The sequence below is a fragment of the Nocardia crassostreae genome (assembly GCF_001613405.1).
GTDB lineage: Bacteria > Actinomycetota > Actinomycetes > Mycobacteriales > Mycobacteriaceae > Nocardia > Nocardia crassostreae.
Map to the genome: position 1 here is coordinate 115,343 of NZ_BDCH01000028.1, position 56,845 is coordinate 172,187.

The 56,845-nt window shown below is 68.5% G+C and carries 57 protein-coding genes and 1 pseudogene (2 of these 58 cut by a window edge); 39 read left to right on the forward strand and 19 right to left on the reverse strand.

All coding sequences use genetic code 11. The annotated features are described in order from the left end of the window. The 6 genes from NC4_RS43290 to NC4_RS27385 form a co-directional block, all read left to right on the forward strand. Positions 1–424: the 3' portion of a hypothetical protein gene (locus tag NC4_RS43290; protein ID WP_245721956.1), read on the forward strand. Its footprint begins 833 nt before the window's first position; 424 of the gene's 1,257 nt are visible here — the last part of the coding sequence; the start codon falls outside the window, past its left edge; its stop codon occupies positions 422–424. Beyond that, entirely contained in the window at positions 421–1,047 is a 627-nt protein-coding gene (locus NC4_RS27365) for a hypothetical protein (protein ID WP_157555254.1), read from the forward strand. The genes NC4_RS43290 and NC4_RS27365 overlap by 4 nt, the downstream gene beginning before the upstream one ends. Positions 1,048–1,335: 288 nt before the next feature. Continuing rightward, the gene (rplM, locus tag NC4_RS27370; RefSeq protein ID WP_067543907.1) at positions 1,336–1,779 is read left to right on the forward strand and encodes a 50S ribosomal protein L13; all 444 of its coding nucleotides are present in this window, start codon (positions 1,336–1,338) and stop codon (positions 1,777–1,779) included. Then, a complete protein-coding gene (gene rpsI, locus NC4_RS27375) occupies positions 1,776–2,237 on the forward strand; it encodes a 30S ribosomal protein S9 (protein ID WP_084529835.1) in 462 nt (153 codons plus the stop codon). The genes rplM and rpsI overlap by 4 nt, the downstream gene beginning before the upstream one ends. A gap of 155 nt (positions 2,238–2,392) precedes the next feature. Next, on the forward strand, positions 2,393–3,760 hold the full coding sequence (gene glmM, locus NC4_RS27380) for a phosphoglucosamine mutase (protein ID WP_067543909.1): 1,368 nt from the start codon (positions 2,393–2,395) through the stop codon (positions 3,758–3,760). Between the two features lie 9 nt (positions 3,761–3,769). Beyond that, the gene (locus NC4_RS27385) at positions 3,770–4,141 is read left to right on the forward strand and encodes a hypothetical protein (protein WP_157555255.1); all 372 of its coding nucleotides are present in this window, start codon (positions 3,770–3,772) and stop codon (positions 4,139–4,141) included. A 6-nt stretch (positions 4,142–4,147) separates the two neighbouring features. Here the strand turns inward: NC4_RS27385 and NC4_RS27390 are convergent, their stop codons facing one another. Then, positions 4,148–5,794, reverse strand: coding sequence for an ABC-F family ATP-binding cassette domain-containing protein (locus NC4_RS27390; RefSeq protein WP_067543913.1), 1,647 nt, complete (start codon positions 5,792–5,794; stop codon positions 4,148–4,150). A gap of 116 nt (positions 5,795–5,910) precedes the next feature. On the opposite strand from NC4_RS27390, the gene NC4_RS27395 reads away from it, so the two are divergent. The 7 genes from NC4_RS27395 to NC4_RS27420 all read left to right on the forward strand — a co-directional run bounded on the left by NC4_RS27395 (position 5,911) and on the right by NC4_RS27420 (position 9,441). Next, positions 5,911–6,153 (forward strand): PspC domain-containing protein, encoded by a 243-nt coding sequence (locus NC4_RS27395; protein WP_067543915.1) that lies wholly within the window; start codon positions 5,911–5,913, stop codon positions 6,151–6,153. Between the two features lie 63 nt (positions 6,154–6,216). After that, positions 6,217–6,525, forward strand: a complete 309-nt coding sequence (locus NC4_RS27400) for a DUF6802 family protein (RefSeq protein ID WP_067543917.1) — start codon at positions 6,217–6,219, stop codon at positions 6,523–6,525. A gap of 33 nt (positions 6,526–6,558) precedes the next feature. Beyond that, complete coding sequence (locus NC4_RS27405) at positions 6,559–6,879, forward strand: hypothetical protein (protein ID WP_067543919.1); 321 nt, start codon at positions 6,559–6,561, stop codon at positions 6,877–6,879. Next, positions 6,876–7,076, forward strand: coding sequence for a hypothetical protein (locus NC4_RS27410; protein ID WP_067543921.1), 201 nt, complete (start codon positions 6,876–6,878; stop codon positions 7,074–7,076). The genes NC4_RS27405 and NC4_RS27410 overlap by 4 nt, the downstream gene beginning before the upstream one ends. Beyond that, complete coding sequence (locus NC4_RS27415; protein WP_067543924.1) at positions 7,077–7,400, forward strand: hypothetical protein; 324 nt, start codon at positions 7,077–7,079, stop codon at positions 7,398–7,400. It begins immediately after the preceding gene. Positions 7,401–7,459: 59 nt separating this feature from the next. Beyond that, positions 7,460–8,251, forward strand: coding sequence for a hypothetical protein (locus NC4_RS40585; RefSeq protein ID WP_157555256.1), 792 nt, complete (start codon positions 7,460–7,462; stop codon positions 8,249–8,251). Positions 8,252–8,922: 671 nt separating this feature from the next. Then, positions 8,923–9,441: a hypothetical protein gene (locus tag NC4_RS27420; RefSeq protein WP_157555257.1), complete on the forward strand. Its 519-nt coding sequence runs from the start codon at positions 8,923–8,925 to the stop codon at positions 9,439–9,441. Positions 9,442–9,485: 44 nt separating this feature from the next. Here NC4_RS27420 and NC4_RS27425 read toward each other — a convergent pair whose 3' ends face one another. Continuing rightward, positions 9,486–10,352 carry a dienelactone hydrolase family protein gene (locus tag NC4_RS27425; protein ID WP_067543928.1) on the reverse strand — a complete coding sequence of 289 codons (867 nt, stop codon included), beginning with the start codon at positions 10,350–10,352 and terminating at the stop codon, positions 9,486–9,488. 101 nt (positions 10,353–10,453) lie between these two features. On the opposite strand from NC4_RS27425, the gene glmS reads away from it, so the two are divergent. Then, positions 10,454–12,322: a glutamine--fructose-6-phosphate transaminase (isomerizing) gene (gene glmS, locus NC4_RS27430; RefSeq protein WP_067543930.1), complete on the forward strand. Its 1,869-nt coding sequence runs from the start codon at positions 10,454–10,456 to the stop codon at positions 12,320–12,322. 14 nt (positions 12,323–12,336) lie between these two features. On the opposite strand, the gene NC4_RS27435 is transcribed toward glmS, so the two are convergent. Beyond that, positions 12,337–12,753, reverse strand: coding sequence for a cupredoxin domain-containing protein (locus NC4_RS27435; RefSeq protein ID WP_067543932.1), 417 nt, complete (start codon positions 12,751–12,753; stop codon positions 12,337–12,339). A gap of 137 nt (positions 12,754–12,890) precedes the next feature. Between NC4_RS27435 and NC4_RS27440 the strand changes: the two genes are divergently transcribed. Continuing rightward, positions 12,891–14,348, forward strand: coding sequence for an NAD(P)H-hydrate dehydratase (locus NC4_RS27440; protein ID WP_067543935.1), 1,458 nt, complete (start codon positions 12,891–12,893; stop codon positions 14,346–14,348). Between the two features lie 13 nt (positions 14,349–14,361). On the opposite strand, the gene NC4_RS27445 is transcribed toward NC4_RS27440, so the two are convergent. Beyond that, positions 14,362–15,237, reverse strand: coding sequence for a LysR family transcriptional regulator (locus NC4_RS27445; RefSeq protein WP_067543937.1), 876 nt, complete (start codon positions 15,235–15,237; stop codon positions 14,362–14,364). Between the two features lie 70 nt (positions 15,238–15,307). Between NC4_RS27445 and dapA the strand changes: the two genes are divergently transcribed. The 6 genes from dapA (at position 15,308) to tsaD (ending at position 20,483) form a co-directional block, all read left to right on the forward strand. Continuing rightward, positions 15,308–16,195, forward strand: coding sequence for a 4-hydroxy-tetrahydrodipicolinate synthase (gene dapA / locus NC4_RS27450; protein ID WP_067543939.1), 888 nt, complete (start codon positions 15,308–15,310; stop codon positions 16,193–16,195). Between the two features lie 152 nt (positions 16,196–16,347). Beyond that, the gene (gene alr, locus NC4_RS27455) at positions 16,348–17,484 is read left to right on the forward strand and encodes an alanine racemase (protein WP_245721957.1); all 1,137 of its coding nucleotides are present in this window, start codon (positions 16,348–16,350) and stop codon (positions 17,482–17,484) included. Further along, positions 17,484–17,939, forward strand: a complete 456-nt coding sequence (gene tsaE / locus NC4_RS27460; RefSeq protein WP_067543941.1) for a tRNA (adenosine(37)-N6)-threonylcarbamoyltransferase complex ATPase subunit type 1 TsaE — start codon at positions 17,484–17,486, stop codon at positions 17,937–17,939. The genes alr and tsaE overlap by 1 nt, the downstream gene beginning before the upstream one ends. 215 nt (positions 17,940–18,154) lie before the next feature. Then, positions 18,155–18,919 carry a tRNA (adenosine(37)-N6)-threonylcarbamoyltransferase complex dimerization subunit type 1 TsaB gene (tsaB, locus tag NC4_RS27465; protein WP_067543943.1) on the forward strand — a complete coding sequence of 255 codons (765 nt, stop codon included), beginning with the start codon at positions 18,155–18,157 and terminating at the stop codon, positions 18,917–18,919. Beyond that, on the forward strand, positions 18,916–19,455 hold the full coding sequence (gene rimI, locus NC4_RS27470) for a ribosomal protein S18-alanine N-acetyltransferase (RefSeq protein ID WP_067543945.1): 540 nt from the start codon (positions 18,916–18,918) through the stop codon (positions 19,453–19,455). The genes tsaB and rimI overlap by 4 nt, the downstream gene beginning before the upstream one ends. Next, positions 19,452–20,483, forward strand: coding sequence for a tRNA (adenosine(37)-N6)-threonylcarbamoyltransferase complex transferase subunit TsaD (gene tsaD, locus NC4_RS27475; RefSeq protein ID WP_067543947.1), 1,032 nt, complete (start codon positions 19,452–19,454; stop codon positions 20,481–20,483). Before rimI ends, tsaD begins: the two co-directional genes overlap by 4 nt. Positions 20,484–20,485: 2 nt before the next feature. On the opposite strand, the gene NC4_RS40590 is transcribed toward tsaD, so the two are convergent. Together NC4_RS40590 and NC4_RS27485 are read right to left on the reverse strand one after the other, a co-directional pair. Further along, on the reverse strand, positions 20,486–20,911 hold the full coding sequence (locus NC4_RS40590) for a hypothetical protein (protein WP_067543949.1): 426 nt from the start codon (positions 20,909–20,911) through the stop codon (positions 20,486–20,488). After that, positions 20,896–21,912 carry an Hsp70 family protein gene (locus tag NC4_RS27485; RefSeq protein ID WP_067543951.1) on the reverse strand — a complete coding sequence of 339 codons (1,017 nt, stop codon included), beginning with the start codon at positions 21,910–21,912 and terminating at the stop codon, positions 20,896–20,898. The genes NC4_RS40590 and NC4_RS27485 overlap by 16 nt, the downstream gene beginning before the upstream one ends. Before the next feature lie 600 nt (positions 21,913–22,512). Between NC4_RS27485 and groES the strand changes: the two genes are divergently transcribed. Together groES and groL are read left to right on the forward strand one after the other, a co-directional pair. After that, the gene (groES, locus tag NC4_RS27490; protein WP_067543953.1) at positions 22,513–22,815 is read left to right on the forward strand and encodes a co-chaperone GroES; all 303 of its coding nucleotides are present in this window, start codon (positions 22,513–22,515) and stop codon (positions 22,813–22,815) included. A 171-nt stretch (positions 22,816–22,986) separates the two neighbouring features. Next, positions 22,987–24,597, forward strand: coding sequence for a chaperonin GroEL (gene groL, locus NC4_RS27495; RefSeq protein WP_067543955.1), 1,611 nt, complete (start codon positions 22,987–22,989; stop codon positions 24,595–24,597). Positions 24,598–24,749: 152 nt separating this feature from the next. Here the strand turns inward: groL and NC4_RS27500 are convergent, their stop codons facing one another. From NC4_RS27500 to NC4_RS27510, 3 genes are all read right to left on the reverse strand, one after another. Then, complete coding sequence (locus tag NC4_RS27500) at positions 24,750–25,061, reverse strand: RskA family anti-sigma factor (RefSeq protein ID WP_245721958.1); 312 nt, start codon at positions 25,059–25,061, stop codon at positions 24,750–24,752. Between the two features lies 1 nt (position 25,062). Further along, positions 25,063–25,647, reverse strand: coding sequence for a sigma-70 family RNA polymerase sigma factor (locus NC4_RS27505; RefSeq protein WP_067544209.1), 585 nt, complete (start codon positions 25,645–25,647; stop codon positions 25,063–25,065). Positions 25,648–26,051: 404 nt separating this feature from the next. After that, the gene (locus NC4_RS27510) at positions 26,052–26,345 is read right to left on the reverse strand and encodes a WhiB family transcriptional regulator (RefSeq protein ID WP_067544211.1); all 294 of its coding nucleotides are present in this window, start codon (positions 26,343–26,345) and stop codon (positions 26,052–26,054) included. Between the two features lie 615 nt (positions 26,346–26,960). Here NC4_RS27510 and NC4_RS27515 point away from each other — a divergent pair. The 3 genes from NC4_RS27515 to NC4_RS27525 all read left to right on the forward strand — a co-directional run bounded on the left by NC4_RS27515 (position 26,961) and on the right by NC4_RS27525 (position 29,730). After that, positions 26,961–27,869, forward strand: a complete 909-nt coding sequence (locus NC4_RS27515; protein WP_067543957.1) for a hypothetical protein — start codon at positions 26,961–26,963, stop codon at positions 27,867–27,869. Positions 27,870–28,010: 141 nt separating this feature from the next. Beyond that, a complete protein-coding gene (locus NC4_RS27520; protein ID WP_067543959.1) occupies positions 28,011–28,592 on the forward strand; it encodes a sigma-70 family RNA polymerase sigma factor in 582 nt (193 codons plus the stop codon). After that, the gene (locus tag NC4_RS27525) at positions 28,585–29,730 is read left to right on the forward strand and encodes an anti-sigma-D factor RsdA (protein ID WP_067543961.1); all 1,146 of its coding nucleotides are present in this window, start codon (positions 28,585–28,587) and stop codon (positions 29,728–29,730) included. The genes NC4_RS27520 and NC4_RS27525 overlap by 8 nt, the downstream gene beginning before the upstream one ends. A gap of 101 nt (positions 29,731–29,831) precedes the next feature. Here the strand turns inward: NC4_RS27525 and NC4_RS27530 are convergent, their stop codons facing one another. After that, positions 29,832–30,245: a DUF5319 domain-containing protein gene (locus tag NC4_RS27530; protein WP_029923780.1), complete on the reverse strand. Its 414-nt coding sequence runs from the start codon at positions 30,243–30,245 to the stop codon at positions 29,832–29,834. Positions 30,246–30,653: 408 nt separating this feature from the next. Between NC4_RS27530 and guaB the strand changes: the two genes are divergently transcribed. Continuing rightward, positions 30,654–32,123: an IMP dehydrogenase gene (guaB, locus tag NC4_RS27535; protein ID WP_067543962.1), complete on the forward strand. Its 1,470-nt coding sequence runs from the start codon at positions 30,654–30,656 to the stop codon at positions 32,121–32,123. A gap of 74 nt (positions 32,124–32,197) precedes the next feature. Next, positions 32,198–33,331, forward strand: coding sequence for a GuaB3 family IMP dehydrogenase-related protein (locus NC4_RS27540; RefSeq protein ID WP_067543964.1), 1,134 nt, complete (start codon positions 32,198–32,200; stop codon positions 33,329–33,331). A gap of 64 nt (positions 33,332–33,395) precedes the next feature. On the opposite strand, the gene NC4_RS27545 is transcribed toward NC4_RS27540, so the two are convergent. Beyond that, entirely contained in the window at positions 33,396–34,265 is an 870-nt protein-coding gene (locus tag NC4_RS27545) for an alpha/beta fold hydrolase (RefSeq protein WP_067544214.1), read from the reverse strand. 289 nt (positions 34,266–34,554) lie between these two features. On the opposite strand from NC4_RS27545, the gene guaA reads away from it, so the two are divergent. Further along, positions 34,555–36,114, forward strand: a complete 1,560-nt coding sequence (guaA, locus tag NC4_RS27550; RefSeq protein WP_067543966.1) for a glutamine-hydrolyzing GMP synthase — start codon at positions 34,555–34,557, stop codon at positions 36,112–36,114. Between the two features lie 111 nt (positions 36,115–36,225). On the opposite strand, the gene NC4_RS27555 is transcribed toward guaA, so the two are convergent. The 5 genes from NC4_RS27555 to NC4_RS27585 form a co-directional block, all read right to left on the reverse strand. Continuing rightward, the gene (locus tag NC4_RS27555; RefSeq protein WP_067543968.1) at positions 36,226–36,423 is read right to left on the reverse strand and encodes a hypothetical protein; all 198 of its coding nucleotides are present in this window, start codon (positions 36,421–36,423) and stop codon (positions 36,226–36,228) included. Beyond that, positions 36,416–38,155: a PspC domain-containing protein gene (locus NC4_RS27560; RefSeq protein WP_157555258.1), complete on the reverse strand. Its 1,740-nt coding sequence runs from the start codon at positions 38,153–38,155 to the stop codon at positions 36,416–36,418. Before NC4_RS27560 ends, NC4_RS27555 begins: the two co-directional genes overlap by 8 nt. Positions 38,156–38,236: 81 nt before the next feature. Continuing rightward, positions 38,237–39,724, reverse strand: a complete 1,488-nt coding sequence (locus tag NC4_RS41175; RefSeq protein ID WP_169814882.1) for a WD40 repeat domain-containing protein — start codon at positions 39,722–39,724, stop codon at positions 38,237–38,239. A gap of 94 nt (positions 39,725–39,818) precedes the next feature. Further along, the gene (locus tag NC4_RS40595; protein ID WP_157555259.1) at positions 39,819–42,341 is read right to left on the reverse strand and encodes an ATP-binding protein; all 2,523 of its coding nucleotides are present in this window, start codon (positions 42,339–42,341) and stop codon (positions 39,819–39,821) included. 134 nt (positions 42,342–42,475) lie between these two features. After that, positions 42,476–43,123 (reverse strand): MspA family porin, encoded by a 648-nt coding sequence (locus tag NC4_RS27585; protein ID WP_067543979.1) that lies wholly within the window; start codon positions 43,121–43,123, stop codon positions 42,476–42,478. A 335-nt stretch (positions 43,124–43,458) separates the two neighbouring features. Here NC4_RS27585 and NC4_RS27590 point away from each other — a divergent pair, with 335 nt between their 5' ends. From NC4_RS27590 to NC4_RS27605, 4 genes are all read left to right on the forward strand, one after another. After that, positions 43,459–44,067, forward strand: a complete 609-nt coding sequence (locus NC4_RS27590) for a TetR/AcrR family transcriptional regulator (protein WP_067543981.1) — start codon at positions 43,459–43,461, stop codon at positions 44,065–44,067. Between the two features lie 84 nt (positions 44,068–44,151). Next, positions 44,152–45,462 (forward strand): ATP-binding protein, encoded by a 1,311-nt coding sequence (locus tag NC4_RS27595; RefSeq protein WP_245721959.1) that lies wholly within the window; start codon positions 44,152–44,154, stop codon positions 45,460–45,462. A 102-nt stretch (positions 45,463–45,564) separates the two neighbouring features. Then, the gene (locus NC4_RS27600) at positions 45,565–46,206 is read left to right on the forward strand and encodes a response regulator (protein ID WP_174566897.1); all 642 of its coding nucleotides are present in this window, start codon (positions 45,565–45,567) and stop codon (positions 46,204–46,206) included. Positions 46,207–46,268: 62 nt separating this feature from the next. After that, entirely contained in the window at positions 46,269–46,562 is a 294-nt protein-coding gene (locus tag NC4_RS27605) for an antibiotic biosynthesis monooxygenase (protein ID WP_067543986.1), read from the forward strand. Here the strand turns inward: NC4_RS27605 and NC4_RS27610 are convergent. Then, entirely contained in the window at positions 46,559–47,713 is a 1,155-nt protein-coding gene (locus NC4_RS27610) for a serine/threonine-protein kinase (RefSeq protein WP_067543988.1), read from the reverse strand. The genes NC4_RS27605 and NC4_RS27610 overlap by 4 nt on opposite strands. Positions 47,714–47,871: 158 nt before the next feature. On the opposite strand from NC4_RS27610, the gene imuA' reads away from it, so the two are divergent. From imuA' to NC4_RS39430, 5 genes and pseudogenes are all read left to right on the forward strand, one after another. Then, positions 47,872–48,609 (forward strand): DnaE2-dependent mutagenesis accessory factor ImuA', encoded by a 738-nt coding sequence (gene imuA', locus NC4_RS27615; RefSeq protein ID WP_067543990.1) that lies wholly within the window; start codon positions 47,872–47,874, stop codon positions 48,607–48,609. A 348-nt stretch (positions 48,610–48,957) separates the two neighbouring features. After that, the gene (locus NC4_RS27620) at positions 48,958–50,601 is read left to right on the forward strand and encodes a DNA polymerase Y family protein (RefSeq protein ID WP_067543992.1); all 1,644 of its coding nucleotides are present in this window, start codon (positions 48,958–48,960) and stop codon (positions 50,599–50,601) included. 117 nt (positions 50,602–50,718) lie between these two features. Continuing rightward, complete coding sequence (locus NC4_RS27625) at positions 50,719–51,477, forward strand: alpha/beta fold hydrolase (protein ID WP_245721961.1); 759 nt, start codon at positions 50,719–50,721, stop codon at positions 51,475–51,477. A 23-nt stretch (positions 51,478–51,500) separates the two neighbouring features. Further along, positions 51,501–52,061: a YdeI/OmpD-associated family protein gene (locus tag NC4_RS27630; protein WP_067543996.1), complete on the forward strand. Its 561-nt coding sequence runs from the start codon at positions 51,501–51,503 to the stop codon at positions 52,059–52,061. Further along, positions 52,058–53,030, forward strand: a pseudogene (locus NC4_RS39430) (ferredoxin family protein). The gene NC4_RS27630 and the pseudogene NC4_RS39430 overlap by 4 nt, the downstream one beginning before the upstream one ends. A 73-nt stretch (positions 53,031–53,103) precedes the next feature. On the opposite strand, the gene NC4_RS27640 reads toward NC4_RS39430, so the two are convergent. Together NC4_RS27640 and NC4_RS27645 are read right to left on the reverse strand one after the other, a co-directional pair. After that, a complete protein-coding gene (locus NC4_RS27640) occupies positions 53,104–54,084 on the reverse strand; it encodes an SDR family NAD(P)-dependent oxidoreductase (protein WP_067544000.1) in 981 nt (326 codons plus the stop codon). Positions 54,085–54,205: 121 nt separating this feature from the next. Continuing rightward, positions 54,206–54,724 (reverse strand): DUF8020 domain-containing protein, encoded by a 519-nt coding sequence (locus NC4_RS27645; RefSeq protein WP_067544002.1) that lies wholly within the window; start codon positions 54,722–54,724, stop codon positions 54,206–54,208. A gap of 235 nt (positions 54,725–54,959) precedes the next feature. Between NC4_RS27645 and NC4_RS27650 the strand changes: the two genes are divergently transcribed. Then, positions 54,960–56,845, forward strand: the 5' portion of a protein-coding gene (locus NC4_RS27650) for an error-prone DNA polymerase (protein WP_067544004.1). Its footprint extends 1,552 nt past the window's final position; only the first 1,886 of its 3,438 coding nucleotides appear in the window; the start codon lies at positions 54,960–54,962; its stop codon lies off the right edge, out of view.

Consider the following 56,845-nt stretch of genomic DNA (forward strand, 5'->3'; position numbering starts at 1 on the left):
CGAGGGGTTCGCGGAACCCGCCGCGCGCCAACCGGATTCACCCGGCACGGTCGCGGCGCAGCCGCCGCGCGAGCAGGTCGCCGCCCCTCCGCCCGCGAGTCCCCGTCACGCCGAACACGGCTCGGCCCGGCCGGGGCAGCCGGTCACCGGTGAGTTCGCGGCCCCGCCTCAGCACAGCCACAGCACGCCGGTGGGGCAGCCCGGCGCCGAGACCGGCGGTGCGGCCCGGCCCGTGGATCAAGGGCCACGCACTGTCGCACAACCCCAGGCGGATCAGGCCGGGGTCGAGCAGACACGACGGATGACGCCGGAAGAAGTGGCGCAGGCGCCGGTCGCCTCCAGCGGCGGGCTGCCGCCCGGGCTGTGGCCGGGGTGCGCGGTCGCTTCACCCGCCCGCCGGGCACGCCCGCCGACGATCAGATGACGGCCGTGATGGGCCGCGGACCGCAGGGTCAGCAGAGCGATCCGCAGGGATCGCAGCAGGGCGGCGGCGCCTACGGCCAGCCCGGTGCCCAGGGTTCCTACGGTCAGGGCCAGTCCGGCTATCCCGGCGGGCAGCCGGGTGGTTACGGCCAGGGCGGCTACGGCGCACCCGGAACTTATCCCGGTCCTTCCGGAAACGCTCCTGTTCAGGGCGGTTCCATGTACGGTGGGTCGATGCCGTCCAGTGGGTCGCGTCAGTCGCATCCGGGATCGCCGGAAGATGTCGCTGGGCAGTCGGATTCGGAGTCCGGCGCCGAGGGGGAGCGCAAACCGCGCAAGGGCAAGCTCTGGGGCAAGATGAAGGACAAGTTCGGCGCCCTGATCGTCATCGGAGCCACCGCCCTGACCGCCATCGGCCTCCAGACCGCCGACGCCCCATCGGCCACCGCCGCCCCCGAACCGTGTGCCCTCGCCCCGTCGATCACGAACATCCCGCGCCAGGGCATCTCCGCCATCGACGACCCGCAGGACCCGGACTGCCTGCGCCTCGGCATCGGCACCCTGCGCTACACCATCCCGGGCCCGGCGCGCGGTATCGACCCCGGCCCGCCCGTACAGATCTAGTGAGACTCGGCGTTCGGCCCGCTAAGGGGGTCCCGGGGGCTTAGCCCCCGCCCCTTCGTTCGGGGGTGTGGGGGCGAAGCCCCCGCGAACCCCCTCCTCTCCAGCGGAGGGCCCGCATCCGGACCGATTTCGAGTGCGCGTGAGGCCGCTGGTATTGTGGCTCGTTGGCGTGCGGTACCGCCGGGTCTCCCGGTGTGTCCCACGAGCTCCCCGGGTCTCCACCGGCCGCCGGGGGTCAACTCGATCGCACGTTTGGCTGGCATCACATACGACAGACAGGGAAGCACTGTGCCTACGTACAGCCCCAAGGCTGGTGACGTGACCCGCAAGTGGTACGTCATCGACGCCACTGACGTAGTGCTCGGCCGTCTCGCCGTGCAGGCTGCGAACATCCTGCGTGGCAAGAACAAGCCGACCTACGCACCGAACGTCGATGGTGGCGATTTCGTCATCATCATCAACGCCGACAAGGTTGCCGTCTCCGGTAACAAGCGCGACGACAAGGTCCTCTACACCCACTCCGGTCACCCGGGTGGTCTGAAGGGCCGTACCGTGGGCCAGATCCTGGACACCCGCCCCGACCGCCTGGTCGAGCGTGCCGTCAAGGGCATGGTCCCGAAGAACAAGCTGGGCAACCGCATTGTCGGCAAGCTGAAGGTCTACGCCGGCCCGACGCACCCGCATGCCGCTCAGCAGCCCATTCCGTTCGAGATCAAGCAGGTGGCCCAGTGACCGCTCCTGAGGAATTCGCCGACGACTACGTCGTCGAGGACACCGCTTCCTACGCCGCCCCGGTCGTGATCGACCGCCCGGTGCAGACCGTCGGCCGCCGCAAGGAGGCCGTGGTTCGCGTGCGCCTGGTGCCGGGTTCCGGCAACTTCGTGCTCAACGGCCGCACCATCGAGGATTACTTCCCGAACAAGGTGCACCAGCAGCTGGTCAAGTCGCCGCTGGTGACCGTCGAGCGCACCGAGACCTTCGACATCCACGCTCGCCTGGTCGGCGGCGGCCCGTCCGGTCAGGCCGGCGCGCTGCGTCTCGCCATCGCGCGTGCGCTGATCGAGGTCACCCCGGATGACCGTCCCGCCCTCAAGCGTGTCGGCTTCCTGACCCGTGACCCGCGTGCCACCGAGCGCAAGAAGTACGGCCTCAAGAAGGCCCGCAAGGCGCCTCAGTACTCGAAGCGCTGATTTTGCGCCGTCGGGCTCTACCGTGCCCGGTCCTCGTTGGGGCCGGGCACGGTACGGTCTACACGGCAACCTGTACGAGAGCAGGCTCCCGGCAACGGTTTTCGGACCGCCCGGGCGCCTGCTCTCGTGCTGTATCTACCGATCAGGGGTGAGGTATGGGACGTTTGTTCGGCACCGACGGAGTCCGCGGGCTCGCCAATGACTCGTTGAGTCCTGAGCTGGCACTGCAGGTTTCGGCTGCGGCGGCGCAAGTTCTGAGTCGGGGGAAGAAGCGCGCGCTGGCCGTCGTCGGGCGTGATCCGCGCGCCAGTGGGGAAATGCTGGAGGCCGCGGTCACCGCGGGCCTGACTTCCGCAGGGGTGGACGTGCTTTCGGTGGGCGTGCTGCCCACTCCGGCCGTCGCCTACCTGACCGGCGTGTACGACGCCTGCCTGGGCGTGATGATCTCCGCCTCGCACAATCCCATGCCGGACAATGGCATCAAGATCTTCGCCGCGGGCGGGCACAAGCTCGACGACGAGCTCGAGGATCGCATCGAAGCGGTGGTCGCGGAGCGTGCGTTCGTGCGCCCCACCGGCGCGGGCGTGGGCCGGGTGCTGGGCGGACCCGGGCACGTCTTCGACTCCGACGACCGGTACAGCCTGGCGGGCACCCACGAACGCTATGTGGAGCATCTGGTGGAGGCCACCGGGCGCGATCTGAGCGGGCTCACCGTGGTGCTGGACTGCGCGCACGGCGCGGCCTCGGAGGTCGGTCCCGCCGCCCTGCGCGAGGCGGGCGCAACCGTCATCGCCATCAATGCCGATCCCGACGGCCGCAATATCAACGATGGCTGCGGATCCACCCACCTCGACCAGATTCAGCGCGCGGTGCGCGAGCACGGCGCGGACCTCGGCCTGGCCGTCGACGGCGACGCCGACCGCTGCCTGGCCGTCGACGCCGCCGGTGCGATCGTGGACGGCGACGCCATCATGGCCATCCTCGCCCTGGCCATGCGCGACTCCGGCGAGCTGGTCCAGCAGACCCTGGTCGCCACCGTCATGAGCAATCTCGGCCTGCACATCGCCATGCGCGCGGCCGGAATCGCCGTGCGCACCACCGCCGTCGGCGACCGCTACGTCCTCGAGGAACTCCGCCGCGGCGGCTTCACCCTCGGCGGCGAGCAGTCCGGCCACGTCGTCTTCCCGCAGTTCGGCACCACCGGCGACGGCATCTTCTCCGGCCTGCGCCTCATGGCCCGCATGGCCCAAACCGGCTCCACCCTGGCCGAATTGGCCGCCGTGGTCGAAACCGTCCCCCAGGTCCTGGTGAACGTCCCCGTCTCCGACAAGGCCGCCGTCGCCGCCGCCCCCGAAGTCCTCGAAGCCGTCTCCGAAGCCGAACGCCTCCTCGGCGACACCGGCCGAGTCCTGCTCCGCCCCAGCGGAACCGAACAACTCGTCCGCGTCATGGTCGAAGCCACCGATCCGGACCGCGCCCAACGCCTCGCCGACGACCTCGCCAAACTCGTCGCCGCCGTCTAGGAGCGTCCGATGCCCGCAGGCCGTCTCGACCGGACCGCGGTGCTCGTCGCGGTGCTCGCGCTGCCGTATCTGATTCTGGTGACGGTCGCGACAACAGGTCTCGAACCGCCCGAATCGGTGAATCGCCTACTGCGGCACGATGATCGGCCCGGCCCGGATGTGCTGGGCTCGGGCATCGTGCTCGGTGCGGTCGCATTGGCGGTGGTGGCGTTCGGGCTGGCCGTACGGCGCATCGTCCGGCCGTCCGTTCGCGCGGGCGTGGTTCGCGCTCCGGTGACCGCCCTGCTCGCGGTGGTCCTGCTGGTCGCCCTCGGCGCGGCCGTCATCGGGCTGATCGTCGACCAGTATCCGTGCTGGACCGGCGAACCCAACTGCGACTGAGCGTGATCACTGCCGCTCGGTGAGTCGTCCGGTCTCCATGTGCCAGCGGCGGGTGGCGCGGACATTGTCGAGCATGCGGCGGTCGTGGGTCACCAACAGGACTGTGCCGTCGAAGGTTTCGACGGCCTGTTCCAGTTGTTCGATGGCGGGGAGGTCCAGGTGGTTGGTGGGCTCGTCGAGGACCAGGAGATTCACACCGCGCGCTTGAAGTAGCGCCAGGGCGGCGCGGGTGCGCTCGCCCGGGGAGAGGGTGTCGTTGGGGCGCATCACGTGTGGGCCACGCAGGCCGAATTTGGCGAGTAGGGTGCGGACTTCGGCCTCGGGCCAATCCGGTACCTCGGCGCTGAAAGTGTCGGCGAGCGAGGCGGTTCCGCGGAACAGGCCGCGGGCCTGATCGACCTCGCCGATCGCGACGCCGGAGCCGAGCATGGCGGATCCGCTGTCCGGCGCGGTCTTTCCGAGCAGCAGGGACAGCAGGGTGGATTTGCCCGCGCCATTGGCCCCGGTCAGGACGATGCGGTCGCCGTAGTCCACCTGGACGGTGACCGGGCCGAGGGTGAAGTCTCCGCGCGCCACCGTCGCATTCGACAGCGTCGCCACCACCGAACCGCTGCGCGGGGCGGCGGCGATGGACATGCGCAGTTCCCATTCCTTGCGCGGCTCCTCGACCGCGTCCAGGCGTTCGATGCGCTTGAGCGTCTGCTTGATCTTCGACGCCTGCTTCTCGGTGGATTCGGCGCGCGCCTTGCGGCCCATCTTGTCGGAGTCCGCGCCCTTGGCCTTGCGCCGGGTATTGCGGACGCCGTGCTCGAGCCAGTTGCGCTGCATGACGGCGCGGGCTTCCAGCCCGGCCTTGGTGTCGGCGTACTCGTCGTAGGCCTCGCGGGCATGGCGGCGGGCGATGGCGCGCTCCTCCAGATACGACTCGTAGCCGCCGTCGTAGACGCCGACCTGCTGCTGCGCCAGGTCGAGTTCGACAATGCGATTCACGGTGCGGGCCAGGAACTCCCGGTCGTGGCTGATGACCATGAGGGGTTCGCGCACACCGGTGACGAACTGTTCGAGACGAGCCAGGCCGTCCAGATCCAGATCGTTGGTCGGCTCGTCCAGCAGCAGGATGTCGAAGCGGGACAACAGGACCGAGGCCAGACCGGCGCGGGCCGCCTGCCCACCCGAGAGCACCGTCATATGGGTGTCCAGGCCGTGCGGCAGGCTCTCGGTGAGGCCGAGTTCGGCGGCGGTCTCGTCGGCGCGCTGTTCGAGGTCGGCGCCGCCGAGCGCCAGCCAGCGTTCCAGGGCGGGGGAGTACTCGTCCTCGCCGCCGTCGGCGAGCCGCTCGGCGGCGGCGTCCATGACGCGCTGCGCCTCGGCCACCCCGGTGCGCCTGCGCAGGAAGTCGAGGACGGTTTCGCCGGTGATGCGCTCGGGTTCCTGCGCGAGGTAGCCGACGGTCGCATCGGGCGGGCTCAGGGTGATCTGGCCTTCGGGTGCACGGCCGTCGGCGAGCATGCGCAGCAGCGTCGACTTACCGGCCCCGTTCACGCCGACCAGTCCGATCACGTCGCCCGGGGCCAACACCAGATCGAGGTCGGAGAACAGGACCCGCTCGCCGTGTCCGGCCGCTAGTCCGCGCGCATGAAGAGTGGTGCTCACCTGGGGGATTCTGCCCTGTTCAGGGTTGCACCCTGACTCCGGGCCCACTGAAGATCAGGGTGCGAATGGGTCATGGGACCGATGCCCGGGCGGGCCGTCGCGCGGAGAGTGGAGGTATGACGACACCGACCCCCACCCGCAAGCTCACCCGCTCGACCAGCGACAAGTGGATTGCCGACGTATGCGGCGGCTTGGCCGAGTACTTCGGCTGGAACGCCAATATCATCCGCCTGCTGTTCGTGCTGTCCTGCCTGCTGCCCGGCCCGCAGTTCATCATCTACCTGGTGCTGTGGCTGATCATTCCGAAGAAGCAGGCGCCGACCTATCCCCAGGACGTGAGTTATCCACAATCGGTATGAACGCCCTGCGCCGCCGATGCGCGAGTGACAGGATGATAGCCACGTCACTGCGGAGGAGCGCACATGGTCACATCCGGTGATCTGCCAGGCCTTGATCTGCCGAACCTCGACGCGGACACCGAACTCGGTGCGCTCGGCGCCGTCGAGCTACAGCACCCCACCCAGGACATCGATGGTGACGGCACGCTCGACACCGTGACCACCACCAGCGATAACGCCATGCAGGTGTGGACCGACCTGGACCACGACGGCTACGCCGACCACATAACCGTCGTGGACAGCGGCGGCGACTACGCGGCCTGGGAGTTCCACCACCACCCCGACGGCTCCACCGAATGGGTGCGCACCGACGCCGGTCGCCTGGGCAAATAACCGAATCGGGGGATTCGACCAAGGGGGGGACACGTGGGTGGATCCAATGCGCTCGGCGTCGACATCGACGCCCTGCGCACAATGGCAGCAACCCTGCGCGCGAGCGCAAGCACGCTCGACCGGCAATCGCGCCGCATTGCCGAGCACCCTTTCGGCATAGGCAATGACCAAGCGGGCCGCAACTATTCGGGCCAGGGCACAGTTGTCCACAACGGCCTGGCGCGCATCGCCTCCAGCCTGCGCAACTGGAGCGCGGCCGCCGCCGCCACCGCCGACGTCTTCGACCACGCCGCAACCGAATACGCCCGCATCGACCGCAACCGCGCCGCAGGCCTCCCGGGAGCCCGCCGATGACCTTCGATCCGGCCGGAAAATCGATCGACGAAATCCTCGACCACGGCGCCCCCGGCCTCCAGTACTGGGAACACTTCCTCCCCCTGTACGCCAAGGCCTTCGCCCCACGCGAACCGGTCACCCTCACCGCCCTGTACGCCGCCTACGACGAGCAACGCGGCATGAACCTGGCCGAACTCGACACCACCCGAACCTAATTGGCGACAGCCCTCGACACCGCCGAATCCGAATGGTCGACCCTGCTGAGCCTCGCCCACCAACTCCCCGCCATCTGGACCGGCCACACCGGCGCGGAAGCCCTCACCATGCTCGACACCCAACTGCGCCGCGCCCGCGAGGATCTCGACACCGCCCGCTCCGCCCTCACCGCCCTGAGCGATATGGCCGCCCCCCTCCGCTCCGCAGCACTCACCAAAGCCGAACAAACCCTCGCCCTCCTCACCCAAACCCCCCATGGCACACCCAAACCCCCCATGGCACAACCAAACTCACCATCGACGGCCACACCCCCGAAGACATAGACGCCCTCCTCACCGAAACCTCCGCCGCTCCCTGGCTGACCGACGTCTTCCGCCCCGACGTGGAACACAAGCTCGACACCTTCACAGCGGCCTGCACAACAACGAACAAGTCCTTCGAATCCCACTACGAATCCCTCATCACCGCCCTGAACCAGGTCTTCGACGTCCCCTACCCCCACCCCGTGGACCTGCTCATCCCCACCCCACCCCCGCCGACCTCCCCCGCGCCCACACCGGAACCACAGTCCGGCTACACGGCCGACCCGCCACCAACCGCCCCCGCCTCGATCCCCACCTCACCGCCGCTGGTCACGACCACCACCTGGCCCCAGCAACCCCCGACCACCTCAGAATCCGCTGCCGCCCCCGTGAACTCGACCGCCCCGGCGACCACCCTCGGCCCCACCCAACCAAGCTCGCCCACTTCGCGATCAGAACAGGCGGCGCCACAGCAAGATTCGAGCTCCCCGGTTCCGGAATCGGAGCGAGGTGTGGGGCCGGAGTCGCAATCGGAGCCGGACCCGTCGCAATCATCGACCGCAGTGGAGGAGTTGCCAGGCGTCCTCACAGCGGGCCTGACCGGCCTGGTTGACCTCATCCGCTCCCTGATCACCGGCCTCGGCCTCGACAAACTCCCCACCCTCACCGACCTCCTCACCCCCAGAACCCGACCACCACCCCTGACCCCGCCGCCGACCCCGACCCGACCGTCGACCCCGAAACCGGCGCACCCCCATCCAACGACCACGAATCCGGTTCGGAGACACCACCATCCGACCCGCTTCCCGACCCTCCCGTCCCCGAAGACCAGGCGCCCGTCCAAGGGTCCGAGCCTGCCGAGCCGAGCGTGACGGAGTACTGCGAAGACCCCGCCCCGAACCAACCCGCACCACCGCCGTCCTGCGAACCGTCCGGTCCGGATCAGCCAGCTCCACCCGCTCCGCCGAACGACGAGACACCACCCATAACCTGCGCGCCCCAGCCCATCCCGCAGCCAATCGACTGCGCCCCGACTCCGAACGAATGCGCCAATCCCACACCGGATCCGAACACCCCACCGCCCGGAAACGCCGTCCCACCCCCACCCCAACAGAACCCGCACCCGCCCGCTGACGTCCCCGGTGCACCCGTGAATCCAGTACCACCACTCACCGACAACGCCCCCACCACCGAAATCCCGGATGGCGGAATCGAAATCCCCGACACAGCAGAGCGATGACAGCGACGTCCTCCCTCCACCCGGCACGCCATCACACCCAGGGACATTCAGCGGCACACGCGGCGCCCCACGTCCGGACCAGGTAACGCTCGCTCGATCATCGAGCCAGCTGGATTCCCGCCGCTGGACCTCAGGGACAGAGGCTCGGGTGTCGAGATCCCCGGCGGCGCAAGTGACATGTGAAGCATCGCCGACCGGGAACTGGTGGCGGTGACACGCCGAAGAATGCCGCCATCAGTTCCCGGTCGATGCTGTTTCAGATCGGCGTTTGCGTCCTGGAGTGGGCGGGTATGAAGGTGATCTGTGACAGTTGAGCTGATTGTGTTCTCGGATTATGAGCAGATTTACCTTCTCGACAGCGAATCGTCGACCGAATTGGCGGACCATTGGCTGGATTCCGAACTGATCGATTATTTGGCGTTGGCGGAGGACGGGGTTGGGATCCGGACCGGGTTCAATGGTGATGTCGCCGTCGGTATCGAGGTGATCGGCGGACCGCCGGACGGTGACCTGGAGGGTTTCGACACCGTGACCGAGTGCAGTCTTCGCGCGGATTCCGGTCTGTTGCGGCTCACGTCCCCGACCTACGGCCTGGAGGACGGGGATCTGGTGGCGGTTCCGCGCGGGTGGCTGCGGTTGCGGGTGTCCTTGACGCGATCACCCGATGACGAGACCCCCGAATGGAGCGACGAATACCCGGAGGATCCCGCCGCTCGGCAGCACATCAGGGTGCAATGCTGGAGCTCCGAGCAGGGCGGTGCCGTACTGCTAAAGGGCTGGAATCCGCAGACGGGTTCGTTCCACCCCGCCCCGGTGGACTGAATTCCGTTGCGCCGGCGCGCGGTATCCGCCGCAGGCGGACTCGGCTACTTGCGGAGGGCCTGGACCAGTTGCAGGAGGGGGAGTTTCTGGGGCTTTTCCTCCGGCTCTTCCTCCACTGCGTCGGGGTCGACGAATTGGGTGTGGGGGATGAGGGCTTCGGGGTCGGCGAAGGCTTTGTATTTTTTGTCGCCGAGGACGGTGTAGTTGAGATAGCCGGTGAGGATGGCTCGGGTGAGGCGTTCGGTTTTGGGTTCGTGTTTGCCGGCGCCGAGGGCGGACAGGGCGCGACGGCCTTCTACCAGGCCATTATTGGTGGCTTTGTCGACCGAGCGGAGAAGGGCGTCGCCGCCCCAGGCGGCTGCGAGGGCGACGGCGTTGGAGGAGACCGAGGTCAGGTCGGTGGCGCCGGCCAGGATGAGGGCGGGGGATTCGATGGCGGGGGCCAAGGATTCGCCAGCGGGGGCGGTGGGGGCGGGGTAGAGGGCGGCTACGGCGGCTACCTCGCGTTGAGAGGCGGCGATGACGGCCGCACCGGCGCCCATGCCGTGGCCGGCCAGGGCCAGTTTGTCGGGGTGGACGCTGATGTCGCCGACGCCCAGGCGCACCCCGGTGCAGATGTCCAGGGCGGTGAGCAGGTCGGTGGCGAGGTTGAGGTGGGAGGGGATGGGACCGCGCTCGGTGTCGGGGGCGGCGGCCACATAGCCCCAGGAGGCGAGGTGCTCCAGGAGTCGCCGGTAGTTCGCCGCACCGGCCAGCCAGCCGTGGCCGAAGGCGACCGCCGGTAGGTTGAGCCCCTTCTCGGGGGTGTAGACGACGCCGGGCTGCCCGGCGATGCCGAGGTTGCCGCGCAGCACCTGGTGCGGGCCACGCGCGGTCAGGGTGCTCAGGAGCGTTTTCACAGACGGCGACACGACGTTGAACTTATAGGATGCCCGCGACCTTGGGGCGTTTCGCCCGGTCCCCGTCACATCCGGATTCGCGTGTCGAGCCTGCCCCGTTAGGCTGGTGACCAATGTGCGGAATCGTGGGGTACGTGGGGTACCGGGATGCCCTCGGCGTAGTAGTGGACGCGTTGCGCCGCATGGAGTATCGAGGCTACGACTCCGCCGGAGTCGCCATTCTGGACGGCGCGGGCGGACTCGCCGTCGAGCGCAAGGCGGGCCGCCTGGCGAATCTGGAAGCCGAACTAGGCGAATCGGGCACGGAGCGTTTCGCGGGTTCCACCGGTATGGGCCACACCCGCTGGGCCACCCACGGCGCCCCCACCGACCCCAATGCCCACCCGCACCGTGACTCCACCGGCCGGGTCGCGGTGGTGCACAACGGCATCATCGAGAATTTCGCGCCGCTGCGCCGCGAACTCGAGGAGGCCGGTGTCGAACTCGGCAGCGATACCGATACCGAGGTGGCCGTGCACTTGGTGGCCCGCGCCTACGCCAAGGGCGAGACCGCCGGTGATTTCTTCGCCTCCGCCCTGTCGGTGCTGCGCCGCCTGGAGGGCGCCTTCACCCTGGTCTTCACCCACGCCGACCATCCCGGCACCATTATCGCCGCCCGCCGCAATACCCCGCTGGTGGTCGGCGTCGGCAAGGGCGAGATGTTCATCGCCTCCGATGTCACCGCCTTCATCGAGCACACCCGCGAGGCCGTGGAACTCGGCCAGGACCAGGCCGTCGTCATTACCGCCGACAGTTATGCCGTCACCGATTTCCACGGCGCGACCGACGGCGTCCGCACCCGCCCGTTCACCATCGACTGGGATCTCGCCGCCGCCGAGAAGGGCGGCCACGACTACTTCATGCTCAAGGAGATCGAGGAGCAGCCCGCCGGTGTGGCGGACACGCTGATCGGCCATTTCGCCGACGGCAAGATCATTCTCGACGAGCAGCGCCTGGCCGATCAGGAACTGCGCGAATTCGACAAGGTCTTCGTGGTCGCCTGCGGCAGCTCGTATCACGCGGGCCTGCTCGCCAAGTACGCCATCGAGCATTGGACCCGCCTGCCCGTCGAGGTCGAACTGGCCAGCGAATTCCGTTACCGCGACCCGGTTCTGGACCGTTCCACCCTCGTCGTGGCCATCTCGCAGTCCGGCGAGACGGCCGACACCCTGGAGGCCGTGCGCCACGCCAAGGAGCAGAAGGCGCGAGTCCTGGCCATCTGCAATACCAATGGCGCGCAGATCCCCCGCGAGTCCGACGCCGTCGTCTATACCCGCACCGGTCCGGAGATCGGCGTCGCCTCCACCAAGGCGTTCCTGGCGCAGATCACCGCCAACTACCTGGTCGGCCTGGCCTTGGCCCAGGCCCGTGGCACCAAGTATCCGGATGAGGTCGCCCGCGAATTCGCCGAACTGGAGGGCATGCCCAAGCTCGTCGCGCGCGTGCTGGAATCCGCGCCGCAGGTGCGGGAACTGGCCCGGCAGCTCGCGCACGTTCCGACCGTGCTGTTCCTCGGCCGCCATGTCGGGTATCCGGTGGCGCTCGAAGGCGCCTTGAAGCTCAAGGAATTGGCGTACATGCACGCCGAGGGCTTCGCGGCGGGCGAGCTCAAGCACGGTCCCATCGCGTTGATCGAGGACGGGCTGCCGGTCATCGTGGTGATGCCCTCGCCGAAGGGGCGCGCGGTCCTGCATTCCAAGCTGCTCAGCAATATTCGGGAGATTCAGGCGCGCGGTGCTCGCACCATTGTCATTGCCGAGGAAGGCGATGACACCGTGCGGCCCTTCGCCGACCATCTCATCGAAATCCCCGCGGCGCCGACGCTGTTCCAGCCGCTGTTGTCGACCGTCCCCTTGCAGATCTTCGCCGCCGAGGTCGCGCAGGCCCGGGGGTACGATGTCGACAAGCCGCGCAATCTCGCGAAATCCGTGACCGTCGAATAGGTTTCGAGGGCGGCCTACTCGACCGTCACGGTGCCCTTCATATCCGGATGCAGTGGGCACAGATAGCGATAGGTTCCCGGCACCGTGAACGTATAACTCCACTCACCCTTGTGAATGATCGGGCTGTTGATCCCCATGGCCACATCCCCGATCCCCTGCACCGCGTGCGGCGCCTTGTCCTCGAACTTCCAGGTCACCGTATCCCCGGCCTTGACCGTGATGCTGGCGGGCGAGAACTTCATATCCGTGACATCCACCGTCACCGCGGTGGGCGTCCGCGGGCCCGATGTGGTGGTCGCCGACGTACTCGCCGCGGTCGAGGTCGCCGCGGATTTCGACGAATCGGACCCGCATCCACCGAGGGCCAGCGCACCGGCCACCACGGTCACGAGGAACAGGGCACGCGCGGACGAGTAGTGGCGGATAGGCATGCGGCCAGCCTAACCCGCATGGTTAACCGGTTATTCGCAGGTGGCCGCTCCATCCGGTGCGTCGGCTGGGCGTAGTCTGGCGTCGTCGCAGGCAGGCGGGCGTCGGCCCGCGAATTCCTCGTCGTGGGAGGCGAACGATGACCACATCGGCGGTACGCGGGTATTACACGGCTGATGAGGTTCGGGCGGCGGAGGCCGAGTTGTTCACCCGGGTCCCGGCGGGGATGCCCATGCGCCGGGCCGCTTTCGGGCTGGCCGAGGTGGTGGCGCGGGAGCTGCGGGAACGGACCGGGGGAGTGGCGGGTCGTGTGGTCACCTTGCTGGTCGGGTCCGGCGACAACGGGGGTGACGCGCTGTGGGCCGGGTCGTTCTTGCGGCGTCGCGGTGTCGCGGTGAATGCTGTGCTGCTGGCGCCGGAGCGCGCTCACGTCGAAGGGCTCGCCGCGCTGCGGCGGACCGGCGGACGGGTGCGTGACGATCTCGGCGATCCGGATCTTGTCATCGATGGGATTGTCGGGATCTCGGGGCGGGGTGCGCTGCGTCCTCGGGTCGCGGAACTGTTTGCGGCGGTTACTGTTCCGATTATTGCCGCTGATCTGCCCAGCGGGGTGGATCCTGATACCGGAGCGGTCACCGGTCCGGCGGTTCGGGCTGATGTCACTGTTGCCTTCGGGGCGTACAAGCCGGTGCACGCGCTGGCGGTGCCGTATTGCGGGCTAATCGACCTGGTGCCTATCGGATTGCGGCTGCCGGAGCCGAATCTCGCTGCGCTGGAACCGGGTTCGATCGGTGCGGCCTGGCCTGTCCCGGGGGCGGCCGACGACAAGTACAGTCAGGGCGTCACCGGGGTTTGTGCGGGGAGCTCCACCTATCCGGGCGCGGCGATTCTGTGCACCGGCGGTGCGGTTGCCGCTACGTCCGGGATGGTCCGGTATGCGGGTAGCGGGGCGGAACAGGTCCTTGCGCAGTTACCCGAAGTTATTGCGGCACCGTCGATCTCGGAGACGGGGCGAGTTCAGGCCTGGGTGTTCGGCCCGGGCGCGGGGACCGATGCCGCCGCCCGCGAACGGCTTGTGGAGATCCTCGCCACTGATCTGCCCGTGGTTGTCGACGCGGACGGGCTTACTGTGCTCGCCGCCGATCCCGCGCTGCTCACCGGCCGTACTGCGCCTACGGTTCTCACTCCGCATGCTGGTGAGTTCGCTCGGCTCACGGGTGATGAAGCCGGGCCGGACCGGGTGGCCGCCGTTCGCAAGCTGGCCGACTCCTGGCAGGTGACAGTGCTGTTGAAAGGGCGAGCCACGCTGGTCGCCTCGCCGGGGCGGCCGACTCTGGTGAACGATGCGGGCGCGTCCTGGGCCGCTACGGCGGGGTCGGGTGATGTGTTGTCGGGGGTGATTGCCGCACTTCTGGCTGCGGGGCGCGACGCGGCCTGGTCGGCTGCGGCTGCTGCTCGCGTGCACGCGTTGGCTGCCAATATTGCTGCCCATACCGATACGGCGGCCGGTGCCCCGATCTCGGCTTCGCCGTTGTCGGCTCACATTCGGGCCGCGATCGGTGTGCTTCGTGAGCTACCTGTCTCGGCACCCGCGTGAGAGCGGTTCCGCTTCAACGGTTCTCGGCGTGGGCGGCTTCGTGCAGGGCGGCGCGGGCCGCGGCGATGATGGGGTGGTCGGCGGTGCCGCGGCGGTAGGCGAGGTGGGTGCGGCGGTGTGTGGGGAGGGGGGTGAGGGTGACGCCCGGCGGTACGGACTGTGCGCCCAGTTCGGGGACGAGGGCTACGCCTTGGCCTGCGGCGAACAGTGCCAGGACGGTGCCGAAGTCGTCGGCTTGGTGGCGGATTCGGGGGGTGAAGCCCGCGGCCAGGCAGGCGCGGACCGTCATGGCGTGGCAGAGGGTTCCGGGGGTGGCGGCGATCCAGGGGGAATCGATGTGGGTTGCGAGGGGGCCGGGGGTTGGTGCGGCCAGGTGCACGGTTTCGGTGAGGAGGGGTTCTGTGTCGAGTCCGGGAGTGGGGTTCATGGGGACGTAGTCGTCTTCCTGGACCAGGGCGATATCCAGGCTCTCCGCGCGTAGGGCGGCGGGGACATCCACCGGATCCAGTTCGGTGACGAGGAGTTCCAGGTGTGGGTGTTCGCGGCTCAGGGTGACCAGTGCCGGGGACAGGATGGTGCGAATCGCGGTGGTGAATGCGCCGATTCGCAGGGCGCCGGTGAGTTCGTTTCGGGCCATTGCCAGTTCCGCGCCCGCTTGCTCCATGATGGCGAGCATGGATTCGGCGTGCTCGACCAGGCGTGCGGCGGCGGGGGTGAGCGTGACGCTGCGTCCGGTGCGTTCCAGCAGCGGCACACCGGCTTCGCGTTCCAGGGCGGTGAGTTGCTGGGAGACCGCCGAGGGGGTGTACGACATGGCTTCGGCGAAGGCCGCGATCGTCTGGTGGTGAGCGAGTTCGCGGAGCAGGCGCAGGCGCCGGAGGTCGAGCATTAGTTCAGCTTATGCTCGGAGCAAGAAACGTGAAATAGACCTGATGGGATTTGGCATTCACGCTGAACGCATGACGTTCACAGGTTTGTTCGTGCCCCTCGTCACCCCGTTCACCGCCACGGGCGCGGTGGCCGCGGCGGCCTTGGAGACCCTTGCCCACGAAGTTCTCGAGGCCGGTGCGCGCGGGATTGTCGCGCTCGGCACCACGGCGGAACCTGTGACCCTCACGGGCGCGGAACGCCGCTTGGTCCTCGATATCTGCGGCGCGGTGTGCCGGGAACGGCAGGCGCCCTTGATTGTTGCCGCCGGTTCGAATGTGACCGCCGATTCGGTGCGCTCGCTCGCCGCCTTCGACGACCGGGTCGCGGCGGCGCTGACCGTCGTCCCCTACTACAACCGCCCCTCCGAAGACGTTGTCCTCGAACACTTTCGGCGGCTGGCGGCCGTCAGTCCGGTGCCATTGCTGGTCTATCACGTTCCCTACCGCACCGGCCGTCCGCTCAGCGCCGAAACACTGTGCCGCTTGGCCGAATTGCCGAATGTCGCCGGACTCAAATATGCGGCGGGTGGTATCGACGACTCCACCATCGAGTTCATGAGCCGGGTTCCGAGCGACACCGCGGTCCTGGCGGGCGACGATCTGCACGCCGCGCCCCTGCTCGCACTCGGAGCCCAGGGCGGGATTCTGGCCTGCGCGAATGTCGCACCGGCCGGATACGCCGAACTCATCGCCGCCTGGCAGTCCGGCCCGCTCGATCGCGCCAGGACCATCGGCAACCGGCTGGCTCCGCTCGCTACGGCGCTGTTCGCCGAGCCCAACCCGACCGTCTTGAAAGGGGTCCTCGCCGCACAGGGCCGCATCCCCACCGCCGATGTCCGGCTGCCCCTGCTTCCGGCGCACGAGAGTTCGGTGGCCGCGGCGCTCACCGCCCTCGAGAGCACCTACGCGGTGGTGTGAAAGGTGACCCACATATCTCGTGCGGGCCGGGTAACTCGTCGGGTACGACCGAAATTGGGTTGGCTCTCGACCGGCGGCACGCGTTGCCAATGGTGAGCGGCTCTTAGCCGGGCGCCAAAGTCGCGGGGAGGCGGGACCGTAGGATCGATGGTGTGAACAGCCCCGAACCGCAGGTGGAGACCCTCGTAGATCTGGATGCCATTGCCCACAACGTCCGCATTCTCATCCGGCATGCCGGTGAGGCGGCGGTCATGGTGGTGGTGAAGGCCGATGGGTACAACCACGGGGCAGCCGAGGTCGCCAAGGCGGCATTGGCGGCGGGGGCGCGCGAGATCGGGGTGACCACGGTCGCGGAGGCGGTGGCCTTGCGTCAGGCGGGCATTACCGCGCCGATTCTGTGCTGGCTCAACACATCCGATGTCGACTACGCGAATGCCGTCGCGCACGATATCGAGATCGCGGTGTCCTCGGTGGCGCATCTGGAAGCTGTCGCCGCCGCGGCGCGCGCGACCGGTCGCACGGCCATCGTGACGCTCAAGGTGGATACCGGCCTGAATCGCAATGGCGCCTCGCCGACCGAATATCCGCAGGTGCTGGACCTGTTGAAGCAGCTCGTCGAGGCGGGGACCGTACGCTTCCGGGCGATCTTCTCCCATCTCGCGCTCGCCGACGAGCCGCAGCATCCGGCCAATGACATGCAGCGCGCCCGATTCCTCGAATACGTCGCCACTGCCAAGGAATACGGCCTGGAACCGGAGTTGGTGCACCTGGCCAATTCGGCGGCCGCCCTGACCCGCCCGGATCTGGCCTTCGACATGGTGCGCCCGGGTATCGCCGTCTACGGGCTGTCGCCGGTCCCGGAGATCTCCGATTTCGGCCTGCGCCCGGCCATGACCTTCCGCGCCCGCGTGGTGCTGGTGAAGCGGGTCGCCGCCGGGGAGGGCGTGTCCTACGGCCACGAATGGGTCGCGGAGCGTGACACCACCGTCGCGCTGGTCCCGGCCGGATACGCCGACGGCGTGCTGCGCCCGCTGAGCGGCCGGATCGATATCGGCCTGCGCGGCAAGCGGTATCCCAATGTCGGCCGGGTGTGCATGGATCAGCTCGTGGTGGATCTCGGCGAGAATCCGGACGATATTCGTGAGGGTGATCACGCAGTCCTGTTCGGCGGCAACGAGGGCGATCCGCATCCGCAGGAGTGGGCAGATCTGCTGGGCACCATCCACTACGAGGTGGTGTGCTCCCCGCACGGCCGGACGGTGCGCACCCACATCGGCGGTGCCGCATGATGACCGACAGCCGCGGCCACCGCATGCTGCCGACCGTCGAGGACACCGAGAAGCTCGGACAGGAACTCGCCGCCCAATTGCAGGCCGGTGATCTCGTCATCCTCGACGGCCCCTTGGGCGCGGGCAAGACCGCCCTCACCCGCGGCATCGCCGCCGGTCTCGGCGTCCAAGGCCGGGTCAGCTCACCGACTTTCATCATTGCCCGCCAGCATCGCGCCGGAACCGAACCGGGCGCCGTCGGCCTGGTCCACGTGGACGCCTACCGCCTCGGCGGCGACCTCGACGAACTGGACGCCCTGGACCTGGACACCGATCTCGACGACGCCGTCGTGGTCGTGGAATGGGGTCTCGGCGTGGCCGAGCACCTGGCCGACCGGCACCTGCGGGTCGTGCTGCGCCGCGAACCCGACTCCGATGTGCGCACCGCCGAATGGGAGTGGGTGGCACCGAGCTAGCAGATGGATCGCAGGCCGTGTCTGCTCGTAATGGTGACAACTGATCTCGTTCGGTCCGGGTAACTCACCGGGTACGTCCGAAATCGGGTTGGCTCCCCACCGCTGGCACGCGTTGCCGACGGTCAACGGCTGTCAGTTGGGCGCTGAAGTGGCGGGGAGGCGGGGGAGCCCGACCTGCGGGAGAGCCGCTACCACCCGGTATTGTTGAGCCAATCATGCTTGTACTGGCTGTCGACACCTCGACCCCGGCCGTGACGGCGGGACTGGTGGAACTGGAACCGGCGGACGCCGAGACAACCGCACCTCGAATCACCACGATCGCCGCGAAGGTGACCGTGGATGCTCGCGCGCACAACGAGGTGCTGACCCCGCAGATCCTGGCCTGCCTCGCCGAATCCGGCCGGTCCCGCGCCGATATCGCCGCGGTGGTGGCCGGTGTCGGCCCCGGCCCGTTCACCGGTCTGCGCGTCGGCATGGCCACCGCGGCCGCCTTCGGCGACGCTCTGGGCGTGCCGGTTTACGGCGTGTGCAGCCTCGACGCCATTGCCGCCGACACCGAGAGCTACCTGCGCGACCAGGCCGATCCGGTCGAATTGCTGGTGGTCACCGATGCCCGCCGCCGCGAGGTCTACTGGGCCCGCTACCGCGCTGTGCCCAATGTGGCGCTCGCTGGGCCCTCCGTGGTTACGCAAGCTGCCGCCTCCGGGCCTGAGGCTCACGCCATGGGCCGCATCGAAGGCCCCGAGGTGGGCAAGCCCGCCGATCTGGATCCGGCCGCCGCGACCGTCATCGCCGGTTCCGCGTCGCATGTCGACGACTTCGATCTGCCGGTGCTGCCGGTGGAGACCCCGTCCCCGTCCGGTCTGGTGCGCTGCGCCGCCGCCGACGTACTCGCGGGCGTCACCCCCGAACCGCTGGTCCCGCTCTATCTGCGCCGTCCGGATGCGGTGGAGCGCAGCTACGCGCAGGTGGGCCGATGACCATCCGCATCGAAGCGATGCGGCCGTCGGATGTCGTCCGCTGCGCCGAACTGGAACAGCTGCTGTTCCCGGAAGACGATCCCTGGCACGAGGTTTCGTTCCTGTCCGAGCTGGTCGGTCCGCACAACCGCTACATCACCGCCCGCGACGACGAGGACCGCATGGTCGGCTACGCCGGTATCGCGCTGCTCGGCACGCTCGAGCATCCCGAGGCCGAAATCCACACCATCGGCGTGGATCCCACGCTGCATCGCGGCGGTATCGGCACCCTGCTGCTGGAGGCGCTGCTGGCCGAGGCCGCCCGCCGCGGCGGTCCGGTCTTCCTCGAGGTGCGCACCGACAACACGCCCGCCATCGCGCTGTACGAGAAGTACGGCTTCCACATCATCGGCCTGCGCAAGAACTACTACCAGCCCAGCGGCGCCGACGCGTACACCATGCGCCGCCCCGAGTTGACCGGTTTCCCGCAGGACGCGGGGCTCGTGCGGGAGGCCGGATCCACTCAGCACCCGAACGACACCGAGGTCCTGTCATGATCGTCATGGGTATCGAAAGCTCCTGCGACGAAACCGGAGTCGGCATCGTCCGCCGCCTGCCCGACGGCAGCTGCGAACTGCTCGCCGACGAGGTGGCCTCCAGCGTCGACCAGCACGCCCGCTTCGGCGGGGTGGTCCCCGAGATCGCCTCGCGCGCCCACCTCGAGGCCATCGTCCCCGCCAAGCGCCGGGCCCTGGCCGCCGCGAACATCGACCGGCCCGACGCCCTCGCCGTCACCATCGGTCCGGGTCTGGCGGGCGCCCTGCTGGTCGGCGTGGCCGCCGCGAAAGCCTATGCGGCAGCCTGGGATATCCCCTTCTACGCCCTCAATCACCTCGGCGGGCACGTCGCGGTGGACACCCTCGAACACGGCCCCATGCCACCCGCGGTGGCGCTGCTGGTCTCCGGCGGCCACACCCATCTGCTGCACGTCACCGATCTGGCCCGCCCCATCGTCGAATTGGGCAGCACCGTCGACGATGCCGCCGGTGAGGCCTTCGACAAGGTGGCCCGCCTGCTCGGCCTCGGCTATCCGGGTGGCCCGGTGCTGGATTCCATTGCCGCCGAAGGCGATCCGCACGCCATCGCCTTCCCTCGCGGTATGACCGGCCCCCGCGACCCGCGCTACGACTTCTCCTTCTCCGGTCTGAAGACCGCCGTGGCCCGCTATGTCGAGGCGGCCCAGCGCGACAACCGCGAACTCCCCATTCCGGATATCGCCGCATCCTTCCAGGAGGCCGTGGCCGATGCCCTCACCATGAAGGCCCTCCGCGCCGCCGAAGATGTGGGCGTGGACACGCTGGTGCTGGGCGGCGGCGCCACCGCCAACTCCCGCATCCGCTCCCTGGCCGAGGAACGCTGCACCGCGGCCGGTCTCACGCTCCGGGTCCCCAAGCCCCGCCTGTGCACCGACAACGGCGTCATGATCGCCACCCTGGGCGCGCACGTGATCGCGGGCGGCGCAAGCCCTTCCGCGCTCACCGTGGCGACCGAGCCCGGGCTGGCCGTGTCGACCAGTCAGCTCTGACTTCAATCGGTGGGGCGCACCAACGTGGTGACGCCTGCCCCGCCGGAGCCGGAGTTCGTGCGCGGGAGAACCGGGACGGTGGTGCCGGGGTTGTCCTGCTTCTCCAAGGTGTTCGGGTCGGGGGTCGACGGCAGGGTGGTGCCGAGCAGAGGGCCCAGGATTCGGGGTAGGTCCGCGGGGAAGGGGATTTGGGGTAGGCCCGTGTCGGGGCGCAGGGGTGGCTGGTTGGCCGTGGTGGTGGGGGCGGGTGGGGTGGTGCCGCCGTTCTGGTTCGCCGGGGTGCTGGCGCCCGTGGTGGGGGCGGTGCTGGGGACCGTGGTGGGGACGACCTGTTGGGAATTGCCCGTGGTGGTGGGGGAGTAGTTGGTGTCGCGGGGTTCGGGGACCAGTTCCTTGACGCCGTAGCCGACGATCAGGCCGACCACCACGATGGCGCCCGCGAGGGTGCCCGCCAGTTTGGTGAAGGTGCCGACGGGGGCGTCCGAGCCCAGGCTGATGACCGGGAAGGCGGCCGTGGAGGTGGCGGAATCCGCGACCAGGGCAGCGCCTTTGGCAATGGCGGCCTCGGGTTCGGGGAGGGGACGTCGAGGCGGTTCTCCAGATTGGCGATGACCGCGGGGCTGTTGGCGCCGCCGCCGATGACCGCGCCCGCTTCGGGGAACTTGGGCGCTCGGGCGAAGACGCCGCGGGCGAATACCGCAAGCTCGCGCAGCAGGTCCGAGATGAGCTCCTCGAAGTCCACCCGGGTCAGTTTGAGCGGTTGTCCGGCCACGTGGTCGATGGTCACCGCCGGTGCGATGGACAGGTGCTCCTTGGCGGCGCGGCTGCGGTTGAGCAGCATGCCGCGATTGGGTCTGGTGCCGCGGCGGGCCAGGTGGCAGTCCAGCAGGTGCTGCAGGATGAGCTCGTCGACGGCATTGCCGCTGATGGCCGTGGTCCGTTCGGAGCGCAGCACGGTGTCGTCGGCGTGATCGGCCACCGTGACGGTGGTGCCGGTGGCGCCCAGATCGATGACGGAGACCGTTTCGTAGCGGTCCAGCAAACCGGTGTCGCGCAGGAAGGCCAGGGCCGCCGTGGCCTCCGGAATGAGCCGCACATCGCGGCGTTGCCTGCCGATGGCCGAGCGGATGATCTGAGCCTGCTCACGGTCGCGGTAGGCGACCGCGATATCGCCGGGCGGGGTGGGGTCGGAATCGCCGTTGCCATTGGTCGACGCGGCCGGATGGGAGCCGACGGGGTGCACGATGTCGCGGGGGATCTGGGTGGTCATCAACTCGATCGAGGACGCCACCAGATCGCCGAGATCTGAGTGGGCCGTATCCGCGGTGACGACGCGGTAGTCGAAGTTCTGGGCGCCATTGGGCGCGGTGGCGACCGTCGCCGAGCACACCACCTCGCTCCCGGCGGAGATGCCGAGGGATGTTCGCATGTTCACCTCCCTTCGAGCGGATGGTCCTGCTGTAACCGACCATCTCGAACGGACTGCGGGATCGCCGTGTTGTCGACGAACGGTCCCGAGCTACGGATCCGGCCGGGCCCCCGTCCGATGGGGCGTCGGGACCAGCCAACGATCACTTGCGGTATTGCTCTCGTCTCAGCGCTGTGCGGGCAGGCCGCGCAGTGGGGTGAAGCACTCTGTAACTTTCGACGGCGTTCGTGACGGGCTTGATGTCGAGCTGCCACGCGGCCGTCGTCAATGGTGTCACAATCCGTTATCCGAACGTTATAGATTTTCTTTTTTCTTTGGAAGCCCTCAGATTCCCCGCCCGTTCCCTCAGCGAGTCGCGCTGCCTGGACGTATGCCCGGAAACCGCGGCCGCCGTAGCAGACCCTCCCCTTGAGCGCTGGCACTCCCCTGTATAGAGTGCTAGTTGGCACTGGTTGTTGTGCTCAGGTGCCAGCTATGACTACTGAGCAGGGGTCCCGGCACCCGCGACGACGGGGCTATGCGCAGGGTCAGCATGACCGAAACCGTGAGTCCGGGGAACAGCCCCGGGCGCGAAGATCCCCTGAAAGTGGAGGGCTCAACGTGGCGAGCGTGAACATCAAGCCGCTCGAGGACAAGATCCTCGTCCAGGCCAACGAGGCCGAGACGACGACCGCCTCCGGCCTGGTCATCCCCGACACGGCGAAGGAGAAGCCCCAGGAGGGCACCGTCATCGCCGTCGGCCCCGGCCGCTGGGACGATGAGGGCGAGAAGCGGATTCCGCTGGACGTCAAGGAAGGCGACGTCGTCATCTACAGCAAGTACGGCGGCACCGAGATCAAGTACGACGGCTCGGAGTACCTGATCCTGTCGGCTCGCGACCTGCTGGCTGTCGTCACCAAGTAAGCGAACGCCCAACTCTCCGGGGCCTCTCAGGGGCTTCACCCCTGAACCCCCGGCCCTCCGCCCCGGTGTCGCTCTTCGTGACCCGGGGCGGACTGCGTTCTCTTTCAACTCATTCGGGGGTTCGGGGGTGAAACCCTCGAATCACTTCCCACCCACAGGAGTAGGCAACCAATGGCAAAGCAGATCGAGTTCGACGAGAAGGCTCGCCGGGCTATGGAACGCGGCGTCGACAAGCTGGCCGACGCCGTCAAGGTCACCCTGGGCCCGCGCGGTCGGCACGTGGTGCTGGCCAAGGCCTTCGGCGGCCCGACCGTCACCAATGACGGCGTGACCATCGCCCGCGACATCGATCTCGAGGACCCGTTCGAGAACCTGGGCGCGCAGCTGGTCAAGAGCGTCGCCACCAAGACCAACGACGTCGCGGGCGACGGCACCACCACCGCCACCGTGCTGGCGCAGGCGCTCATCAAGGGCGGCCTGAAGAACATTGCCGCGGGCGCGAACCCGATGACCCTGGGCAAGGGCATGGACAAGGCCGCCCAGGCCGTCTCCGCCGCGCTCATCGCCGCCGCGACCCCCGTCAACGGGGAGAAGTCCATCGCGCAGGTCGCCACCGTGTCCTCGCGCGACGAGGAGATCGGCGATCTGGTGGGCAAGGCGCTCACCACCGTCGGCAAGGACGGCGTGGTCACCATCGAGGAGTCCTCCTCGCTGCAGACCGAGCTGGCCATCACCGAGGGCGTGCAGTTCGACAAGGGCTACCTGTCCCCGTACTTCGCCACCGATCCGGAGACCCAGCAGGCCGTGCTGGAGGATGCCTGGATCCTGTTGAACCGCGAGAAGATCAGCTCGCTGCCCGACCTGCTGCCGCTGCTGGAGCAGATCGCGCAGTCCGGCAAGCCGGTTCTGATCATCGCCGAGGACATCGAGGGCGAGGCGCTGTCCACCCTGGTGGTCAATGCGATTCGCAAGACCCTCAAGGCCGTTGCCGTGAAGGCCCCCTTCTTCGGTGATCGCCGCAAGGCGTTCCTGGACGATCTGGCCATCGTCACCGGCGGCACCGTGGTGAACCCGGATCTGGGCATCACCCTGCGCGAGGCCGGTCTGGAGGTGCTGGGCAAGGCCCGTCGCGTGGTGGTCACCAAGGACGAGACCACCATCGTCGAGGGCGCGGGCACCCAGGAGTCCGTGGACGGCCGGGTCGCCCAGCTGCGCAAGGAGATCGAGAACACCGACTCCGACTGGGACCGCGAGAAGCTGGAAGAGCGTCTGGCCAAGCTGGCCGGTGGCGTGGCCGTCATCAAGGTCGGCGCGGCCACCGAGACCGAGCTCAAGGAGCGCAAGTACCGCGTCGAGGACGCGGTGAGCTCCGCCAAGGCCGCGGTCGCCGAGGGCATCGTCCCCGGCGGCGGCACGGCGCTGGTGCAGGCCGCGGCCAAGCTGGTCGAGCTGCGCGCGTCGCTGTCCGGCGACGAGGCGGTCGGCGTCGAGGTCGTGCGCCAGGCCCTGCTGGCCCCGCTGTACTGGATCGCCACCAATGCCGGTCACGACGGCGCGGTCGTGGTCGCCAAGGTCACCGAGGGCAAGGAGGGCTTCAATGCCGCCACCCTGACCTACGGCGATCTCGTCACCGAGGGCGTCATCGACCCGGTCAAGGTGACCCGCAGCGCGGTCGAGAACGCCATCTCCGTGGCCCGCATGGTGCTCACCACCGAGAGCGCCATCGTGGAGAAGCCGGCCGAGGAGCCGGAGGCCGCCGGTCACCACGGCCACGCGCACTGATTCATCGCTGAATCACCAAGGCCCCCGAACACATTTCGTGTTCGGGGGCCTTGTCGTTGTCGGGAGTGTTGCGGCGTGTCGTTCGCAATCCTTGCAATTGGTACGTAACCAACTGGGCGGGCGCCCTGAATTGCGGAGCTGCGAAAAGGCCTTCAGTCGTGGCGGACCGGATGGCTGCTGCGCCCGTTTCCGGGATGCAGGGCCGGTCGGTGGATCGGGGTTGCCGGCGCCGGGTCGGTGGCAATGGCGGCGAGAAGGCGCTCACGTAAGGCGGGCGGCGGCTCGGTGGCCGACACGGCCGCCGCGGCGGCGAGCGCATCTCGGGTTTGCTGCACTTCCTGGGTGAAGTCCGCGCGCAGTACCGGATCGTCGGTATCCAGTAGTTCCGCCACTGCGCGCTGATCCTCGTCGCCGATCGATCCGAGCGCGACAGTGTGCGCGAGATCGATCTGGCTTTCGTTCATCTCACGTCACTCCCAAACTTTTCTTGAGTCGTGTCAGTCCATCCCGTATACGGGACTTAACGGTAGGTAACCCTACGCCCAGATATGCCACTACCTCGGCATATGTCCGTCCACCGAAATAGGCGAGGGAGATGGCCTCCCGCTGCGTCTCCGTGAGTGTCGCCAGGCCCGCCAGCACCGCCTGCTGTTCCAGACGCCGCCCGACTTCTTCGGTCACCTCATCGAATTCGTTACCGAGCGTGCTGGTTCCGTAGGCGACCTCACGCAGCGCGTGTGCCTGTTCGGCTCGCACGCGATCGACCGCGCGTCTATGGGCAAGCGTCATCAACCAGGTCACCGCCGACCCCTTGGCGGGATCGAAATTGGCTGCGGTGCGCCAGATCTGGAGGTAGACCTCCTGGGTGGTCTCCTCCGCGTAGCCGGGATCGTGTAGCACGCGTAGGACCAGGCCGAAGACCCGCGCGCTGGTGCGGTCGTACAGCTCGGCGAAGGCCTGCTGATCCGACTGCCCGCAGCGTTCGAGAAGTGCGGCGAGTTCGAGACTTTCGGCTGCGCGTGCCGTCACCGCAGAGTCAGGTGTCCCCACCTGCCCGTCCCTCGAACTCTGGAACGAGTTGCCCTCTGCGGCCGGCGGCCGCGTTGTCACAACGCTCCGTTCTGTGTCATCGGCCACGAGGGTAGCCTGCCGCTCTTACCTCCTTTCGGTGGGGGTATCGGTAAAGCGATTGTCGCGCAGTGGATTTCCGATTTGTACGGACTCGCCGTTTTGTGCCCTTTTGGGGACACGCCGAGACACGCCGGGGCCTTGCGAGGTCTTGCCATGCCGCAATCGACCCCCGCCGGAGCAGTGGCCGGTTGTTTGCTAGGCATTCGGCGCGCCGCGCCGCGCGGATGGGAAAAATCTTGCGCTTAAACCGCTGTGGTCTGCGCTTACGGTCATCGTGCGCCCCGCCCGCACCGTTGGTGTGCAGCAGTCACAGACGAGCCGGATCAGGCCACCACGCGACGGCGGTTGCGGCGAGCGTGCATCTCGCGCTCGGTCTCCGACATGCCGCCCCAGATTCCGTAGGGCTCGCTCACCTTCAGGGCGTGCGAACGGCACTGCAGCAGCACCGGGCACTGGCGGCAGATCTCCTTGGCGCGCATCTCGCGCTGGGACCGGGCGCGGCCGCGTTCGCCGTCCGGGTGGAAGAAGACTGACGAGTCCTGACCGCGGCAGGACCCGCGCATCTGCCAATCCCAGACGTCGGCGTTCGGACCAGGGAGGTGGGTCGGCATGGGCATGGTGAACTCCTCATGGTGCGAGCTCGTCGGCATTGTCGAGCGGTGCTGGTGGCAAACAGTGGGCCGCATCGCCGGTGCGTGGCGATCACACTTCGCCGGCCCCGCAATTTCGAGCGGCGCCGATGACGGCGATGTCGTACGTTAGGTCGGACAACGAAATCGAGTCAATAGCTTCGTTCCCACGGATTCAAATTCCAGCGTATTTGAGAATTTACATCCTCTCTATTTACAACTCGGCCCATCTCTGGGGATACTGATCGGTTGCCCAGTCGCTCGCGAGTGCTCTGATAGCCCATCCGACTTGTCAAACCCGCTGGTAGTAGCTGATTTTCAGTCGCGAATGCGAGCAATCCGAGCTATGTACGAGTAGCGATGTGAGTGATCTCAGGCATTGCGCTAGTGTCGGTGAGTACGGTAGAGATGGCCTACTCGAGGCGCACAGGTTAATAGCGCGAAACGCCATACGAATTCCTAACGCACGTGCTAAGGGGTAGCGAGGACAGATTTACGGAGTGGAAACACAATTACGACCGTGAATGCTGAAAGGTAGCTGTACTCCTGTGCTATGGCGGATGCCGCCGGTCCGGTCCGGGCCGGGCTGGTTACAGTGCGGCGGTGCCTGTGCTCGAAGTGAACTCCGCGCTCGCCGATACCGCCTTCGGCCCCACTCCGGGCCGCGCTGCCATCGGGTTGCCGGTAGCCGCGGACGCCGCCGAATCCTGGCTGCGCGCCGTCGCGCTCGGGGGCGTCGGGCACTACGCCGCCGCCCATGCCGAACTGCACCGCGTCCACCGCCGCACGACCGATCCCGTCCTGCGCTCGCTCGCGCACAGCACCGCCGGTTCGCTACTGCGCCAACTGGGCTGGCACGCGCGCGCCGCCGTCGCCGACGGCCGCGCCGCCGCCCTCGTCCTGCCCACCGCCGCGACCGCGGCGCCCCGCCCCGCCGCCCCCGCGTCGGAAGCCGCTCGCATCGAAGCGGTTTGCGATGCGTTGACCGGACTGGCCGCCGATGCGCTCGGCACCGCCCGTCCCGCACTCGCCGCCCGGCTGCTCGGCCGTTGCCGCCATCTCCTGGAATCTCCGGCGATCGCCGCCGAGGGTGCTTGGCGGCAGCGGATCCGCCTGCACTGGGTGTCTGCCGAAACGGCGTTGGCGGCCCCTGGCGCCGGTTTGATCACCCCGCCCGGACAGGACGGCACGATTCCGCTGCTGTCCGATCCGGCCGTGGCCCATGCCGAGGCGGCATGGGCCTTGGCCGAGCGGACGCCGTCCGTTCGGCATCGAGTTAAGTCTCAGCTACTTGTCGCCGCCGCCTCCGCGGCCGCCGGAGACTTCGACCGCGCCCGCGCCCTGGCGGAAAAAACCGCCTCGGATTGTCGGGATTTCGAGCTGCTTCCCCTGCGCTGGGCGTGTGCCATGCTGCGCTCCGGTGTGGACCCGGCCGGGGGACACGCCGCCGAGGCCGCCCATTGCGCGGATTTGCTGGGCACTCGTGGCGGGCGATTCCGTTCGGCGGATTAGCTTCTCGTGTCACCGTAGAGTCCCCCCGTAACAGCTGGCGCGGATGCGACAGCCGCTATTGTTGGGACCGTTCCGCCCCTCCGCGGAAGCACGCGCCCTCTCGCCGCCGTGCCACTCGTAACGCCAGGAACAGCTCTGACGATGAACAACACGGGTGAGGAGTTGGACCCAGCCGTCGTCGCTGCCGCAGCGCAGGGCGACCGGTCTGCTCTCTCCCAGGTACTGGAGAGCATCCGCCCACTGGTGGTGCGGTATTGCCGTGCGCGAATCGGATCTGCCGAGCGGGGCCAGCTCTCTGCGGACGACGTCGCGCAGGAGGTATGTCTGGCCGTCATGACAGCCCTCCCTCGATACCAGGACCAGGGCCGACCGTTCATGGCGTTCGTGTACGGCATCGCTTCCCACAAAGTCGCCGACGCTCATCGCAATGCCGCCCGTAACAAAGCGGATGCCATGGCCGAAGTACCGGACGTCATATCCACCGACCAGGGGCCGGAACAGCGGGCTCTCGAAAGCGAAACCAGCCGCCAGATGAACAGTCTGCTGGCGACATTGCCGGAAAAGCATCGAGAGATCCTCATCCTGCGCTTGGTCATGGGTTTGTCAGCCGAAGAAACCGCAGTCGCCGTGGGCAGTACGGCGGGTGCTATACGAGTCGCCCAGCACAGGGCACTCGCGAAACTCAAGTCTCAAGTGGCGAGGGCAGGTGAAATGTATGGCTAGGGTTGGCGAGCGCGGTCGGGGCGACTGGAAGCGGCTTGGATCGCAGAACAGCGGTCCCTACGCCGAGGCGTCCGGTGAAACCGGGCCGGTGGACATTGCGGCGGTACGCCGTGATGACGCGCTGATCGATGCCATAGCCGGCGATGGTCCCGTGCAGACGGGCACCGCCGAGGAATATCAGCTCGCGGCTCTGCTCGCGGACTGGCGCGCGGAGATCTTGGCCGAGCCGATGCCGGCCGGCCCGGACCTGGACACCATCGTCGCAGCGGTCAATCAGGAAGTCGGAGCGCGGCAGGCGCGCAGCGGTGCGCGGGCCAGCGGGCGACTACGGCTGCTGCGCCCCATTGCCGGTGCTGCGGCGGCCCTGGCCCTCGTATTCGGCGGCCTGACCGCCTTCTCCTACAGCGCCGAACCCGGTGATCCACTGTGGCGGGTCAGGGAGGTCGTGTTCAGCGAACAGGCTCAGACCACGGTGGTGCAGCGTGCCGATGCCGATATGGCCCAGGCGCAGCAGCTGATTCAGCAGGGCAAGCCGGAGCAGGCAGCGCAACTGCTGGAGAGCGCGTCGGTGAGCGCTGGTCAGGTCAACGACACCGGTAAGAAGGACAATCTGCTGGAGCGCTGGCAGCAGCTGGTGACCCAGTTGCAGCAGGTGGCGCCCGAGGTGGCCGCGACGCTGGTGCCGACCACCACGGACAAGCCGGATACCACCCAGCCGCAGGTGACCACCAAGCCGGATGTCACGACCGGTCCCACGACCGAGCCGAACACCGGTGGCGGCAGCAGCGACACCACCACGGTCGATCCGCGGATTCTGCAGACGCCGGGTCCGGGGACCGAGAACCCGACCACCGGCGGTCCGACCACCGGGCCGGGCACGCCCGATACCCAGCCGACCACCGAACCGGGTGTCGAACCGTCCACGGCTCCGACCAATGGCGGTGGCCAGGTCACGACCACCACGGCGGCACTGCCGCAGCCGGGCGTTCCCGGCGGCACGGTGCCCCCGGGTGGCGGTCAGATCACCGAGCAGACGCTGGAGCAGCCGACGCTGCCCGTGGTGCCGACGCAGCAGAACACGGTGCCGAACGGCGGCGCGGTGGTGCCGACGCTACCGATTCCCGGAGGCGCGCGGTGATCCGGCAGACGGACGCGTGACTCGACAGCCGGCCCAGGGTCGGCTTTTTCGATGAACAAATGGGCCTGCATCCCCGGGGATGCAGGCCCATTGTCATGAGATCAGACGTCGAACCCGTCGAATCCGTCGCCGTGCAATGCCTCGTTCATCGAGGCATCGGCGTACCCACGACAGTAATCCCAGGTGACATACGCCTCGGGAGTCGGATCGTAGGCGGGCTCGTGCGGGCGCACCGTGCCGTCCACCAATAGCTGGAGGAGGTTGGCGCGCAACATATCCCAATCGTGGTAGTGATCCTGTCGGCAGTCCTCGCAGCTGACCACCAGACCGCGGATACCGCGGTGGGCCAGCAACGCCTCGTACACCGCGAGGTCGGCGAGATCCTCCTCGACCGCTAGGCGCTCGTGAGGATCCAGCGGTTCGCCCGGCTCGATGGCATCGAGCGCGGCCGACGGGTCGGAGGGATCTCCGGCGAATGGATCCGGCGGCAAGCCAGGTGGTAGATGGTCACGCACAGTCCCACGGTACGCAGAAAGAGGGGTTCTGCGCCAGCGCTGATGAGTATTTGCCCCTACTTCGCTGTGTCGTTTTCGGTGCGACTGTGGTCCGGCCGGTGACCAGGGACACTCGTGTCGCTGAAGCCGTGTCGCGTGCCACTCGTGATGCGGCGCACAGTAACTGTTCCAGGGGGATACGGGTGGGCCGGACATGGGTGCCATCCGGAATTGGGGGACCGATACCATGGTTGACCAAAGGCCGGGTAGCAATTGCCGGCATTGCCATTTCATCCATGTGTCCGCCGGTGCAGGTCCGGGGGACGCTGCCTAGCTCCAGGAGGGGTCGATCCGATGAGCAGTCCCGTGACGGGCGAACGAAACCCGGGCCGCCCCCATACGGGTGGAGACGATCCGAACAAGATCGCCATGCTCGGCCTCACCTTCGACGATGTGTTGCTGTTGCCCGCCGCCTCGGATCTGATCCCGAGCTCGGTCGACACCTCCAGCCGTCTGACTCGCGAGATCTCGCTGCGCACGCCGCTGGTGAGCTCCGCCATGGATACCGTCACCGAGGCGCGCATGGCCATCGCCATGGCGCGTGCGGGCGGTATGGGTGTGCTGCACCGCAATCTGTCGGTCGCCGACCAGGCCGCGCAGGCCGAGACCGTCAAGCGTTCCGAGGCGGGCATGGTGACCGATCCGGTGACCTGTCTGCCGTCGGCCACGCTGGCCGAGGTCGACGCCATGTGCGCGCGCTACCGCATCTCCGGTCTGCCGGTGGTCGACGAGACCGGCACGCTGGTGGGCATCATCACCAATCGCGATATGCGCTTCGAGGTGGATCAGAACCGCAAGGTCGCCGAGGTCATGACCAAGGCGCCGCTGATCACCGCCCAGGAGGGCGTCACCGCCGAGGCCGCGCTGGGCCTGCTGCGCCGCCACAAGGTGGAGAAGCTGCCCATCGTGGACGGCAACGGCAAACTGCGCGGGCTCATCACGGTCAAGGACTTCGTCAAGACCGAGCAGTACCCGAACGCCACCAAGGACCGTGACGGGCGACTGCTCGTCGGCGCGGCCGTCGGAGTGGGCGAGGACGCGTGGGTGCGCGCCATGACCCTGGCCGATGTGGGCGTGGACGTCCTGGTCGTGGATACCGCGCACGGACATCAGGCCGGTGTGCTGCAGATGGTTTCGAAGGTCAAGGCCGAGGTCGGCGACAGAGTGCAGATCATCGGCGGCAATGTCGCGACCCGCGCCGGTGCGGCCGCACTGGTCGAGGCGGGCGTGGACGCGGTGAAGGTGGGCGTGGGCCCCGGCTCCATCTGTACCACCCGCGTGGTCGCCGGTGTCGGCGCGCCGCAGATCACCGCCATCCTCGAGGCCAATGCGGCGTGCGCGCCGCTAGGTGTTCCGGTCATCGCCGACGGCGGCGTGCAGTACTCCGGCGATATCGCCAAGGCCATCGCGGCGGGCGCCTCCACCGTCATGCTCGGCTCGCTGCTGGCGGGCACCGCCGAATCCCCGGGTGAGCTGATCCTGGTGGGCGGCAAGCAGTTCAAGTCCTACCGCGGTATGGGCTCGCTGGGCGCCATGCAGGGTCGCGGCGAGGCCAAGTCCTACTCCAAGGACCGCTATTTCCAGGACGATGTGCTCTCGGAGAAGAAGCTGGTGCCCGAGGGCATCGAGGGCCGGGTGCCGTTCCGTGGTCCGCTGGATCAGGTGATCCACCAGTTGGTGGGCGGTTTGCGCGCGGCCATGGGTTACACCGGGTCGCAGAACATTCCGCATCTGCAGGCGGCGCAGTTCGTGCAGATCACGGCGGCGGGTCTCAAGGAGTCGCACCCGCACGACATCACCATGACCGTCGAGGCTCCCAACTACACCACCCGTTCGTAACCGCTCCGAGCCGGATCGCCCCCTGGGCGCGATCCGGCCTGCGCGGCAATCGAACCCAGAAAGGAACGGAATCAATGCGGGACATGGTCGAGATCGGCATGGGCCGGACCGCCAGGCGCACCTACGAATTGGACGATATCGATATCGTGCCGTCGCGGCGGACGCGGTCGTCCAAGCAGGTGTCGCTGGGCTGGCAGCTGGACGCCTACCGTTTCGAGATTCCGTTCCTGGCTCATCCCACCGATGCGCTGGTCTCGCCGCAGTTCGCCATCGAACTGGGCAAGGCCGGTGGCCTGGGTGTCATCAATGGTGAGGGGCTGTGGGCCCGGCACGCCGATGTCGAGTCCAAGATCCAGCAGCTGACCGAGGTCGCGGAGAAGGAAGGCACCGAGGCGGCGGTCGCGCTGCTGCAGGAGCTGCACGCCGCGCCCATGCAGGCCGATCTGCTGGCCGCCGCGGTCGGGCAGGTGCGCGCCGCCGGGGTCACCACCGCGGTGCGGGTCAGCCCGCAGAACGCCCGCGCGCTCGCCCCGAGCCTGGTGCAGGCCGGTATCGACCTGTTGGTGGTGCACGGCACCATCATCTCCGCCGAGCATGTGGGCGACGGCGAGCCGCTGAACCTCAAGACCTTCATCGCGGAGCTGGATGTGCCGGTGGTGGCGGGCGGCGTGTCCGATCACCGCACCGCGCTGCACCTCATGCGCACCGGCGCGGCCGGTGTCATCGTCGGCTACGGCTCGCTGCAGGGCGCCACCACCACCGGTGAGGTGCTCGGCATCGGCGTGCCCATGGCGACCGCCATTGCCGATGCCGCCGCCGCGCGCCGGGACTACCTGGACGAGACCGGTGGCCGGTACGTGCACGTCATAGCCGACGGCGACATCCTGACCTCCGGCCATATCGCCAAGGCCATTGCCTGCGGCGCGGACGCGGTCATGCTGGGCGTGCCGCTCACCCTCGCCGCCGAAGCGCCCGGCCAGGGCTGGTACTGGCCCTCGGCCGCCGCCCATCCGTCGGTGCCGCGCGGCGCGGTGCTGCCCTACGGCATCGACGAGGAGCGCGTCCCGCTGGAGCAGGTCCTCAACGGCCCCTCCAACGATCCGTTCGGCTCGCTGAATCTGGTTGGCGGACTGCGCCGCTCGATGGCCAAGACCGGCTACTGCGATCTGAAGGAGTTCCAGAAGGTCGGACTGAACATCCGCGCCTGAGCGCCGTCTCGCACTTCGCGCCCTCCTCCGGATCGGAGGAGGGCGCGAAGTCGTCTCCGGGGGCTCACCGTTCGGGGCGGAGGGGGAGATCTCCTGTCCGGACCGGGAGTTCGCCGGTGCGGAATCTGGGCGATGTGCTCAGGGCGCGGGAAACCGCGGGCTCGCGCAGGAATTCGCGGATAGCGGTATTGACGGCGACCGGGTGGGTCATATTGGCGGTTTGGCGGGCGCCGTCGATTTCCAGATAGCGCGAGTCGGGCAGGCGGTCGGCGAGTTCGCGGGCGTGGGAGCGGGGGACGCCGGAGCGGGTCGGGTGGATCACCAAAGCGGGGCAGGTGATTTCGGGTAGTCGATCGAGGATGGAGTCGCGGGTCAGCAGGGCCACGGCGGCGACCTCGGTGGCGCGCGGATCCCGGGCCAGCCAGCGCTTCACCCAGAAGGCGCGATACCAGTCGTCCGCGCCGAAGAGCCAGTGCGCCAGGTGTTCGGCCAGGGCCGGACGGGGGCCTTCCTCGTACCACTTGTCCAGGAAGCGGCGGGCATTGGAGAGTTCGGTGGGGGTGGGCTCGCGCGCCTCGGTGCTGATGAGGACAAGGGCCGCAATGCGTTCCGGGGCGAGCAGCGCGGTGCGCAGGGCAATGAACCCGCCCTGCGAAATCCCGCCCGCCACGGCGCGTTCCACGCCCAGCTGATCCAGTACCGCCAGCGCGTCCCGGGCACAGGTCCAGAAGGTGAAGGGCAGCCCCTTGTCCCGGGTCCTGCCGTGGCCGCGCGCATCCCAGGCCAGCAGCCGGAACTCGGGGGTCAGTGCGGCCAGCTGCGACGCGAACATTGTTCGGTCCATGAGGAATTCGTGCCCCAGCAGCACTACCGGACCGTCGCCCCCGCTGTCCTCGTAATGGACTTCGGCATCGATCGCACGGGCGAATGGCACGAAATAGAGGATAGCCAGCACCGGTGACAATCCGAGCGGCTTTGCCACCCACCGCACAGAGTGTGTCGGTTCCGCCTCTCTGTTCCGCCTCTCCGAGACTTCAGCGCATGGCTGGGGTGCCGTTGGCTGTCGCGCACGCGTGCCGTCGGTTGGGTGCCGAACCGATTTCGGGGGTCCCCGGGGAGTTACCCGGCCCTTGCGAAATCAGTTGTCACCTTCGTAGAACCCATGGTGGGCAGGCCACCCGCCCGAGGTCATTGTGTTCCGCGTCGCTCACTAGACTGTGCGGGTGGCAGAAACCCAGCGACCAGTCATTGTCGTCGACTTCGGGGCGCAGTATGCGCAGTTGATCGCGCGCCGGGTGCGCGAGGCCAGCGTCTACTCCGAGGTGGTGCCGCATACGGCCACCGTGGAGGAGATCAAGGAGAAGAATCCGCTCGCGGTGATCCTCTCCGGCGGCCCGTCCAGCGTGTACGCCGACGGCGCACCGCAACTGGATCCGCGGCTGTTCGATCTGGAGCTGCCGGTCTTCGGCATCTGCTATGGCTTCCAGGCCATGGCGCAGGCGCTCGGCGGCACCGTGGCGCACACCGGAACCCGTGAATACGGGCGCACCGAACTGAGCATCGACGGCGGCATCCTGCACGGCGGCCTGCCCACCCGGCAGCCGGTGTGGATGAGCCACGGCGACGCCGTCACCGACGCACCCGCTGGCTTCGAGGTGACCGGCACCTCCGCCGGTGCGCCGGTCGCGGCCTTCGAGGATCGGGCCCGCAAGCTCGCCGGTGTGCAGTACCACCCGGAGGTGCTGCACTCGCCGCACGGTCAGCAGGTGCTGAGCCGGTTCCTGCACGAGATGGCCGGGATTCCGCCGGTGTGGACGGCGTCCAATATCGCCGAGGCGCTCATCGCGCAGGTGCGCGAGCAGGTCGGGGACGGGCACGCCATCTGCGGTCTGTCCGGCGGCGTCGACTCGGCCGTGGCCGCCGCGCTGGTGCAGCGGGCCATCGGCGACAAGCTGACCTGTGTGTTCGTCGATCACGGGCTGTTGCGCGCGGGTGAGCGCGAGCAGGTGCAGCGCGACTTCGTCGCCGCGACCGGGGCCAAGCTGGTGACCGTGGACGCGGTGGACAAGTTCCTGGGTGAGCTGAAGGGCGTCACCGATCCGGAGGAGAAGCGCAAGATCATCGGCCGGGAGTTCATCCGGTCGTTCGAGGACGCGGTCGCCGAGGTCGTGGGTGAACAGGGTGAGACCAAGGTCGAATACCTGGTGCAGGGCACGCTGTACCCGGACGTGGTCGAGTCCGGCGGTGGTGCGGGTACCACGAATATCAAGAGCCACCACAATGTCGGCGGTCTGCCCGACGATCTGGAGTTCTCGCTCGTCGAGCCGCTGCGCCTGCTGTTCAAGGACGAGGTGCGCGCGGTCGGCCGCGAACTGGGTCTGCCCGAGGAAATCGTTGCGCGCCAGCCGTTCCCGGGTCCGGGTCTGGCCATCCGCATTGTCGGCGAGGTGACCGCCGATCGGCTCGATACGCTGCGCCAGGCCGATGCCATCGCGCGCGAGGAGCTCACCGCCGCGGGTCTGGACAAGCAGATCTGGCAGTGCCCGGTGGTGCTGCTGGCCGATGTGCGCAGTGTCGGCGTGCAGGGTGACGGGCGCACCTACGGGCATCCCATCGTGTTGCGGCCGGTGTCCTCCGAGGACGCCATGACCGCGGACTGGACCCGTCTGCCCTACGAGGTGCTGGAGCGCATCTCGACGCGGATCACCAATGAGGTGGCCGAGGTCAATCGCGTGGTGCTCGATGTGACGAGCAAGCCGCCGGGGACCATCGAATGGGAGTGAGCGCGCGAGCGTGACGAAGGGCCCTCGATCCGAATCGGATCGAGGGCCCTTCTCTTCTGTGGCCGGAGATCATTCCCGGTGATCTCCGGCCGGTCCGCGCGCTCCCGGCCACTACTCCTTGTGTTTGCGCGGGGACAGCACCAGGACGATTCCGACAATGATGGAGGCGACGACCACGATCCAGCCGAAGGACAGTCCGCCCGATACCGGCCAGGACGGTCCGATGAAGGCCCAGACGTTCACGGCCAGGCCGAGCAGGCCCGCGAGCAACAGGGAGAAGGACGGTCGGCGAGTCTTCTTGTCAGCCACGGTTCACCTCGGCGGATCCCATCTGGACATTGACGGTCAGGTTGAGGACGGGGCCGGTGGCGGGACCGGACATTCCGTTCACGCAGTTCGAATCACCCATGCGCACAGTGCAGGTGGTGTTCACGCGCAGGTTCTCCGGCAGCAGCACCCGGGCATCGCCCATGCGCACGGTCAACTCCACCGAGCGATCGGCGTCCAGTGTCAGATTGCGCAGATCGAGCGTGCCGGAGCCCATGGTCATGTGGTAGGCGGGTAGCAGTTCCGCGCCGGTGGCCGCCTGCCAGGACTGATCGCCCATGGCGCCGCGATCGAATTCGATCGGGCCGATGAGGGAGGACAGGATCACGAAACCGGCCAGCGGGGCCAGGATCACCATGAGGCCGTAACCGCGGCGCAGGAAGGCGCCGATGATGAGGCCGAGCCCGACCACCGCCAGGGCGGCCGCGCCGATCCGGCCCGGCGTCATCCAGTCCACGCCGGAGGCGGCCGCCGAACCCGCCGCCGCGGCGGCCAGCAGGGCGAAGCCGATGATCACCGGCGTGAAGCGGGAGCGCGGGCGGCGCGTGGGCGCCGGTACCGGATGCTGCGAGGTGGCCGGGGCGGGTTCGGGCAGGTCCCACGCCATCGGGGCGACACCCAGCGGATCCCAGCCCGGCGGGGTCGGACCGAACTCCGGGGATATCGGGGCCGGGCCATAGGCGGCGTACGGGCGTTCGCCGGTGGGTGGAATGCGGTGCAAGACAGGGGGTTTATCGCTCAGCGGGGTGAGATCCCGAGGGGCCGCGAGCTGCTCGGTCTCGGCATCCGGCGATTCGGGGTCGTCCGGCTCGGATGCGGTGGCGGCGGCCGGAGCGGCGGACCCGGCCTTGACGAGTGAGGTGGCGGCGGCCGGGACATCCTCGCCCGCACCGGATTCCGAATCCTGCGCGACCGGCTCCTTGCGGAGCACTGCCGTCGCGGTATCGGAATCGCCAATGGATGGTGGAGTATCGGGTTTCTGCAGCACGACGGTCTCCTGTACATCGCTGTCGGCAGCCGCCGTCTCGTTCGCGCTCGGCGGCACAGGCGGAACGCTCTGCTGCGCAAGCACTTCGGTCGGAGCCTCGGCGGTGCGCCGCGATTCCGGGTCCGGCTCGTAGTGATCCGGCAGCTTGGTGTACGGACCGTAGGTTTCGAACGGCGCGGTGGTGCCCGGATATCCGGTCCAGTAAGGCGAATTGGCGATCGGGTAACCCGTGACGAGCGGGTCACCCGCATAGCCGAGATATCCGGCGGGCGGCTGCGGCTGCCGCTGATGCAGCAGCCACCATCCGGCCAGCATGAGCAGCATGCTGATGGCTCCGGACCCACCGAGCCCGACCCCGACCGGTCCCATCGTGCTCACGGCGATCCCCAACGCCACCATGAGCACGATGGTCTTCGACGAGTGCTGCGAACTCTGCCCCTTGCCGAAGAGGGACTCCGCGGCTGAAGTCCGATCCCCCTCCTGACTCAACAGCAGCCACGCCAGCAGATAGAGCACGATCCCGGCCCCGCCGAACAGCGCCGACACCACGAACGCGACCCGCACCAGCACCGGATCCACGTCGTACCGGCGCCCGAACCCGGCGGCCACCCCCGCGATCGGACCCTGATGCGGCAACCGCACCGGCCGAGTCCGCCACATGTCATGAACCTGGTCCGCGAACCTGGCACGCCCGGTGCCCGTGGACCCGTCGCTCGTTCTCGTCATGACCTCCATCGTGGCGGCGCACACTCCCCGGCCGCATCGGGGATCACCCTGAATCGGCACCTGAAGTTGGCGGGCGCGAGATCAGTTGCAGGGCGGATCGAAGGGGAACTGCGGGAGGTAGCGCCGCCACAGTTCTTCGGTCCACATGTTCCCGGTGACGGCGCAGATGCGGTCTGCGGCATGCTGTTCATCCCAGTCCCACAAGCGAATTGCGCCCGCGACACTGGCTCCGGCCGCGAACCGGCCGCTGGGATGGAAGGCCAGGCTCCAGGACCCGTCGGGTTCGATCAACGGGCCGTTGATCGGTCGCGGCGCGGCCGAGTCCGAGAAATCCCAGCGCTGCACGGCCCCGTCCAGATCCGATGTCAACACGGTTCGACTGTCGGGGGCGAACCGAAATGTCACGATCCGCCGCGTGTTCATCGCGATCGGATCGCCGAGCGCGATCGGTTCGGCCGGATCGCTGATATCCCAGCTCTGCACCATCTCACCGTCGATGACGGCCATGGTCCGGTGATCGGGGGAGAATTCCGCCCGCCCCGGCACGCCGATCCCCGGTGCACGCAGCAGTTCGGCCACCTTGCGCGGGCGGTTCGGGATGGTCAGTTCCCACCGGCTGACGATGAGTGTTGGTTCGCGTCCAGTGTCGTAGCTCCATTCCTGTGTGAAGAGCGTCCGGCTGTCGGAGCCGAAACTCTGCTCCGCCATCGTTGTTCCGAGCTTCGCCTCGATATCGATCGGTACCGGACGGGACGGATCCGAAAAATCCCAGAGCCGAAGACTGCCGTCGAATGCGCGACCGACGAGCAATCGCCAGTCCGGGCTGACCCGCACCCCTAGACTGACCGGAAGCGACCATTCGGCGAACTGGCGAATACGCGCGGGATCGGATAAATCTAATATCCGGCCGACGACTTCGGTGCGATGGGTCGCAATGAACATTAGGTAGCGCCCGTCCGGTGACAGCGCCGAGCCGTAATGATATGGCGGCAGCTGAAACTCACCGCCACGCCGAGGCGCCAGCGGATCGCGGAGGTCCCATACTGTGATCCGCCCGTCCGCGGATTGAGTCACCAGACGCTCACCCGTGGCATCGAACAGGGGCGCCGCCACGTCCCCGGCGTGTCCGTTGAGTATCGACGGCGGCAGTGACCAGGTTCGAATCTCACCTCCGCCTCCGGCGGCCAGCAGCGTGCGGTCGTCCGAGGTGAATACCGCGGTGTGGGAAAGGCCCGCGCAGGGATATTCGGATCTACCGTCGCGACACGTCGACGAGCTGACCGACAACTCGTTCGTGACAAGTGTCGGAAACTCAGGCTCGGCGATGTTCCACAGAGAGATGCCTTCGCTACCGGCAATCGCCAGTACCCGCCCGCTCGGGCTGAATGTCAGCGAGTTCGCTTCGAGCGAGCCGGTGTCGAGCGATGCGCCGAGTTTGCGCGGAGCCGCGGGCGCGGTGACGTCCCAGAGGTTGACGACCGCTCTGTCGTTATTGATTTTCCTTGTCGCGTCCGACAGGGTGGCGGCGAGTGTTCTGCCGTCGGGGCTGAAAGCCAGATCGGTCACCACGCCGTTGATTCCGGCGATCCGGGTCAGGGGTACAAGGGTGGTGTCCGCCGCTATTTCGAATAGTTCGACGGCATTACCCAGGATTAGTTCGCCGCTATCGCCGTAGGTGCGGAGGACAGCCAACAGCCGCCCATCGGGACTGGCCGCGAGAAGCGGGAGGGGGATACCGAGGGGTTCGTTCCGATAGAGCTGGTACCTCGCCCCGGCCGCTGGTGCTGCCGGATCGCTGAGATCCCACAGGGTCACATGTGTTCCGTCCATCACGGCGAGAGTCCGGCCATTGCCGACGAACGCCGCCCGCACCAGCCGCCAGGAGTTCTCCGTGGAAACGGTTCCCAGTTTGCGAGGGGCGGCAAGGTCGCGCACATCCCAGATCTGCGTGCTCATCCGCTCCGACTGGGAGGCTATCTCTCCGGTGGCCATCAGGGTGCGGTCGCGGCTGAAGGAGACGTAATCGGTATCGGGGATGAATCGGCCCAGTTGCCGCGGTCGGTATGGGTCCTGGACGTCCCACAGACCCAGCTCGCTGCCCTTGTCGATTGTCGCGAGGATGCCGTCGGCCGGGTAGGTCATATGCGAAATATCCACGGCATGAACGGGATTGGCTCGCATCAGCGGGAGCCCCTGCGTCCGCAAGAGCCGGGAATTCACGCCCTCGTCCCGCGGATGTAGTCCCCGCGCGACCAGGTACAGCTGTGCGGCCAGCGACGGGTCGGTCGGGCGCAGCTGATCGGCGGTGGCGAGCAGCGCGGTGAAGTTCCGGTCGTCGCGTCGCTGCTGGGCCAGTTCCGTTTGGGTATAGGCCGCGAAGCTGAGGGCCAATAGCGCCGCACCCAGCAGGGCCAGTACCGCCCTTGCCTGGGCCGAGCGGCGGCGCGTTCGGGTGCGAGCCGTGGTCGCGGCGGTGAGGAAGTCGGCGGCAACAGGGCCGACCGGGGGGCGGATTCGCGTTGTCGAGGGCGGTGCGCAGTCGAGTACCGCGGTACAGGAGCGACGAATCGCGGTCCTGGGCAGCCCATTCCGCGGCGTCGGTTTCCAGGCGCTGGCGAACCAGGTAGCCGACGCGGTCCTCGTCTATCCAGGTGCGCAGGCGAGGCCAGGCGGTGAGGACTATTTCGTGGGTGAGGGTGACGGCGTCGGCGTCGAGGGTGATGAGGCGGGTGCGGGCCAGTAGTTCCAGTGCGGCGGTGGCGTCTTCGGGGGCGGCGTTGCGGCGCAGAAGGTCCGGGCGTTGGGCGATGCGGCGGGTGTCGTGGGAGTCCTGGCCGACGGTGACGAGCCCGAGCAGGATTTCCTTGGCGGCGGCCTGCTGAGTGGAAGACAGTTCGGTCCAGGCGTGCTCGGCGGTTTCGGCGACCGAGCCGACCACGCCGCCCGCCTTGCGGTAGCCGGTGATGGTGAGGCGGCGCCCTTCCCGGTGCTGCCAGGTGGCGGCCATGACGTGGGAGAGCAGGGGGAGGGCGCCCGGGTCGTAGGTGCGGCGGCCGGGATGGCCGCCCGCACCGCACAATTCGGTGATCACCAGCTCTTCGAGGCCGGATTCCAGGTCCAGGCCGACCGCGCGGGCCGGGCACGAGATCGCTTGCGCCAGTTCGTCCGTGCGCATGGGGCCGAGCAGGTAGGCGCGGTGTTCGAGCGCCTCCTGGAGGATCAGGTAGTTCAGGCAGTGGGCGTAGAAGTCGGCGCGCAGGGCGATGACGACGGTGATCGGATCGTCGGTGCGGGTGGCGCAGCGGTCCAGGGCGGTGAGGAAGTCCTCGCGGGCGCGCTCGTCGGCGCAGGCGGTGAAGAGCTCCTCGAACTGATCGATGATCAGCAGGCGGCGGGGTAGATCCCGGCGCGGGGCCAGCGCGCTGAGCGTATCCGCCGGTGTCGGCTCGGACGCCGCCGGTCGGCCCGGCACGGCGCCGGAGTCGGGCACGGTGCCAGGGTTGGAAGAGCTTGCGGGCGTGTCCTGGTCCGTCGAGCCGGATTCTTGTTCGGTGCTGGGCGTGGGACGGGTCGCGTTCAGGAGCGCGCGGAGGGGGTGGCGGCCGGGGGTGAGGGTGATGATCTCGCGATCGTCGAAGGCCGGGGTGAGGCCTGCTGCCAGTAGGGAGGACTTTCCGGCTCCGGAGGCTCCGACCACGGCGACTATGCCGGTGGCGTCGTGGACCAGGGCGGTGAGTTCGGTGGTGGCGCGGGTGCGGCCGAAGAAGAGGGACCGGTTGTGCGGGCGGTAGGAGTTCAGGCCCGGGTAGGGGCAGGCGGCGTCGGCTTCGTCCTCGGGATTCCAGGTGGTGGCGGCTTGCCAGAGGCGTTGCCATTCGCGGGGTTCGGCGAGTTCTCGGGTGAGTGGGCGGCCGGATTTGCGGGCCAGGTCCGCCAGGGTGAGGACGACCGGTAGTAGGGATTCGAAGCGGGCAGGGACATTTCGGCCCGCTTTCCAGTCGCTGATGCGCTGGGCGGACGCGCCGCCCGGGCGGGTGCCCTGGGCGGCGCGCATACGGGTTTCGGCGGCCGCGGCCACGCGACGCAGGGTCGGGTTGCCCGCTGCTTCATAGAGTTCGGTGAAGCGGATGGTGAAAAGTGCGCGCGGTGAACGGGTTTGCTCCCCCGTGGTGATGTCCCCCGTCACGATCGGCCCTGTATTCGATTGTTCCCCTCCGGCATGGGGATAACCTATCGGCCCGGTCCGCGGATTGCCGGGGCGGCGGCCGAACAATTCGCCCAGCCGCCGACCGGCATCGAGACCGCCTCTGCGAGAGCAGATCACAGCACCACCGGGTCGCCGATGACCCAATCCGCCGCATCCGTCTCGGGCGAGGTGGCCTCGATGATCGTGTACGCCTGCACCGTCAGCGGACCGCCGCAGCCTTCGACGGTGAGGCGGTAGTCCCGATTGACGATGTAGCCGCTGCCGCCCGGCGGCAGCTCCTTCTCCGCCAGCGCGATATCGGTGATCTTGCCGGGCGTGATCGCCAGGTCGAAGCCGATGCCCGCACCGAAACGCGGGCTGATATCGGCGCTCGCCATCGGGGTCACGCCGGTGATATCCACGCCGACACCGATATTGGCGCCGATATCGATGCCGATATCGGCGTCGATGCTGAAGGTGACGTCCAGATCGACGGCGCAGGCCACGAAGTAGCCGGTGCGGATGGTGCCGGTGCCGCCGGTGACCGTTCCGTAGGACGTGTTGTCCAGGTACACCTCTCGGCTGGTCGGCATTCCGTTCAACGGTGCGACCGGGCGGGCCGCATTGTTCGTGTGGCCGACGGTGACGACCATGCCGTTGGGCGCGTCCAGGGTCTTCTCGTGCGGTGCCAGCGCCCAGGCGTCGGCGGTGGCGGCGAACGGTGCGCCTGCTATCAGTCCCGCCGCGGTGACGGCGGCGGCGAGAGCGGTCTTGCTGATCATGGGTGGTTCCTCCCCGAACCTCTATGCGAACCGCTGCGGTAGCGGCCTCGATGAGAAAGGTAGGGACGGCGCCGGGGTCCGGCCGAGTGTGCAAGCGGCCGGAGCACGGCGAATCCGCTGATGGGAGGGGGTGCCGCCGGATTTCCGGTCCGGTCGGGCCGGATTCGGGGTGGGCCGGGCCTGCCGTCCGGTCCGGACAGGCCGGATGCGTGACCGGATTCGGCCGATATCCGCACGGTGCGACTGCCGTGCAGGTCAGGTCAGGTTTTTGTCCGGACCGGACAAGCGCGCCCGCGTAATGCCCTGGGCGGCTGTCCAGTCAGTACAGTTTCGGTGTGCCGACCCAGCGGGAACGACGTGAGGCGACCATTGCCAAGCTGCTCGACGCGAGTATCGCGACCATCGACGAGATCGGGTACTCGCGTGCCTCGGTGAAAACCATCGCCACGCGGGCGGGGCTGTCGTACGGGGCGCTGTTCCGGCACTTTCCGACCATGAGCGACTTCATGGCCGCCACCGCGCGGGAGGCGGTGCGGCGGCAGATGGAGGCCGTGGCCACACGTTTCCTCGAACTGACGGCCGCGGGCGGAAGCACCGATATCGGCAATGGATTCCGGGTGCTGCGCGAAGTGTCCGGGACTCCGGCGTATCACGCCATTCTGGAACTCACCATGGCCGCGCGCACGGATCTGTTCCTGCGCAGCGCGATGCAGCAGGCCATGCTCGACACGGTCCCGCTCATGATCGGGCTGCTGCGCGAAGTGTCCGGGCGCGAACTGGATCTCACCGACGAGGACCTGGTGGCGCTCACCTTCCTCGTCGCCGACGTCTTCGACAGCGAGGTCTTCCAGCATCCGCTGCGCGAGCATCATCCGGAGATCAGCGAACGCCGGATTCCGGTGATGACGCGAATGCTCGGACAGTTCCGGCGGGCCGTCGAGTAGCGATGTGTTCCCCGTCCGCATCAGGGACGGAATCGGGGTTGTACCTGATGCCGCCGGTCGGGGTGGCGTGCCAGTATCGAAGGCATGTATCCGTCTGCGCCCTTCATGGACCCTGCCCGCGGGGTGGCCGTGCCGCCGCCGCGGTTGGCACGGCGGTCCGGGGGGCGGGTCGTGGGCGGGGTGGCCGGTGGGGTGGCCGACCATTTCGGCATCGACGCGTTCAAGGTGCGGATGGCGTTCGTGCTGCTGTCCGCGCTGGCGGGGGCCGGGATCGTCGCCTACGGCCTGTTGTGGATCTTCACGCCGAGCGGTGAGGACAAGGCCGCGCCGTCGGCGGCCGAGCGGCGGCAGGCCTTCGGGCTGGCGCTGCTCGGGTTGTCGCTGGCGGTGGCCACGGCGTGGTTGTTCAACGGATCGGCCGCGCATGTGGTGGGGCCGATCATCGTGGTGGCCATCGGTGCGGCGCTGGTGTGGCGCGAATTCGACGCGGAGGGGCCGCGGTCGGTGTTCGGACTGCCGGCGCGGCCGTCGGTGGTCACCTGGGCGCGGATCGTCGGCGGGGCGACGCTCATCGTGGTCGGGCTGGGTGTGGTGGTGCTGGCGCGCATCGATCTGAGTTCGCTGGGGTCGGCGCTGCTGGCCGTGGCGGTCACCTTGATCGGGGCCGGGCTGCTCACCGTGCCGCTGTGGTTGCGCATGGTGCGGGCGCTGAACGATGAGCGGGCGGCACGGATCCGGAACGAGGAGCGCGAGGAGATCGCCTCGCATCTGCACGATTCGGTGCTGCAGACCCTCGCGTTGATCCAGCGCCAGGCCGAGGATCCGCAGGAAGTGGTGCGGCTGGCGCGCAGTCAGGAACGCGAGCTACGCAAATGGCTGTTCGACGACACCGGCCCGGCGCAATCCAGCCTGGCGGCGGCGCTGCGCACCATTGCCGGTGAGGTGGAGGATCAGCACGGGGTGAAGGTGACGCCGGTGACCGTGGGCGATGTGTCCATGGATATCGACGACAGCGGAACCGGCCTGCCCAAGGAACATTTCACCGCCCTACTGGGCGCGAGCCGCGAAGCCCTGGTCAATGCGGCCAAGCACGCCGGGGTGCCGTCCATCGACCTGTTCGCCGAGGCCGAACCGCACCTGGTGAGCATTTTCGTCCGCGACCGCGGCAAGGGCTTCGACCCGAACGCCGTCGACGACGACCGCCAGGGCCTGGCCAGATCCATCCGCGCCCGCATCGAACGCCGCGGCGGCCACGTGGAAATCCAATCCGCCCCCGGCCGCGGCACCGAGGTCCGAATCACCATGCCGCGCAAGGACGGCGCCGACGACCGGATCGTGGTGCAGCAGGACGAACCGGCGGCCCCGCTGGCCGAGGAATCGTCGTTGCCGAGCTGAGCCCGGCCGTGAATGCGCCGCCGCGCGTGCGAGTCCGGGGAACAGGGCGTTGGATGTGGTACCGATGAAGGTGGATTCGGTCCGTCAATCGAGGAGTCTCAAGTGAGTGTCCGGGTGTTTCTGGTCGACGACCATGCCGTGTTCCGGTCCGGGGTGCGGGCCGAGTTGAGCCGGGAATCCGATATGGAAGTGGTCGGCGAGGCGGGCGGGGTGGCCGAGGCCATTGCCGGGATCAAGGCGACGGCGCCGGATGTGGTGTTGTTGGATGTGCATATGCCCGATGGTGGCGGGGTGGCGGTTTTGCAGGGTATCGAGTCCGGGCCGGTGTGCTTGGCGCTCAGTGTGTCCGATGCCGCCGAGGATGTGATCGCGGTGATCCGGGCGGGGGCGCGGGGGTGTGTCACCAAGACCATTTCCGGGCCGGAGCTGGCCGACGGCATACGGCGGGTGTCCGGTGGCGATGCGGTGTTCAGCCCGCGCTTGGCCGGGTTCGTGCTTGACTCCTTCACGGGCAAGTCTCCGGTGCCGGAGCCGCCGCTCGATCCGGAGCTCGACTCCCTCACGCCGCGCGAGCTCGAGGTGTTGCGCCTCCTCGCACGCGGCTACACCTACCGCGAGATCGCCGAATCCCTGTTCATCTCGGTGAAAACCGTGGAAACCCACGCCTCCAACGTGCTGCGCAAGACCCAGCAGTCCAACCGGAACGCCCTCACTCGCTGGGCGCATCGCCGCCGCATCGACTGACGGAATACTCGCGCCGATTCGCGGGTTCCACAGGCGGTTTCACTCGATCCAGGAGGCTTGCAATGTCGAACACCGTGGAATTGACCCGCTTCAAGGTGTCCCCGGCCGATACCGAGGCCATGCTGGCGGCTCGCCCCGCCATGGTCGCCGACTTCCGCGCCGACCGAGCGGGTTTCGTCGAGGCCCGCCTGGTGCGGCTCGCCGATGACGAGTGGCTCGACATCGTGGAGTGGCGCACGGCGGAGGACTTCGCCGCCTCCCGCGCCAAGGGGCCGAACCTCCCCGGTATCGCCGCCTTCTTCGCCACGCTCGGCGATCTGGTCAGCGATGAACTGGGGACGCTGGCAACGAGTTAGAGCGCCACCAGGATCACGATAATGATCAGCAGGCCGATGAGCAGGCCGATCGCCACCGCCAGGGGACCGGCGTTGGGGCCGAGACCCGACAGGTCGAAGCCCTTCGACTTCGGTTGCGGGGCAACGGGTGCCGCGGCGGGCTGGCGCTGGGGGCGGGGGAGCGGGCTGGAATTCGGACTGCGCAGCCCGGCGGCGGAATTGCGGGCCGCCCAGGCGGGGATGGTGCCGTCCTCGGTGCGGACGGGTGCGCCCAGGATGTAGGGGGCGGTGCCGGGACCGAATGCGGCGGTGAGGATTTCATTGCGCGCCTCGGTCATGGTGGGGCGGCGCTGGGGTGCGGGCTCCATCATGTGCAGCAGGGCTGAGGTGAGGGCGCCGGTGCGCTCCGGGGGAATGATCTGGGCCATGGCGGCGCGTTCCACGATCACATTGCTGTCTTCGTCGAAACCGTAGGGCGGTTGACCCTCGATGGCGGTGTACAGCGTTGCGCCGAGCGAGAATACGTCGCTGGCGGTGGTCGGCTGGGCGCCGCGCGCCACCTCCGGCGGGAGATAGGCGGGGGTGCCGGTGATGATGTCGCCGATCTCGTCGGAGGGTTCACCGGTGGCGCTGGAAATGCCGAAGTCGCTGAGCTTCACCATGCCGACCTCGTCGCCGCGGTCGGCGACGAGAATATTGCCGGGCTTGATATCCCGGTGCACGATGCCCGCGGCGTGCGCGGTGGCCAGGGCGTCGGCGACCTGCGCGCCGATCTGCGCGACCTCGATGGGCGAGAGCATGTCCACCAGCGACAGCGCCTTGGCGACGCTGCGCGAGGGCAGGTACTCCATGACCAGCCAGGGTTCCCCGGCCTCGAGCACCACGTCGTATACGGCGATGGCGTGCTCGTGTGAGAGTTTGGCCGCGACCCGGTCTTCGCGCATGACCTGGCGGCGGACCTGATCGGCCTCCTGCTCGGTCAGCCCGGCAATGGAAAGCACCTGCTTGATGGCCACATCGCGCTTGAGCATGCGGTCGTGTGCCAGCCACACCGCGCCCATGCCGCCGCCACCGATCTTCGACTGGAGGCGATAACGGCCGACGACCAAATAATCGGGGCCGACGATGGGGCGGGCGAGTTCGGTCACGGGTGCAGGGTAGCGGAAAACCATCCTGACTGGCCTGGTTCGCTGCCCGAGGTTTGCACCACTGCCCCTTGACGCGCGTCCAGGCTCGAGTTCTACTATGCGTGAATCGAACATATATTCGATTACGGTAAGTAGCTGAATTGGTGCTGGGGTTCCCGTCGGTTGAGAGAGGTGGTCGATAGATGGGTGCGGCTGAGGAAGCGAAACGGCGGCAACTGGACGAGTTGCGGCGGCGCATGGCCGCCATTCCGCCGCGCGGGGCGGAGCGGTCCGAGCAGGTGCCGACGGCGGTGCGGTCGCGGCGCGAGTCGCTGCCTGTACCGGCCGCACTCGAAAGCCTGCTACCGGACGGCGGTTTGGCGAAGGGGTCGGTGGTCGCCTACACCGGCGCCAGTTCCCTACTGTCCGGTTTGCTGGCTGCCGTCACGGCCTCCGGCGCGCACGCCGCCGTCGTCGGGCTACCGCGCCTGGGCTTGCTGGCAGCAGCGGAAATGGGTGCTCGCCTGGACCGGCTGGCCGTCGTCACCAGCCCCGGACCCGAGGCCCTGGAAATCGCCTCGGTGTTGCTGGACGGCCTCGACCTGGTCGTCCTCGACCTGAACGGCGCCTCCATCCCCCGCACCCGCACCCGCGTGCTCACCGCCAAGGCCCGCAGCAAGAACTCCACTCTGCTGGTGACCGGCGGCACCTGGTCCGGCCCGGCCCTGCGCATCGACACCCGCATCGCCGGTTACACCGGCCTCGGCCGCGGCTGCGGCCGCCTGCGCACCGTCAGTCTCGACGTGAAAGTCCATAGCCGCTCCGCCCAGCCCCGCAGCGGCCACCTGGCCCTGTGCCCGGACAATGGCCGACTCGAATGGGTCGAGACGAATCTCCCCACCACCGAGCCGATGCGGCCCGCCCGCCATGCGGTGTCCTGATCGCCGGGCGGGTTCTGCCCGCCAGCTCGTCGCGGCGGTGCCGCCACGACCCCGTTGCCGATCGGCCGCGATGGCCGGTTGCTCCTGGGCGGCGCTACGGCCTGCGTCTTGTCGGCGAGCCGTGGCGTGCACACCGGCTCTGCGATTCGCGCCGGTGGTGCTCGAAGCGGTCCGGGACGCGCCGCCACCGGAGTGTTGCGGCCGTTCGTCGGCGCGGGTGGACGCCGTGTTGCGCCGTAGCGGTCTCGGCGCTGTGTGTTGTAGACGCGGGATCGGTTGCCTGGTCTGCGGATCGGCAGCGGGTCTTCGGTGTGACGGTTGCGGGAGCGCCGCTTCGATGAGGCTCGGGTGAGCGCGCGGCGGGTGCTGGCGGTGTGGTGCCTGGATTGGCCCGCGGTGGCGGCGGCCGCGGAGGCCGGATCGCCGGCGACGCGGGCGGTGGCGGTATTCGCGAACGGGCGGGTGGTGGCGTGTTCGGCGACGGCGCGGGCCGAGGGGATCCGGCGCGGGGCGCGGAAGCGGGAGGCACAGGCGTGCTGTCCGGATCTGCTGGTGGCGCAGGAGGATTCGGATCGGGACGGGCGGTTGTTCGAACCGGTGGTGGCGGCGGTCGATGCGACGGTGTCGGGGGTGGAGGTGCTGCGACCGGGGCTGCTGGTACTGGGGGCGCGCGGCGCGGCGCGGTTCTTCGGATCGGAGGAGGCGGCGGCCGAGCGGCTGGTGGACGCGGTGGCGGCGGCCGGGGTGGAATGCCAGATCGGCATTGCCGACGAATTGTCCACGGCGGTGCTCGCCGCTCGGCACGACGCCATTGTGCCGCCGGGCAGGGGCGCGGAATTCCTTGCACCGCTGCCGGTTTCCGAGCTGTCGGTGGAGCCGACACTGGCCGCGCCGGAACGCGGCGAGCTGGTTGATCTGTTGCACCGCTTGGGATTACGCAGGATCGGTGACTTCGCCGCGCTCACTCCCGCGGAGGTGTCCTCCCGCTTCGGGAAGGATGCCATCACGGCGCATCGCTGCGCCCGCGCGGAACCGGAGCGGCCGCCCGCCTCGCGCCCGCCCGCCGCGGATCTGGTGGTGGAGCAACGCTGCGATCCGCCGATCGAGCGCGTCGATACGGCGGCCTTCGCCGGGCGCATGCTCGCCGCCGAACTGCACACCAGACTGTCCGCGGCCGCGGTGGCCTGCACCCGGCTGGCGATTCATGCGGAAACCGAAGCGGGCGAGCAGCTCTCCCGCATCTGGCGGTGCGCCGAACCGCTGACCCCGGACACCACGGCGGACCGGATTCGCTGGCAGCTGGACGGCTGGCTCACCCGCCGCGCACTGCGGCAGGGCGGCCCGACCGCGCCGATCACGCTGCTACGGCTCGATCCGGTCGAAGTGGTGTCGGCCGGGGCGCTGCAACTGGGGCTCTGGGGCGGCGTCGGCGAGGACGAGGAGCGGGCGCGCCGCGCCCTGGCCCGGGTACAGGGCCTGCTCGGCGGGGATGCGGTGCGCATGGGCGTGCTCAGCGGCGGGCGCGGACCCGCCGAGCGGATCACCCTGGTCCCATTGGGCGATGAACCCGTGCCCGCGGCCGATCCGGCCCAGCCGTGGCCGGGCCGCCTCCCGGAACCCGCACCCGCCGTGGTGCTGCGGAACCGGCCCGAGGTGCGCCTGGATGCCGCGGACGGTTCTCCGGTGTGGGTCACCGACCGCGGCCTGTTCACCGCCGATCCGGCGCGCCTGCACTGGGGGCGCAGCTCCTGGCCGGTGCTCGGCTGGGCGGGCCCGTGGCCGCTGGACGACCGCTGGTGGACCCACCAGCCCCAGCCCGGTTTCGCCGCCCGCGCGCAGGTCCTGATCGACACCGTCGCCCGCGATCGCGTCCTGATCGACGCCGTGCACCGCGACCCGAACGGCCGCGACCCGAACGGCAAGGCCTACCGGGCGCTGCTGCTGCTGCTCGGCCACGACCACACCTGGCGGGTGGAGGGCCTGTACGAGTGAGGTCCGCGCGGCGTGCGCCCGGGCTCATCCGCACCAGGACTCTCCCTGGTCACAGCGGTTATGGTGATGGGCACAACTTGCGGCGGCGCATCCGCGCGATCCGTACCCTGGTTGATCGTGACGCTTACCCGGGACTCGTTCGACGATGTGCGGATCGCCTATCGGGACACCGGGGCGGCCGCCGGTCATCCGTCGAGTGACATCCCCGTCGTGCTCGTGCACGGCATGGGCGGTGACGGTCACACCTGGGACGGTTTCGCGGCGCGGCTGGTGCGGCGCGGGCGGCGGGTGATCATTCCGGATCTGCGCGGGCACGGCCGCAGCGCGCACACCGATTCGTATCTCTTTCCGGAGTTCGGCTCGGACGTGCTGAACCTGTGCGACCGGCTCGGGCTGGAGTCCGTCTATCTGGTCGGGCATTCGCTCGGCGGGTACGCGGTGTCCTGGGTGGCCATGCAGCGGCCCGGGCTGGTGCGCCGGTTGGTCATCGAGGAGCAGCCGCTGCCGCTGCGTTCCGGTGACGAGCAGGTGAAGCTGACGCGGCGGTTGCCGTCGGCGCCGGAACTCTGGCACGCCACCACGAGCCTGCTGCGGCATCCGCGTGCGGTGCTGGCCTTCGACCGGTCCATGACGGGCACGGCGCTCGAACAGTTCCGCAAACCGTATCCGGAATGGTGGGAAGGCTTGTCCGAGATCACCGCGCCGACGCTGTTCCTGCGCGGCGGGCCGGGCGGCATGGTCGATCCCGAGAAGCTGGCGCAGGTGTCGGCCTCGGTGCCCGACTGCACCGTGCGCGCGTTCACCTGCGGCCACAGCATCCACCGCGACCGGCATCGCGAATTCGAGGCCGCCGTCCTCCCCTTTCTCGGGCACTGAGCACCGGAATCTAGAGTGAAGCCGTGTCCGGACTCGAGCGTCCTACGCTGTTCTTCGCCGACGAGCAGTCGTTTCGGGAGTGGTTGGCGGCCAATCACGCCGCGGTGGACGGTATCTGGGTGAAATTCGCCAAGAAGGGTTCGGGGCACGTCTCGCTCGATTACGACGGCGCGCTGCGGCAGGCGCTGTGCTTCGGCTGGATCGACGGGCAGTCGCGACGGGTGGACGACGAGTTCTATCTGCAGGGATTCACCCCGCGGCGGCGGCGCAGCCCGTGGTCGCAGCGCAATGTCGGCATTGTCGAGGAGTTGATCGCGCAGGGTCTCATGCACGCCGCCGGTCGGGCCGAGATCGATCGCGCCAAGGCGGACGGCCGCTGGGACAGCGCCTACGGCCGGGATCTGCCGCAGGACTTCCTCGATGCGCTGGCCGCCAATCCGGAGGCCGCCGCCTTCTTCGAAACTCTGCCCGCGCAATCGCGTGTCGTGGTCGGCTACCATCTGGGCAGTGCCGTGCGCCCGGAAACCCGTGCCCGCCGCCTGGATCAATTGATTCGCAAGCTGATCGACGGTCAACCGTTATGACAGCATCGCGCAGCGATTCCGTGGGGGGTGGTGGCCGGGCGGCGGGTGGGCACGATTTCGACGGTCTATTGTGTTCGGCTGCCGCCCGGGAGATTCCGCTGATCGGCAGCGCCACCCACGTCACCAGCTGGCTGTGTATCGAACAACCCGGCGCGTGGGGCCGCGACGTCATCGCCGATGAGGTCCTCGGCCCGGAGATCACCGCCGAGCTGGCCGCCCGCACCACGGCGTCGCATGCCCGCCCCACCCTCATCCGCCGCCCCGGCCGCCACGAATTCACCGGCGTCCGAACGGTTCTCATAGCGAACACCCGACCCGGCGCCTCCTGGTGCGAACGCTTCGAGATCACCGACCCGAAACAACTCCTGGACCTGGACCTGACCCTCCTCGACGGCCCCGCCCCCGGAATCGGCTCTCCCGTAACCGATCCCCTGGTCCTGGTCTGCGCCCACGGCAAACGCGACCAATGCTGCGCCCTCCTCGGCCGCCCCATCGCCGCCCACCTCGCCCACTTCTACCCCGGCCAGGTCTGGGAGTGCTCCCACACCGGCGGCCACCGCTTCGCCCCCGCCGTGGTCCTGCTCCCCACCGGCCTGACCTACGGCCGCCTGAACCCTGATTCCGCCACCGCCATTGTCGAATCGGCCCACCGCGGTGAAGTCCCCCTCACCGGCTTCCGCGGCCGCAGCTACTACACCCCCGTCGAACAAGTCGCGGAAATCGCCGTCCGCCAACACCTCGACGATCCCGCCACCCCGATCGACGCCCTGACCGTCCACCCAGCCGACCCCGAAACCCACTCCGAATCAACGACTTTCGCCGGTGCGGCCGTAGTGACCCACCGCGACGGCCGCCGCTGGCTCGTCACCACCCGCACCGTCACCCACGCCCCCCCGCCAAGCCAGCTGCGGCGTCGCCCCCAAACCCGCCACCGCCCTCGTCGCCGACACCATCAGCCCGTTCGCCTGACGCGCACCCCGCGAAGTAGAACCGGCCCCGCACCTGAAGATGCGGGGCCGGTTGGCTTTCGGGCCGGATCAGCTCACCAGTGTGTGCCGGGGACCAGGCGGGCGGCGCGGCGGAGGGCGGTGCCGGTGACGCGGATGGCGGGTGGGACAGGGCGTCGGCGGCGCTGGGGGGTGACTATCTCGACGTCGGTGGTTTCCGGTGCGGTGACTGTTTCGCCCTTGGCGGCGGGGGAGTCCGGGATGGCGCGGTAATAGCGGTGCAGGACACGTTCTTTGATACCGGGGGCCACGAGGTTGCCGTATTCGGCGAGGGTGCCGAGGGGGATGTCGATGCGGCGGGGGCGTTCGCTGAGGGCGCGGACGATGAGGGCGGCGGCCCATTCGGGGGATTGGGCGGGGGCGCCCTGGTCGCCGCTGGGGGTGATCATGGGGGTGCTCACCAGGGGCATGTGGATGGTGGTGAAAGTGATGTTGTCGGCGCGCATTTCGGCCGCCGTCACCTCGGCGAACTTGTCCAGCGCCGCCTTGCTGGCCAGATACGCCGCGAACCGCGGCGTCGCCACCTGCACACCGGCGCTCGAAATGTTCACGATGTGGCCGGATTTGCGTTCGCGCATCTGGGGGAGCAGGGCGAGGGTCATGCGGACCGCGCCGAAGTAGTTGACCGCCATGGTGCGTTCGAAGTCGTGCATGCGGTCGGTGGAGCGGTGCACGGCGCGGCGAATGGAGCGACCGGCATTGTTGACCAGCATGTTGACATGGCCGTGCTCGGCGAGGAGGAGGGTGACGGCCTGCTCGACGGAATCGGCGTCGGTGACGTCGCACTGATAGCCGTGCGCGTTCCCGCCCCGATCCTTGATCTCGTCGACCACGGCGGCCAGTTCGTCCCCGCGCCGCGCCAGCAGCAGCACCACCGCGCCCTTCTCGGCCGCGGCAATGGCCGCCGAACGCCCGATCCCGGAGGAGGCGCCGGTAATGACCACGTGCTTGCCGGTCAGATCGCGGCGGGCGCGCCGACGGGCGCGGTAGCCGTCACCGGCGGAGGTATCGGACATCGCTGCTCCCTTGCAGATCGAAGTGCTTCGAACTTACTTTATAGTAAGTTCTCGCGCCACCGATTGTGAGCAGCACGATTCGGGCCGGTGGGGAAGTCCGGCCCGAATCCGGGGACGGGGTTCAGGCGACCGCGCCGATGAAGGCGCCGATGGCCGCGCCGACCGCGCAACCGACAATCGCTCCGACCAGGAAGAACCAGATCCCGATCACGATGCCGATGAGGCAGCCGATCACCGCGCCGGCGACGATGGCGCCGCCGTCGGAGTGCACGGTGTAGACGAAGGGCAGGTCCTGGGCGCTGGTGGCTTCGGGCGCCGGGCCGCCGACCGGGGTGAGGGTCAGCGACGTGTCACTGGTGAGTGTCGGTGTGACGGCGAAGGTTTGGCCGGTTTCCATGCGCAGTGTGGTGGGAATGACATCCACCACCGCGCCATTGGCGGCTATGACCTGGACGCCGTCGGGGGCGAGTACGAATGTGCCGGAGTCCAAGGTGATGACGGCACTGGAGTGATCGGCGGCGAGAGCTGCCGTGAATCCGACCGGTCCGGCGAGCTGGGCCTCGCCGTGTGCGGTTGCCATGGAGATTCCGGTGGCCGCGATGGCGATGACAGCTGTCGCCAGCAGCTTCCTGATAAACATGATTTCTTTCCATCCGCTCGGGTTTCCTTTGACGTTCCCCCGACGAACGGCACCGGATGTAGTACTCATCCTCCACTTGCGCCACATTTACTGTCCAGTGAAAAAAGCAGCTCAGTGCGGTGTTTTCCAAGTTGCAACCTAGATCAGCGGGCAATTTCCCACCCTCTGTAGAGACCAGTCGGTATCGAATGTATGTTCGATACACCGAGTGGTAGGCGCAGCGAAGGAGGGTGCCGTGGGCTGGGACAACGGTCTGCCGTCATGGTCGGAGATGGAGCGTGTGCTCTCCGGCCGTCCGGTCCCGGTCCGGCCCATGATCGACGGCGACGGCGGCGACAGTCCGGCCTGGTCGCGGAAGCGGGAGAAGTACGAGGCGGGTGCGACGGCCCGGCCCGAGGGGCCGGTGGTGCCCTACGCGGAGCTGCACACGCACTCCGCCTACAGCTTTCTGGACGGGGCGAGCCAGCCCGAGGAGCTGGTCGAGGAGGCGGTGCGGCTCGGGCTCGAAGCGCTCGCGCTCACCGATCACGACGGGTTCTACGGCGTGGTGCGATTCGCGGAGGCGGCCCGGGAGTGGGGGATGCCGACCATCTTCGGCGCGGAACTCTCCCTCGGCACGGCCGCTCGACCCGGAGCCCATCTGCGGCCGCGTGGTCGGCGGCCCCGCGGAGCCACGGGTGCGGGGGCGACGGTCGCGGCGCGGCCGGACTCCGATGCGGCCGGTCGCGGCGGTGCGGCCGACCTGATGGGCGAATTCGGTTCGGAGGTGGTCGATTCCGCGCCGCGCACCGGTGCACCGGATCCGGTGGGGCCGCATCTGCTGATCCTCGCGCGCGGTCAGGAGGGATATCGGCGGCTGTCGCGGGAGATGGCGGCGGCGCATATGGCGGCGGGGGAGAAGGGGATTCTGCGCTACGACCTGGACCGGCTCACCGCGGCGGCGGGCGGGCACTGGCAGGTGCTCACCGGATGCCGGAAAGGGCATGTGCGGCAGGCGCTCACGCAGAGCTACGCGGCCGCCGAGGCAGCTCTGCGGGAGCTGGTGGAGCGATTCGGGCGCGAGCACGTGAGCGTGGAGCTCACCCACCACGGGATTCCCGAGGACGATGAGCGCAACGCACGGCTGGTCGCACTGGCCGATCGGGTGGGATTGCCGGTAGTCGCCACCACCGGAGCGCATTTCGCGGCCCCGCCGCAGCGGCGGCGCGCCATGGCGCTGGCCGCCGTGCGGGCGCGGTCGAGTCTGGACGAAATGGCCGGATGGCTCGCGCCCACCGGTGGCGCGCATCTGCGATCCGGGTCGGAGGTGGCGCGATTGTTCGCGCAGTGCCCGGGTGCGGTGGCGAATGCCGTTGCGCTGGCGCGGGAATGCGCATTCGATCTGCGGTTGATCGCGCCGCGGCTGCCGCCGTTCGACGTACCGGAGGGGCACGACGAGAACCCGTGGCTGCGGGAGCTCACCTTCGAGGGCGCGGCGCGGCGGTACGGGCCGCGGGCCGGGAACGCGAAGGCGTACCGGCAGCTCGAGCACGAACTGGCGGTGATCGAGCAGCTCGGGTTCCCGGGCTACTTCCTGGTGGTGCACGACATCGTCAGCTTCTGCCGGGACAACGACATCCTGTGCCAGGGCAGGGGTTCGGCGGCCAACTCGGCCGTCTGCTTCGCCATCGGCATCACCAATGTGGATCCGGTCGCGAACAAGCTGCTGTTCGAGCGGTTCCTGTCGCCGGAGCGGGACGGGCCGCCCGATATCGACGTGGATATCGAATCCGATCGGCGCGAAGAGGCGATTCAGCACGTCTACGCCAAATACGGGCGGGAGTACGCGGCGCAGGTGGCCAATGTGATCACCTATCGCGGGCGCTCGGCGGTGCGGGATGCGGCCAAGGCACTCGGCTTTTCGCCGGGGCAGCAGGACGCGTGGAGCAAACAGGTGAGCCGCTGGACCGGGGTGTCGCAGGAGGAGCACACCGACATCCCGGTGGACGTACTCGGCCTGGCCGGTGAATTGGAGGGCCTGCCACGGCATTTGGGCATTCACTCCGGCGGCATGGTGATCTGTGACCGGCCCATTGCCGATGTGTGCCCCACCGAATGGGCGCGCATGGCCGATCGCAGCGT

Bases quoted from the DNA above. Each gene is read 5' to 3' on its own strand.
- NC4_RS27520 (WP_067543959.1), top strand. From the start codon at position 28,011: ATGAACAACACGGGTGAGGAGTTGGACCCAGCCGTCGTCGCTGCCGCA.
- imuA' (WP_067543990.1), top strand. From the start codon at position 47,872: ATGGGTGCGGCTGAGGAAGCGAAACGGCGGCAACTGGACGAGTTGCGG.
- NC4_RS27385 (WP_157555255.1), top strand. From the start codon at position 3,770: ATGCCCGCAGGCCGTCTCGACCGGACCGCGGTGCTCGTCGCGGTGCTC.
- dapA (WP_067543939.1), top strand. From the start codon at position 15,308: ATGACGTTCACAGGTTTGTTCGTGCCCCTCGTCACCCCGTTCACCGCC.
- tsaD (WP_067543947.1), top strand. From the start codon at position 19,452: ATGATCGTCATGGGTATCGAAAGCTCCTGCGACGAAACCGGAGTCGGC.
- NC4_RS27510 (WP_067544211.1), bottom strand. From the start codon at position 26,345: ATGCCCATGCCGACCCACCTCCCTGGTCCGAACGCCGACGTCTGGGAT.
- glmM (WP_067543909.1), top strand. From the start codon at position 2,393: ATGGGACGTTTGTTCGGCACCGACGGAGTCCGCGGGCTCGCCAATGAC.
- NC4_RS27610 (WP_067543988.1), bottom strand. From the start codon at position 47,713: ATGGTTTTCCGCTACCCTGCACCCGTGACCGAACTCGCCCGCCCCATC.
- NC4_RS27500 (WP_245721958.1), bottom strand. From the start codon at position 25,061: ATGAACGAAAGCCAGATCGATCTCGCGCACACTGTCGCGCTCGGATCG.
- NC4_RS27605 (WP_067543986.1), top strand. From the start codon at position 46,269: ATGTCGAACACCGTGGAATTGACCCGCTTCAAGGTGTCCCCGGCCGAT.
- tsaB (WP_067543943.1), top strand. From the start codon at position 18,155: ATGCTTGTACTGGCTGTCGACACCTCGACCCCGGCCGTGACGGCGGGA.
- NC4_RS27365 (WP_157555254.1), top strand. From the start codon at position 421: ATGACGGCCGTGATGGGCCGCGGACCGCAGGGTCAGCAGAGCGATCCG.
- tsaE (WP_067543941.1), top strand. From the start codon at position 17,484: ATGACCGACAGCCGCGGCCACCGCATGCTGCCGACCGTCGAGGACACC.
- NC4_RS27435 (WP_067543932.1), bottom strand. From the start codon at position 12,753: ATGCCTATCCGCCACTACTCGTCCGCGCGTGCCCTGTTCCTCGTGACC.
- NC4_RS27640 (WP_067544000.1), bottom strand. From the start codon at position 54,084: ATGTCCGATACCTCCGCCGGTGACGGCTACCGCGCCCGTCGGCGCGCC.
- guaB (WP_067543962.1), top strand. From the start codon at position 30,654: ATGCTCGGCCTCACCTTCGACGATGTGTTGCTGTTGCCCGCCGCCTCG.
- NC4_RS27485 (WP_067543951.1), bottom strand. From the start codon at position 21,912: ATGCGAACATCCCTCGGCATCTCCGCCGGGAGCGAGGTGGTGTGCTCG.
- glmS (WP_067543930.1), top strand. From the start codon at position 10,454: ATGTGCGGAATCGTGGGGTACGTGGGGTACCGGGATGCCCTCGGCGTA.
- NC4_RS27560 (WP_157555258.1), bottom strand. From the start codon at position 38,155: ATGACGAGAACGAGCGACGGGTCCACGGGCACCGGGCGTGCCAGGTTC.
- NC4_RS27410 (WP_067543921.1), top strand. From the start codon at position 6,876: ATGACCTTCGATCCGGCCGGAAAATCGATCGACGAAATCCTCGACCAC.
- NC4_RS27585 (WP_067543979.1), bottom strand. From the start codon at position 43,123: ATGATCAGCAAGACCGCTCTCGCCGCCGCCGTCACCGCGGCGGGACTG.
- NC4_RS27645 (WP_067544002.1), bottom strand. From the start codon at position 54,724: ATGTTTATCAGGAAGCTGCTGGCGACAGCTGTCATCGCCATCGCGGCC.
- NC4_RS27525 (WP_067543961.1), top strand. From the start codon at position 28,585: ATGGCTAGGGTTGGCGAGCGCGGTCGGGGCGACTGGAAGCGGCTTGGA.
- rimI (WP_067543945.1), top strand. From the start codon at position 18,916: ATGACCATCCGCATCGAAGCGATGCGGCCGTCGGATGTCGTCCGCTGC.
- groL (WP_067543955.1), top strand. From the start codon at position 22,987: ATGGCAAAGCAGATCGAGTTCGACGAGAAGGCTCGCCGGGCTATGGAA.
- NC4_RS27540 (WP_067543964.1), top strand. From the start codon at position 32,198: ATGCGGGACATGGTCGAGATCGGCATGGGCCGGACCGCCAGGCGCACC.
- NC4_RS27440 (WP_067543935.1), top strand. From the start codon at position 12,891: ATGACCACATCGGCGGTACGCGGGTATTACACGGCTGATGAGGTTCGG.
- NC4_RS27400 (WP_067543917.1), top strand. From the start codon at position 6,217: ATGGTCACATCCGGTGATCTGCCAGGCCTTGATCTGCCGAACCTCGAC.
- NC4_RS27395 (WP_067543915.1), top strand. From the start codon at position 5,911: ATGACGACACCGACCCCCACCCGCAAGCTCACCCGCTCGACCAGCGAC.
- NC4_RS27595 (WP_245721959.1), top strand. From the start codon at position 44,152: ATGTATCCGTCTGCGCCCTTCATGGACCCTGCCCGCGGGGTGGCCGTG.
- NC4_RS27445 (WP_067543937.1), bottom strand. From the start codon at position 15,237: ATGCTCGACCTCCGGCGCCTGCGCCTGCTCCGCGAACTCGCTCACCAC.